The organism is Azospirillum argentinense (assembly GCF_000632475.1).
GTDB classification, from domain to species: Bacteria; Pseudomonadota; Alphaproteobacteria; order Azospirillales; family Azospirillaceae; genus Azospirillum; species Azospirillum baldaniorum.
The window spans coordinates 1-55,290 of sequence record NZ_CP007797.1; the positions used below are offsets into that span (position 1 = coordinate 1).

At 69.9% G+C, this 55,290-nt stretch carries 53 protein-coding genes and 1 pseudogene (1 of these 54 only partly in view); 22 read left to right on the plus strand and 32 right to left on the minus strand.

The window, feature by feature from the left end; translation table 11 throughout:
• A complete protein-coding gene (locus ABAZ39_RS29255) occupies nt 1-963 on the plus strand; it encodes a replication initiator protein A (RefSeq protein ID WP_040137857.1) in 963 nt (320 codons plus the stop codon).
• 14 nt (nt 964-977) lie between these two features.
• Here ABAZ39_RS29255 and ABAZ39_RS29260 read toward each other — a convergent pair whose 3' ends face one another.
• Nucleotides 978-1,859, minus strand: a complete 882-nt coding sequence (locus ABAZ39_RS29260) for a LysR family transcriptional regulator (protein WP_040137858.1) — start codon at nt 1,857-1,859, stop codon at nt 978-980.
• 114 nt (nt 1,860-1,973) lie between these two features.
• Here ABAZ39_RS29260 and ABAZ39_RS29265 point away from each other — a divergent pair, with 114 nt between their 5' ends.
• Entirely contained in the window at nt 1,974-3,023 is a 1,050-nt protein-coding gene (locus tag ABAZ39_RS29265) for a YeiH family protein (protein ID WP_040137859.1), read from the plus strand.
• 1 nt (nt 3,024) lies between these two features.
• Here the strand turns inward: ABAZ39_RS29265 and ABAZ39_RS29270 are convergent.
• Nucleotides 3,025-3,246: pseudogene (locus ABAZ39_RS29270) on the minus strand (Ada metal-binding domain-containing protein); the annotation flags it as partial.
• A gap of 159 nt (nt 3,247-3,405) precedes the next feature.
• The gene (locus ABAZ39_RS29275; protein WP_040137861.1) at nt 3,406-3,933 is read right to left on the minus strand and encodes a hypothetical protein; all 528 of its coding nucleotides are present in this window, start codon (nt 3,931-3,933) and stop codon (nt 3,406-3,408) included.
• Nucleotides 3,934-4,213: 280 nt separating this feature from the next.
• Here ABAZ39_RS29275 and ABAZ39_RS29280 point away from each other — a divergent pair, with 280 nt between their 5' ends.
• Both ABAZ39_RS29280 and ABAZ39_RS29285 read left to right on the plus strand, forming a co-directional pair.
• A complete protein-coding gene (locus ABAZ39_RS29280; RefSeq protein ID WP_051658720.1) occupies nt 4,214-4,867 on the plus strand; it encodes an HAD family hydrolase in 654 nt (217 codons plus the stop codon).
• A gap of 97 nt (nt 4,868-4,964) precedes the next feature.
• Nucleotides 4,965-5,162 (plus strand): hypothetical protein, encoded by a 198-nt coding sequence (locus ABAZ39_RS29285; protein WP_035683083.1) that lies wholly within the window; start codon nt 4,965-4,967, stop codon nt 5,160-5,162.
• Nucleotides 5,163-5,249: 87 nt separating this feature from the next.
• On the opposite strand, the gene ABAZ39_RS29290 is transcribed toward ABAZ39_RS29285, so the two are convergent.
• A complete protein-coding gene (locus ABAZ39_RS29290; protein ID WP_247875068.1) occupies nt 5,250-6,338 on the minus strand; it encodes a lipid II:glycine glycyltransferase FemX in 1,089 nt (362 codons plus the stop codon).
• A gap of 471 nt (nt 6,339-6,809) precedes the next feature.
• Nucleotides 6,810-7,034 (minus strand): hypothetical protein, encoded by a 225-nt coding sequence (locus ABAZ39_RS29295; protein ID WP_040137863.1) that lies wholly within the window; start codon nt 7,032-7,034, stop codon nt 6,810-6,812.
• A 179-nt stretch (nt 7,035-7,213) separates the two neighbouring features.
• Here ABAZ39_RS29295 and ABAZ39_RS29300 point away from each other — a divergent pair, with 179 nt between their 5' ends.
• Both ABAZ39_RS29300 and ABAZ39_RS29305 read left to right on the plus strand, forming a co-directional pair.
• Nucleotides 7,214-8,236 (plus strand): AAA family ATPase, encoded by a 1,023-nt coding sequence (locus ABAZ39_RS29300; RefSeq protein ID WP_040137864.1) that lies wholly within the window; start codon nt 7,214-7,216, stop codon nt 8,234-8,236.
• Complete coding sequence (locus ABAZ39_RS29305) at nt 8,226-9,083, plus strand: ParB/RepB/Spo0J family partition protein (RefSeq protein ID WP_040137865.1); 858 nt, start codon at nt 8,226-8,228, stop codon at nt 9,081-9,083. The genes ABAZ39_RS29300 and ABAZ39_RS29305 overlap by 11 nt, the downstream gene beginning before the upstream one ends.
• Before the next feature lie 259 nt (nt 9,084-9,342).
• Here the strand turns inward: ABAZ39_RS29305 and xsc are convergent, their stop codons facing one another.
• The 15 genes from xsc to ABAZ39_RS29380 form a co-directional block, all read right to left on the minus strand.
• Entirely contained in the window at nt 9,343-11,118 is a 1,776-nt protein-coding gene (xsc, locus tag ABAZ39_RS29310) for a sulfoacetaldehyde acetyltransferase (protein WP_040138330.1), read from the minus strand.
• Between the two features lie 74 nt (nt 11,119-11,192).
• Nucleotides 11,193-11,561, minus strand: coding sequence for a hypothetical protein (locus ABAZ39_RS29315; RefSeq protein ID WP_040137866.1), 369 nt, complete (start codon nt 11,559-11,561; stop codon nt 11,193-11,195).
• Between the two features lie 40 nt (nt 11,562-11,601).
• Nucleotides 11,602-12,546 carry a dimethyl sulfoxide reductase anchor subunit family protein gene (locus ABAZ39_RS29320; RefSeq protein ID WP_040137867.1) on the minus strand — a complete coding sequence of 315 codons (945 nt, stop codon included), beginning with the start codon at nt 12,544-12,546 and terminating at the stop codon, nt 11,602-11,604.
• A 13-nt stretch (nt 12,547-12,559) separates the two neighbouring features.
• On the minus strand, nt 12,560-13,315 hold the full coding sequence (locus ABAZ39_RS29325; protein ID WP_040137868.1) for a 4Fe-4S dicluster domain-containing protein: 756 nt from the start codon (nt 13,313-13,315) through the stop codon (nt 12,560-12,562).
• The gene (locus tag ABAZ39_RS29330) at nt 13,312-16,308 is read right to left on the minus strand and encodes a molybdopterin oxidoreductase family protein (RefSeq protein ID WP_081863430.1); all 2,997 of its coding nucleotides are present in this window, start codon (nt 16,306-16,308) and stop codon (nt 13,312-13,314) included. The genes ABAZ39_RS29325 and ABAZ39_RS29330 overlap by 4 nt, the downstream gene beginning before the upstream one ends.
• 116 nt (nt 16,309-16,424) lie before the next feature.
• Complete coding sequence (locus ABAZ39_RS29335) at nt 16,425-17,333, minus strand: succinate--CoA ligase subunit alpha (RefSeq protein ID WP_035683069.1); 909 nt, start codon at nt 17,331-17,333, stop codon at nt 16,425-16,427.
• Nucleotides 17,330-18,454 carry a succinate--CoA ligase subunit beta gene (locus tag ABAZ39_RS29340; protein WP_040137869.1) on the minus strand — a complete coding sequence of 375 codons (1,125 nt, stop codon included), beginning with the start codon at nt 18,452-18,454 and terminating at the stop codon, nt 17,330-17,332. The genes ABAZ39_RS29335 and ABAZ39_RS29340 overlap by 4 nt, the downstream gene beginning before the upstream one ends.
• An 11-nt stretch (nt 18,455-18,465) precedes the next feature.
• Nucleotides 18,466-19,893 (minus strand): acylating sulfoacetaldehyde dehydrogenase, encoded by a 1,428-nt coding sequence (sauS, locus tag ABAZ39_RS29345; RefSeq protein WP_040137870.1) that lies wholly within the window; start codon nt 19,891-19,893, stop codon nt 18,466-18,468.
• A 44-nt stretch (nt 19,894-19,937) separates the two neighbouring features.
• Nucleotides 19,938-21,491, minus strand: a complete 1,554-nt coding sequence (locus ABAZ39_RS29350; protein ID WP_040137871.1) for a tripartite tricarboxylate transporter permease — start codon at nt 21,489-21,491, stop codon at nt 19,938-19,940.
• Nucleotides 21,492-21,515: 24 nt separating this feature from the next.
• The gene (locus tag ABAZ39_RS29355; RefSeq protein ID WP_040137872.1) at nt 21,516-22,052 is read right to left on the minus strand and encodes a tripartite tricarboxylate transporter TctB family protein; all 537 of its coding nucleotides are present in this window, start codon (nt 22,050-22,052) and stop codon (nt 21,516-21,518) included.
• Nucleotides 22,053-22,104: 52 nt separating this feature from the next.
• Nucleotides 22,105-23,094: a Bug family tripartite tricarboxylate transporter substrate binding protein gene (locus ABAZ39_RS29360; RefSeq protein ID WP_051658721.1), complete on the minus strand. Its 990-nt coding sequence runs from the start codon at nt 23,092-23,094 to the stop codon at nt 22,105-22,107.
• 32 nt (nt 23,095-23,126) lie between these two features.
• Nucleotides 23,127-24,125 (minus strand): bifunctional enoyl-CoA hydratase/phosphate acetyltransferase, encoded by a 999-nt coding sequence (locus tag ABAZ39_RS29365; protein WP_040137873.1) that lies wholly within the window; start codon nt 24,123-24,125, stop codon nt 23,127-23,129.
• Nucleotides 24,126-24,139: 14 nt separating this feature from the next.
• The gene (locus tag ABAZ39_RS29370) at nt 24,140-25,012 is read right to left on the minus strand and encodes an IclR family transcriptional regulator (protein ID WP_051658722.1); all 873 of its coding nucleotides are present in this window, start codon (nt 25,010-25,012) and stop codon (nt 24,140-24,142) included.
• A gap of 210 nt (nt 25,013-25,222) precedes the next feature.
• Nucleotides 25,223-26,038, minus strand: a complete 816-nt coding sequence (locus ABAZ39_RS29375) for an IclR family transcriptional regulator (RefSeq protein WP_051658723.1) — start codon at nt 26,036-26,038, stop codon at nt 25,223-25,225.
• 457 nt (nt 26,039-26,495) lie between these two features.
• Nucleotides 26,496-26,969: an Lrp/AsnC family transcriptional regulator gene (locus ABAZ39_RS29380; protein ID WP_040138335.1), complete on the minus strand. Its 474-nt coding sequence runs from the start codon at nt 26,967-26,969 to the stop codon at nt 26,496-26,498.
• A 186-nt stretch (nt 26,970-27,155) separates the two neighbouring features.
• Between ABAZ39_RS29380 and ABAZ39_RS29385 the strand changes: the two genes are divergently transcribed.
• From ABAZ39_RS29385 to ABAZ39_RS29435, 11 genes are all read left to right on the plus strand, one after another.
• On the plus strand, nt 27,156-27,533 hold the full coding sequence (locus ABAZ39_RS29385; RefSeq protein ID WP_040138336.1) for a Rid family detoxifying hydrolase: 378 nt from the start codon (nt 27,156-27,158) through the stop codon (nt 27,531-27,533).
• A 7-nt stretch (nt 27,534-27,540) separates the two neighbouring features.
• Nucleotides 27,541-28,692, plus strand: a complete 1,152-nt coding sequence (locus tag ABAZ39_RS29390; RefSeq protein WP_040137874.1) for a PLP-dependent cysteine synthase family protein — start codon at nt 27,541-27,543, stop codon at nt 28,690-28,692.
• A 74-nt stretch (nt 28,693-28,766) separates the two neighbouring features.
• On the plus strand, nt 28,767-29,276 hold the full coding sequence (locus ABAZ39_RS29395) for an L-2-amino-thiazoline-4-carboxylic acid hydrolase (RefSeq protein ID WP_040137875.1): 510 nt from the start codon (nt 28,767-28,769) through the stop codon (nt 29,274-29,276).
• Nucleotides 29,277-29,308: 32 nt separating this feature from the next.
• Nucleotides 29,309-30,442, plus strand: coding sequence for an ABC transporter substrate-binding protein (locus ABAZ39_RS29400; protein ID WP_040137876.1), 1,134 nt, complete (start codon nt 29,309-29,311; stop codon nt 30,440-30,442).
• 128 nt (nt 30,443-30,570) lie between these two features.
• A complete protein-coding gene (locus ABAZ39_RS29405) occupies nt 30,571-31,488 on the plus strand; it encodes a branched-chain amino acid ABC transporter permease (RefSeq protein ID WP_040137877.1) in 918 nt (305 codons plus the stop codon).
• Entirely contained in the window at nt 31,469-32,536 is a 1,068-nt protein-coding gene (locus ABAZ39_RS29410) for a branched-chain amino acid ABC transporter permease (RefSeq protein ID WP_040137878.1), read from the plus strand. Before ABAZ39_RS29405 ends, ABAZ39_RS29410 begins: the two co-directional genes overlap by 20 nt.
• Nucleotides 32,537-32,544: 8 nt before the next feature.
• Entirely contained in the window at nt 32,545-33,312 is a 768-nt protein-coding gene (locus ABAZ39_RS29415; RefSeq protein ID WP_040137879.1) for an ABC transporter ATP-binding protein, read from the plus strand.
• Complete coding sequence (locus ABAZ39_RS29420; RefSeq protein ID WP_051658724.1) at nt 33,302-34,039, plus strand: ABC transporter ATP-binding protein; 738 nt, start codon at nt 33,302-33,304, stop codon at nt 34,037-34,039. The genes ABAZ39_RS29415 and ABAZ39_RS29420 overlap by 11 nt, the downstream gene beginning before the upstream one ends.
• Nucleotides 34,040-34,058: 19 nt before the next feature.
• Nucleotides 34,059-34,589 (plus strand): L-2-amino-thiazoline-4-carboxylic acid hydrolase, encoded by a 531-nt coding sequence (locus ABAZ39_RS29425; protein ID WP_051658725.1) that lies wholly within the window; start codon nt 34,059-34,061, stop codon nt 34,587-34,589.
• Nucleotides 34,586-35,785 carry a M20 aminoacylase family protein gene (locus ABAZ39_RS29430; RefSeq protein WP_040137880.1) on the plus strand — a complete coding sequence of 400 codons (1,200 nt, stop codon included), beginning with the start codon at nt 34,586-34,588 and terminating at the stop codon, nt 35,783-35,785. Before ABAZ39_RS29425 ends, ABAZ39_RS29430 begins: the two co-directional genes overlap by 4 nt.
• A complete protein-coding gene (locus ABAZ39_RS29435; protein ID WP_051658726.1) occupies nt 35,782-37,086 on the plus strand; it encodes an NAD(P)/FAD-dependent oxidoreductase in 1,305 nt (434 codons plus the stop codon). The genes ABAZ39_RS29430 and ABAZ39_RS29435 overlap by 4 nt, the downstream gene beginning before the upstream one ends.
• Here the strand turns inward: ABAZ39_RS29435 and ABAZ39_RS29440 are convergent.
• Nucleotides 36,992-38,308, minus strand: coding sequence for an MFS transporter (locus ABAZ39_RS29440; protein WP_081863431.1), 1,317 nt, complete (start codon nt 38,306-38,308; stop codon nt 36,992-36,994). The two genes, ABAZ39_RS29435 and ABAZ39_RS29440, sit on opposite strands and share 95 nt — an antisense overlap.
• Nucleotides 38,305-39,498 (minus strand): serine hydrolase domain-containing protein, encoded by a 1,194-nt coding sequence (locus tag ABAZ39_RS29445; protein WP_040137881.1) that lies wholly within the window; start codon nt 39,496-39,498, stop codon nt 38,305-38,307. Before ABAZ39_RS29445 ends, ABAZ39_RS29440 begins: the two co-directional genes overlap by 4 nt.
• On the opposite strand from ABAZ39_RS29445, the gene ABAZ39_RS36360 reads away from it, so the two are divergent.
• From ABAZ39_RS36360 to ABAZ39_RS29455, 3 genes are all read left to right on the plus strand, one after another.
• Entirely contained in the window at nt 39,490-39,627 is a 138-nt protein-coding gene (locus ABAZ39_RS36360) for a hypothetical protein (protein WP_160174878.1), read from the plus strand. The genes ABAZ39_RS29445 and ABAZ39_RS36360 overlap by 9 nt on opposite strands.
• A complete protein-coding gene (locus ABAZ39_RS29450) occupies nt 39,615-40,523 on the plus strand; it encodes a LysR family transcriptional regulator (RefSeq protein WP_040137882.1) in 909 nt (302 codons plus the stop codon). Before ABAZ39_RS36360 ends, ABAZ39_RS29450 begins: the two co-directional genes overlap by 13 nt.
• Before the next feature lie 97 nt (nt 40,524-40,620).
• The gene (locus ABAZ39_RS29455; protein WP_040137883.1) at nt 40,621-42,309 is read left to right on the plus strand and encodes a tetratricopeptide repeat protein; all 1,689 of its coding nucleotides are present in this window, start codon (nt 40,621-40,623) and stop codon (nt 42,307-42,309) included.
• Between the two features lie 6 nt (nt 42,310-42,315).
• Here the strand turns inward: ABAZ39_RS29455 and ABAZ39_RS29460 are convergent, their stop codons facing one another.
• From ABAZ39_RS29460 to ABAZ39_RS29480, 4 genes are all read right to left on the minus strand, one after another.
• Entirely contained in the window at nt 42,316-43,353 is a 1,038-nt protein-coding gene (locus ABAZ39_RS29460; protein ID WP_247881810.1) for an FkbM family methyltransferase, read from the minus strand.
• Nucleotides 43,354-43,564: 211 nt separating this feature from the next.
• Complete coding sequence (locus ABAZ39_RS29465; RefSeq protein WP_040137885.1) at nt 43,565-43,807, minus strand: hypothetical protein; 243 nt, start codon at nt 43,805-43,807, stop codon at nt 43,565-43,567.
• Between the two features lie 109 nt (nt 43,808-43,916).
• Nucleotides 43,917-44,345, minus strand: coding sequence for a VanZ family protein (locus tag ABAZ39_RS33555; protein ID WP_051658727.1), 429 nt, complete (start codon nt 44,343-44,345; stop codon nt 43,917-43,919).
• Between the two features lie 100 nt (nt 44,346-44,445).
• The gene (locus tag ABAZ39_RS29480) at nt 44,446-44,646 is read right to left on the minus strand and encodes a hypothetical protein (protein WP_014200194.1); all 201 of its coding nucleotides are present in this window, start codon (nt 44,644-44,646) and stop codon (nt 44,446-44,448) included.
• Nucleotides 44,647-44,951: 305 nt separating this feature from the next.
• Here ABAZ39_RS29480 and ABAZ39_RS29485 point away from each other — a divergent pair, with 305 nt between their 5' ends.
• Entirely contained in the window at nt 44,952-45,632 is a 681-nt protein-coding gene (locus ABAZ39_RS29485; protein ID WP_014200193.1) for a LuxR C-terminal-related transcriptional regulator, read from the plus strand.
• Nucleotides 45,633-45,692: 60 nt separating this feature from the next.
• On the opposite strand, the gene ABAZ39_RS33560 is transcribed toward ABAZ39_RS29485, so the two are convergent.
• The 5 genes from ABAZ39_RS33560 to ptsP all read right to left on the minus strand — a co-directional run bounded on the left by ABAZ39_RS33560 (nt 45,693) and on the right by ptsP (nt 53,603).
• Nucleotides 45,693-47,297, minus strand: coding sequence for a sensor histidine kinase (locus tag ABAZ39_RS33560; protein ID WP_051658728.1), 1,605 nt, complete (start codon nt 47,295-47,297; stop codon nt 45,693-45,695).
• A 143-nt stretch (nt 47,298-47,440) separates the two neighbouring features.
• Nucleotides 47,441-48,028 (minus strand): DUF6655 family protein, encoded by a 588-nt coding sequence (locus tag ABAZ39_RS29495; RefSeq protein WP_081863432.1) that lies wholly within the window; start codon nt 48,026-48,028, stop codon nt 47,441-47,443.
• A gap of 267 nt (nt 48,029-48,295) precedes the next feature.
• On the minus strand, nt 48,296-50,050 hold the full coding sequence (locus ABAZ39_RS29500) for a fructose-specific PTS transporter subunit EIIC (protein WP_040138345.1): 1,755 nt from the start codon (nt 50,048-50,050) through the stop codon (nt 48,296-48,298).
• Nucleotides 50,051-50,085: 35 nt separating this feature from the next.
• The gene (pfkB, locus tag ABAZ39_RS29505) at nt 50,086-51,054 is read right to left on the minus strand and encodes a 1-phosphofructokinase (protein ID WP_040137886.1); all 969 of its coding nucleotides are present in this window, start codon (nt 51,052-51,054) and stop codon (nt 50,086-50,088) included.
• A complete protein-coding gene (gene ptsP / locus ABAZ39_RS29510; RefSeq protein ID WP_081863433.1) occupies nt 51,051-53,603 on the minus strand; it encodes a phosphoenolpyruvate--protein phosphotransferase in 2,553 nt (850 codons plus the stop codon). Before ptsP ends, pfkB begins: the two co-directional genes overlap by 4 nt.
• A gap of 221 nt (nt 53,604-53,824) precedes the next feature.
• On the opposite strand from ptsP, the gene ABAZ39_RS29515 reads away from it, so the two are divergent.
• Complete coding sequence (locus ABAZ39_RS29515) at nt 53,825-54,853, plus strand: LacI family DNA-binding transcriptional regulator (RefSeq protein WP_051658729.1); 1,029 nt, start codon at nt 53,825-53,827, stop codon at nt 54,851-54,853.
• A 119-nt stretch (nt 54,854-54,972) separates the two neighbouring features.
• Here the strand turns inward: ABAZ39_RS29515 and ABAZ39_RS29520 are convergent, their stop codons facing one another.
• On the minus strand, nt 54,973-55,290 hold the 3' end of the coding sequence (locus ABAZ39_RS29520) for a TetR/AcrR family transcriptional regulator (protein WP_014200187.1). 447 nt of this gene lie beyond the right edge of the window; only the last 318 of its 765 coding nucleotides appear in the window; its start codon lies beyond the right edge, outside the window; it ends in the stop codon at nt 54,973-54,975.

Consider the following 55,290-nt stretch of genomic DNA (forward strand, 5'->3'; position numbering starts at 1 on the left):
ATGGACGACCACAACACCGACAAGGAAAACGCCGAACTGCTGGACCGCCCGGTCCAGCTGGCGCTGCGGCTGGATTCGCCGCTGCGCGGCGACGTGAACAACGACCGGGCCCTGATGGCCTATTCGCTGTTCGGCCTGTCGAAGGACAAGGTGGAAAGCCTTCCCACCTACGACGACGGCAAGGTGAAGATCGAGGTGCGCGCCCCGCGCGACGTCGGCGTTGCGACGATCTGGGACAAGTCGGTGCTGATCTACGCCGTCTCGCTGCTGCGCGAGAAGATGGCCGAGGGCAAGATGGGGCCGGAGGTGGGGAAGCTCCACTTCACCACCAGCGATCTCCAGCGCATCGTCGGCAAGACCGCCGGGGGCAGCGCCTACGACAAGATCGAAGGGGCGCTGGAGCGGCTTCAGGGCACACAGATCAAGACCAACCTGGAGACCGGGGGCGAGGGCGAAAGTGGCGCCTTCTCCTGGATCTCCGACTACAAGCTGCTGTACCGCCGCGGCAAGAAGGACGGCGAGCGGCAGGTGCGCGGCCTGACCCTGGTCCTGTCGAACTGGGTGGTGCGCGCGGCGCTGGGAAACAACCTGCTGACCTATTCGGAAGACTACTTCGCGCTGAAGCCCATCGAGAAGCGGCTCTACGAGATCGCCCGCGCCCATCTGGGCCACGGCACCGCCTTCTGGATGGCGCTGGAGCCGCTGCGCAAGCGGGTCGGCTCCGACAACGACCTGCGCAAGTTCAAGAACGCGCTCGGCCCCGTGCTCCAGGCCGACCGTATCCCCGGCTACGGCGTGCGCATCGTCGAGGCCGCGGAGTACAAGGAGCTGATGACGGCGCGCGGCGCTTCCATCGCCCGCGTGCTGAACGCCGACCTGCCGGTGATCTTCTGGCGCAAGGACGCCGGCGAGCCGGAGAGCTGGATCGACATTCCCAGGGTCGAGTTCGACGAGGTGGTCTGACCCCCTCCCCTGCCCTATTCAGTCAGCAGACGGTCGCGGAAGGTCCGCGCGGCGTGGCTCAACCCGCGCTCGCGGTGGCGCAGCAGGCGGAAGGGGCGCTCGGGCAGCGGGAAGGGAACGCGGTGCAGATGCCCGGCCGCCAGTGCGCCGCGCGCCACCAGATCCGACAGGGCGGTGGCCCCCGCCCCGGCCATGACCGCCGACAGCACCGCCTCGTTCGAGGGCAGCTCCAGCGTCACCGGCAAATCCTCCGGCGCCCTCCCCTGCCCGCGCAGCGCCTCCTCAAACTCGGAGCGGGTGCCCGATCCCGCCTCGCGCAGGACCCAGGGGGAGCGGTGCAACTCCTCCATCGGCAGGTCGCTCCGCCCGCGCCAGGGGTGACCGTCCCCCACCAGCAGCAGCAGACGGTCGCCGGCCAGAAGGTCCTGGTCGAGCAGCGGGTCCGTCACCTCCCCTTCCACCAACCCCAGATCGGCGGCACCGTCCAGCACGGCCTTGGCGACCTGGGCGGTGTTGGCGGCCTTCACCGCGACGTCGACGTCCGGATAGCGCCGGTGGAACGCCACGAGCCGTTCGGGCAGCCAGTAGCCGGTGATGGTCTGGCTGGCGTGGATGGCGATGCGCCCGCGCTTCAGCGCCGACAGGTCGGCCAGCATGCGCTCCGCCGCCTCGGCGCGGGCGAGCACCGCGATGGCCTCGTTCAGGAACAGGCGCCCGGCCTCCGTCAGCTCGATGCGTCGGCCCACCCGGTCGAACAGGCGGACGGCGTGCCGGGCCTCCAGGCTGGAGACGGCGGCGCTGACCGCGGACTGCGTCAGATTCAGGGAGGCGGCGGCCCGCGTCACATGCTGCTGCGTGGCGACCGCCACGAAGATGCGGAGCTGTTCGAGAGTCATCTGGTCCCCCGTCCCTTCAAACGTTCGGTTTTATCGAACGATCCGTCCACTATAATCCGTTGGAACGAACGGTCCAGAGGGCGCAGCTTCCCGGCATCGGAATTCGAGGACGCCATGCCGAACCATCTTCCTCCATCGTCCCGCCGGACCCTGGGCGCCCTGCTGCCGGGGATTCTGCTCTGCTCCGGCGTGAGCGGCGCGGCGCTGGCCCTGCAAAGCCTGGAAGTGCGGGTCTTCGGGCAGGCCTGGCTGGAGGCGCTGGTCCTGGCGATTCTGATCGGGGTGACCCTGCGCAGCGTCTGGGCGCCGGGACGGCGCTGGAAGGCGGGAACGGACTTCAGCGCCAAGACACTGCTGGAGGTCGCGGTGCTGCTGTTGGGCGCCTCCATCGACCCGGACACGATCCTGGCCGCCGGACCGGGGCTGGTGGCGGGGATCGCCGGGGTGGTCGCCCTGGCCCTGGCGGTCAGCTACGGCATCGGGCGCCTGCTGGGATTGCCGCCGCGCATGGCGGTGCTGGTCGCCTGCGGCAACTCGATCTGCGGCAACTCGGCCATCGCGGCGACGGCGCCGGTGATCGGGGCTCACGGCGACGACGTGGCCGCAGCCATCGCCTTCACGGCGGTGCTGGGGGTTCTGGTGGTGCTGGGCCTGCCGCTGCTGGTGCCTCTCCTCGGGCTCAGCCCCATGCAGTACGGCGTGTTCGCCGGGCTGACCGTTTACGCGGTGCCGCAGATCCTGGCGGCGACGGCGCCGGTTGGCGCGCTGAGCGTCCAGGTTGGGACGCTGGTGAAGCTGCTGCGCGTGCTGATGCTCGGCCCGGTGGTTGTGGCGCTGGCCTTGATGGCGAAGCCGGAAGGCGCTGCTCGGGAAAGGGGCGCCAAGACCCGCCTCCCGCTGCGCCGGCTGGTGCCCTGGTTCATCCTCGGCTTCCTGGCGCTGGCCGGGCTGCGGGCGGCGGGACTGATCCCGGACGCCGCCCTGGCGGCCAGCCAGACCGCGGCGGGCGTCCTGACGGTGCTGTCGATGGCCGCGCTGGGGCTTGGGGTGGATGTGCGGATGCTGTCGCGGGCGGGGCTGCGCGTCACCGCGGCGGTGATGCTGTCGCTGGCGGCGCTCGGCGCCATCGGGCTGGGTCTGATCCGGCTGCTGGGGATCATGTGAGCGCGGGCGGCGGCGCGTTGGGGCGGCAGCGCCTGCAGGGGCGGAAGCCCGCCGCCTCCGCCGCCGTGGCATCGGGGTGGAACGCGACGTTTTCCCGCTTGGCCCGTCGCGATGGACAGGACGGCCGGCAATAGACGCCGGTGGTGCGCACCGCGTAGACGAAGCGCCCGTCACCGTCCCGGTCCCGGTGCGCCACCGCGCTCCACATCGCGTCCTCGTCCATGATGCCCTCCCGATCCTGCCGCCGGGATCGTCGCCGATGCCGCGAAGCCGGGCCACCCGTTTCCTGCGTCCCGCAAAAAGACGGCTGGCAAAAAAGACGGCCGGCAGAGGTCTGCCGGCCGCGAGGTTCGGGGAGGGAGGGATGCGAAGCGGGCGAGCCTTACTTCTGGATGCCGGTGACCTGCTGCTGGGCCTTGTTGCCGATGCCGGCGGAGAGGTTGGAGACGGTGCCGAGGTTCTGGTTGAACAGAGCGCCCGGCGCGCCGAACTGCATGGCCTTGACCTGCTGCTGGGCGGTGTTGCCGATGCCGACCGCGCTGTTGCTGACGGTGCCGGCGTTGCTGTTGAAGCCACCCAGAGCGAAGGGCGCTTTCACCCCGCCGCCCATCCCGCCACCGGTCTGCAGGCCGAAGACCTGCTGCTTGGCGGTGTTGCCGACGCCGGCGGCGAGGTTGGAGACGTTGCCCAGGTTGGAGGCGGTGCCGAAGGGACCGGCCAGCCCGCCGCCGGCCTGGACACCCATCACCTGCTGCTGCGCCTTGTTCTGGATGCCCGCGGCGGTGTTGGAGATGACCCCCAGGTTGCTGGCGTTGCCGAGCGGGATGCCGCCGGTCATCAGGTCGCCGGCGAAGGCCGGGGCGGAGCAGAGCAGGGCGACGGCGGCGGCGATCAGGGTGGTGCGGCGCATGGTGTGGTTTCCTTCCGGTGTCTGGGGAGTTGGTGTCTGGGGGGATTTGTCTGCCGGTTCCGTCTGCGTCGGGGCCCGGCCTGTCCGATGACCAGACACTACGCCCCGCCGCCCTCCCCCGCTGTGGCCTGCGCCACACTGTGAGACAGCTTTTCCGAAAGGCTCTTTCTTCGGCCCGAACCGTTGAGGCACGGGGGATTTCCTGTACGATCCCCCGACGCCTTTTCCGGCACCCGCCCCTGTTCCGTGCGGGGCCACCACAACGATGCGAGACGGCGCAATGCTTCAGACACCCGACCGGTTGGACCCGGAGGTCGTGATCTTCGATTTCGACGGCGTCATCATCGACTCCGTGCCCACCAAGAACGGCGGCTTTGCCATCCTCTACGGCATCGACGATGGGGAGACGGAGGAGCGGATGCGCCAGACGATCTGGCGCAACGGCGGCCTCAGCCGTTTCAAGATGCTGGCGATCCTGGAGCGGGAGATGTTCGGGCGCGACCCCGGCCCGGCGGAGATCGACGACCTGGCCCGCCGCTACGCCGAGATCGTCGACCCGCGCGTTCCCGACTGCGCGCTGATCGCCGGTGCGGAGACGGTGCTGGACCGGTTGGACGGCACGCCCTGCCACCTCGTCTCGGGCACGCCGCACGAGGTGCTGATGGGCACCGTGCGCGCCAAGGGGCTGGAGCGGCATTTCCGCAGCATCACCGGCTCCCCCAACGTGAAGGCGGAGGTCTTCGTGCGCATCGTCGCCGCGGGCGGGCACGACCCGGCGCGGTCGCTCGCCATCGGCGACTCTCTGACCGAGCTGGAGGCCGCCCGCAAGGCCGGCATGGGCTTCGTGGGCGTGGTGTCGGAAGGGCTGCCGAACCCCTTCCCGCCCGACGTGACGGTGGTCGGCGACCTGCACGGGCTCGCCCAACGACTCTGAGCGGCGGATTTGCGGTAAACGGTCGCATTGGGGTATTGTTTATGGGGCCAACAATCCATAAATGATTATGGCATCCTATGACGAAAGGGAGGTCAGTATGCCCGTGCCGAAAGAGGCTGCCGAAGCCGCCCGTGACCGTTATCTGGCGATCCTCAGCGGGTACCCCGGCATGACCCGCGCCGAAGTCACGAAGCTGTCCGACGACTACGCCATCGCGGTCAATTTCGCGTCGGGCATCCCCGACGATCTTCCCAAGGATCTGGACGGCGTGCCGGTGATCGCACGCACCCAGTGACGTTCAGCCGCAGTAATGCTCGGCCATTGACGCGCAAACGCGACGCCCGGTCCAGACCATGGACCGGGCGTTTCGTATTTTCGGGACTTACGCCGGGTTGGACGGGGCCGGGTTGGATGGGGTGGTGGCGTCGGCGCGCTCGGCCGGTCCCTTGTTCATCGCCATCGCCATCATCTGGCTCGCCTGCGCGGTGCAGGTCGCGGCCAGCGTGCGCACCGTCTGGCCGCCTTCGACGAGAAGCCGGCTGAGCATCGGGCCGGGGGCTTCGAAGGTGCCGATGAAGACCCGCTCCTCCTCCCCCTTGCCGGCGAAGCCGCGCTTGAACAGATGCACGCCGGGGTTGGCCTGGGCGTTGACGCCGTGCAGGTCGTAGCGCTTCCCGCCGTTCGCCTTCACCCACTGCATCGCCTTCCAGTGGACGAGGAAAGCGGCGTTCAGCGGCAGTCCGGCCTCCGCGGTGGCGGAATTCTGCATCAGCGCGGTGTCCCCGAGCAGCGACACCACCACGCCGGCCACCGGCTCGCCGTTGTGGGAGGCCATCACGGCGTGCATCTTCATGCCGTCGGGCAGGGCGCGGTGGACCTTGGTCAGGGTGCGGCTGTCGAAGGCGCGGAAACCCTTGCGGCGCTGCGTCTGGATGAACAGGTCATCGATGGCGTCGAGGATCTCCGGCGAGGAGCCCTCGACGATTTCCAACCCTGCCCCCTCGGCTTTGGCGAGGCCGCGCCGCCAGTGGCGGGACAGGTCCTTGTGGATCGTCGCCTCGTCGCGGGTCAGGTCCATGATGAAGGTGCGGTAGGGGGCCTTGGCGTCGCTGTGCCGCATCCCCAGCGCCTCCATGGCGGACAGCGCGCGGGCGCCCTCCCCTGCCTCGTCCTCGACGCGCGGCAGGACGCGCAGGAACAGCCCGCGCCGGACGCTGTACTCGGCCTTCATCGCGTCCATGATCGCCAGGAAGTCGGCCGGATCGGCTGGACGGCCCTTGGGGCGCCACAACGGTCCCCACATGACCAGCGCGATGCCGCCGATGCCCGGAACCCGGCGGACCAGCAACTGCGCCGCGGCCACCGGCTGGCCGTCCCGGCGCAGCACGATGTGGCTGAGGTCGCGGCCGGGATGTGCGATGCGCCCGAAATCCCAGGTCTGGAAGATGTTGGCGTCGTCGAATCCGTTCATGACAGCGTACCAGCCGCCGCGGTCCATACGGTCGATCTCGACAGCCGGTGAAGCGTCCAGGCAATCGCCCCCAAATGCGTCGGTGTGAATCTGGCGTTTCCCCAGCGAAGTCACGTCGAACCTCTCGCGTGGTTGGTCGAATGGGCCCAATCGGAGCGGACGTGGAACCTCGCCCGTCCCGCTTCCCTGGCCGGAGGCCAGAGCCGTCGCATCGTCGAAGGTCGAAGCTCCGCGGAAAGTTTTAGACAATTCACGCGCGGCCTACGGTCTTTGCGATCGTCCACAAACAATAGGAGACGCACGGGAAAATCACACAAACCCTGATGGGTTCGCGCAAAATCCCACTGGATTATTCTCTGTGGCTAAGCGCTTTTTCTGGGGATTGTATGGGCTACGCCCGTATCGACGGTTATGTTGCGGCGCAATACGCCCAATTCGACGCCGATTGAGTGGAAATCCGTGCTTCGGCGTTCAGAACATCGTCAGTTGGATGATGCCATCGGCGCGGGCATGGCGTTCCGCCGCGTTGGCGGCGGCATCCTGGGCGCCTTCCTGCGATTGGGCGATCCCGACGGCGATGCGCTCCCCGGCCACCGACACGGTCCAGGTCCAGCGTCCATCGGTCCGCCACGACACGGCGAGCTCGCAGCCATGCGCCTGACACACCAGTTGCCGCACCGACCAGTTCGCCGTCATTCGTGCAACCCCACAGCCCCGGTGCCGCCGCCGGCCCCGCATGCCTTAGTTATGCACCGGAGAGGCCATGGTCCGCCAGTGCCGGCTGCTCCAGGCCGCGGGTAGACACCCATTGCGGGGGTTGGGACGACTTGGTAGCTTCCGGGACGACTCCGGCACAATGGGGCGACGAGGGGGCAATGACCGGCGACGATTTGAAGCTGCTGCGCGAGAGGCGCGGCCTCACCCAGACGCAGATGGCCGCGTTCGTGAACGAACTGACCGGCCGCCGCTACGACAAGCAGCGGCTCAGCAAGTGGGAGACGGGCCGCGAGCCCCTGCCCCGCGACGTGCTGGGCCGGCTGCTGCTGCTGTCGCTGGAGCAGCCGGCGACCGAGGCGCCGCGCGCCGGCACGACCATCGCCATCGGCCTGCAAAAGGGCGGCACGGCCAAGACGGCGACCTCGATCAACGTCGCCTTCATGCTGGCCCGGTCGGGGAATCGCGTGCTGCTGGTGGACGCCGATCCGCAGGGCAACGCCACGGTCCATGTCGGCGTGCCGCAGACCGACGTGGTGGCGCTGACCGAGCAGGGCAGGGTGCTCTACCACGCGCTGATGGGCAAGGCGAAGCTGGCCGAGGTCATCCGCCCGACCAGCGTGGAAGGGCTGGACGTCGTGCCGTCGAGCATCGCGCTCGCCAGCGCCGACACGGAACTGCCCGGCAACCTGACCAACGCCCAGACCGCCATGGCGGAGATGCTGGACGCGGTGCGGGGCGATTACGATTTCATCCTGATCGACTGCGCGCCGAACCTGGGAGCGGTCACCATCAACGCGCTGACCGCGGCGGACTATGTGCTGATCCCTTGCCAAGCGGAGCCGCACGCCATCCTGGGCGTGAACGCCTTCTTGGACACCGTGACGAAGATCCAGCGGCGGCTGAACCCGAACCTGCGGGTGCTGGGCGTGCTGCCGACCATGCTGAATCCCCGCCAGACCCAGGACCGCTCCTCGCTGGACGACATCGGCCGGCTGTGGGGAGAGGATTACCGGGTCTTCCCGCCGGTGCCGCGCGCGACGATCTACGCGCAGGCCGCCGGAGCCAACGTCATCACGCTGGACGCCGACATCGGCGCGCCGGGCGTGGAAAGCTACGCCGCCATCGCCGGTGCCCTGCTGAAGGCCACCGGACGCATCCGGGAGTCGTCCGATGCCGCCTAAGAAGCTGACCCGCCAGACCGCCGCCACGGTTCTGCAAGCCAAGAACACCGCCCCGGCCCTGGAGACCGACCGGCTGTTCGGACTGACCGGCGCCCTGCCCCGGCTGATCGAGGCCGACGTCGCCGCCATCCGCACCGACCCCAACCAGCCGCGCACCGTCTTCGACGAGACCGCGCTCGCCTCGCTGGCCGCGTCCATCGAGCGGCACGGGCTGCAGCAGCCGGTGCTGGTGCAGGAGACGGCGGAGAAGGGCGTCTACCGCCTCGTGGCCGGTGAGCGCCGCCTGCGCGCCCACCAGATGCTTGGCCGCCCGACCATCGCCGCCATCATCACCAAGGGCAAGGCGGAGGAGATCGCACTGATCGAGAACGTCCAGCGCGTGGACCTGGACGCCATCGATCTGGCCCGCGGCCTGACCCAGCTCATCGACAGCCACGGCTACGCCCAGGCGGAGGTCGCCGCGGTGCTCGGCTGCTCGGAGGCCGAGGTGTCGAAGCGGCTGAAGGTGCTGGACCTGCCGACCGACATCCTCCGCGAGTACCGGGAGAACCCCGATGCGGTGTCCCGCTCGGCCCTGGTCGAGCTGGCCTTCGTCGGCGACGAAGGGGAGGTGCGGCGGCTGTGGCAGTCGGCGCGCACCGGCGGGCTGACGGTGCAGTCGGTGCGCGCGGCGCGGGCGTCCAAGGCGCCGGGCTCGGTGGAGCCGATGCGTGTGCTCGGCCGCTCGATCAACCGCATCGAGAAGGAGCTGAAGGCCATCGACGCGGTCAGCAACGCGATGCAGAAGGAGCATCGGGAGCTGCTGCGGGACCTGCGGATGCGCATCGACGATTTGCTGGGGGAGTGACCGCTTTCGAAATCGAAAGCGTCTTTAGGTTGTGGTATTTTATGAATTGAGCAACCTATAAGGGCTTTCGAAGTCGAAACGTGAAATGCCCCAGGGTGTCAATTTCGGACAGTATTGCCCCCACCCCGACCCTCCCCCGCTGCGCAGGGGAGGGGGCAAAAAAGTTCCCTCCCCTGCGTCAGCGGGGGAGGGTTAGGGTGGGGGCAAAGCCCCGACAACTCATGCAACAAGCACCGCGTGAACAGCGCCGCGCCCCGCCTTACACGGCCTGCTGCGGGCGCATGTCCGACGGGTCGATGCCGGCGACTGCCACCGGCTTCTTCATGGCGTCGCGGCGGAACGGCTCGCCCAGCTCCTGGTTCAGGATCACCTCGACGAAGGTGGTGATGCCGCGCCCCTGGTCCTCGATGGCTTGGCGCAGGGCGGCGGTCACCTCATTCTGGGTGCGCGCGGTGACGCCCTTCAGGCCACAACCCTCGGCCACCTTGGCGTAGCTGAGCTTGGGGTTCAGCTCCGTGCCGACGAAGTTGTTGTCGAACCACAGCGTCGTGTTGCGCTTCTCCGCCCCCCACTGGAAGTTCCGGAAGATCACCATGGTGACCGCCGGCCATCCCTCGCGCCCGATGGAGGACATCTCGTTCATCGAGATGCCGAAGGCGCCGTCACCGGCGAAGCCGACGACCGGGGTGTTCGGGCAGCCGATCTTCGCGCCGACGATCGACGGGAAGCCGTAGCCGCAGGGGCCGAACATGCCCGGCGCCAGATACTTCCGCCCTTCCTCGAAGGTGGGGTAGGCGTTGCCGATGGCGCAGTTGTTGCCGATGTCGGTGGAGAGGATGGCGTCCGCCGGCAAGGCGGCCTGGATGGCCCGCCACGCCTGACGGGGCGACATGCGGTCGGACTCGCGCTCGCGCGCCTCGGCGTTCCAGCTCGTTCCGGGATCGTCCTCCTCATGGTCGAGCGAGGACAGGAGCTGAAGCCACGCCGACTTGGTCTGGTGGATCAAGGCGCGGCGCTCCAGCCGGCCCGCGTCCCCGGCGCCGGGGGCGAGCTGCGCCAGGATCTGCTGGGCCACTTGGCGGGCGTCGCCGCAGATGCCGACCGAGACCTTCTTGGTCAGGCCGATGCGGTCGGGGTTGATGTCCACCTGGATGATCCGCGCGCCCTTCGGCCAATAGTCGATGCCGTAGCCGGGCAGGGTGGAGAAGGGGTTGAGCCGGGTGCCGAGCGCCAGCACAACGTCGGCCTTGGCGATCAGCTCCATCGCCGCCTTGGAGCCGTTGTAGCCGAGCGGCCCGACCGACAGCGGGTGGCTGCCAGGGAAGGCGTCGTTGTGCTGATAGCCGCAGCAGACCGGCGCGTCCAGCCGCTCCGCCAGCGCGATGCTGTCCCGAATGGCTCCGCCGATCACCACCCCGGCGCCGTTGAGGATGACCGGGAATTTCGCCTCCGACAGCAGGCGGGCCGCCTCGGCAATGGCCTGCCGCCCGCCCGCCGGGCGCTCCAGCCGGACGATCTGCGGCAGCTCGACGTCGATGACCTGGGTCCAGAAATCGCGCGGCACGTTGATCTGCGCCGGGGCGCAGCCGCGCCACGCCTTCTCGATTACGCGGTTCAGCACCTCGGCCATGCGGCCGGGGTCGCGCACCTCCTCCTGGTAGCAGACCATCTCCCGGAACATGGCCATCTGCTCGACCTCCTGGAAGCCGCCCTGGCCGATGGTCTTGTTGGCGGCCTGCGGCGTCACCAGCAGCATCGGCGTGTGGTTCCAGTAGGCGGTCTTGATCGAGGTGACGAAGCCGGTCACGCCGGGTCCGTTCTGGGCGATGGCCATGGCCATCTCGCCGGTGACGCGGCTGTAGCCGTCGCAGATCAGGGCGGCGTTGGTCTCGTGCGCGCAGTCCCAGAACTGGATACCGGCCTTGGGGAAGAGGTCGGAGACCGGCATCATGGCCGATCCGATGATCCCGAAGGCGTGCCGGATGCCGTGCATCTGAAGGACCTTCACGAACGCTTCCTCGGTGGTCATTTTCATGGTGCGCATCCTCGTTTCATGGATGGGTGGCGTGGGATGAAAGGGGAGGGTGGCCAAGGGTGATCGGCCGGCGGTCAGCCGGCGATCACGCGCGGCATGGCCCGCTCGCCGGGGCCGGGACAAATGGCGGGCCGGTGCACGGCGATCAGGGGAGCGTAGCCGTCGGCCCCCTCCGGCATCGGCATGGCGAACCAGCGGTAATGGCGCCCGCTCCAGACGAGCAGCCCTTGGCTGAGGCCGTGGCCGTCCACCGCGAAACGGTCGATCAGGCGACCCGCGAGGCCGACGGACAGCGGTTCGTAGACGATGCCCGGACCGGAGCGGAAGCCCACGCGGGGGCAGGAGGGCGAGCCGCAGATGTAGAGGCTCCGGGCATCCATCGCCTTGGCGCGGGTCATCAGGAAGGCCAGGGCGGAGCCGTGATCGGTATGGCCATGCGGCATCTCTGTTCCTTTCCTGTGGTGGGTGGGTGAAGAGGCGGGCTCAGGCTTCCCCGGCGCCGTAGAAGAGGGTCACGGTGTGCTTCGCCTCGGCGAAGAAGAGCCAGCGCTCGGCGATCACCCCCAGCGCGGCGGCGGCGGCGGCCAGCAGCGCCAGCGTGCCGGAGAGGGCGCCGGGGCCGGCGACCAGCGCGCCGAGGCTCAGCGCCGCCGGCAGGGCGAAGGCGGCGAGGCGGGTGATCAGGCGCAGGCGGGCGGCGTGACGGCGCCCGACGCGGAAGCCCATTTCCTTGAGCAGGTAGTTGTCCTCGCTGTGCGGGGCGTCGAGCAGGCGGACCCGCCCGATGTGGCCCAGCCCGGTCGCTGTCTCCGCCGTGCTGACGGGGCGGGCGGTGGCGCAATGCCGCCAATGTCCTTCCTTCGCCGCCCAGGCCAGCGCCACCGACGCCAGCGCCAGCAGGGAGGACCAGCCCGCCGCCTGACCCGCCACGCCCAGCAGCGCGTTCAGCAGCAGCGCCCCGGTCATCAGTGACAGCGCCAGATAGCTGCGCGGCACCCACGGGTTGGCCCACTGGCGGATGGGCTTCAGCGAGGCGTAGATCATTGCCGTGCAATAGACGGTGACCACCGCCATCGCCGCGGTGATCCAGCCGGCGACCCCCGCCACGCCGCTCCCCAGGAAGAGCCAAGCGATGGCGAAGACCCCCGCCGGCAGGAAGGTGGCGACCGCCGCCACCCCTTCGCGCGACAGCCAGGAACTGCGCCACTGCGACAGCGCCCGCCATGCCCGTTCCGGCCGGCCGAGATGGGCCAGCGAGGACAGCAGCCCGGCCACCACCAGCCCCAGGGCGAGGGCGAGGGCGGCGAAGCCGAACAGCGGGCTCGCCGGCAGCAGGCCGAACGGCGCCAGCATACCGAGCAAGGCGAGCAGGCCGTAACCGGCGCCCGCAGCGCTGGTGAAGAAGATGATGGAGAAGGCCGGATGCATCGGATTTCCTCCCTCAGCGCGCCAGGATGCGGTCGGCCCATTTCAGCAGGCCGTGGAGCGGCAGGTCGTCGTTGGCGCTGTCCCTGGTGACGCGCTCGTCGAGCGCCAGGGTGGGGCGGGGCCGGGGCGGCAGGTACTTGTTGGTCGGCTCGTAGCCAAGCTCCGGCATCAGGTCGTAGCCACCGCGCTCCGCCACCAGCTTCGAGACGGCGGAGGCCGGGTCGGCGAGGTCGCCGAAATGCCGGGCGGAGGTCGGGCAGACCATGACGCAGGCCGGCACCCGCTCCGTCTCCGCCAGCGTCTCGTTGTGGATGCGGTCGATGCACAGCGTGCATTTCTTCATCACGCCGACGTCCTGGTCGAACTCCCGCGCGCCGTAGGGGCAGGCCCAGGAGCACAGCTTGCAGCCGATGCACAGATCCTCGTTGACCAGAACGATGCCGTCCTCGGCCCGCTTGTAGGAGGCGCCGGTTGGGCAGACGGTCACGCAGGCCGGCTGTTCGCAATGCAGGCAGGAGCGCGGGAAGTTGGTGGTGCGCGACCCGCAGCCGCCTTGGTCCGAGCCGGCCTCGAAGCTGTGGATGCGGTTGAACCACACCCCGTCCGGGCCGGCGCCGTAGGCGTCGGTGTCGGTCAGCGGCGCCATGTGGCCGCCGGCGTTCCACTGCTTGCAGGCCACCGCGCAGGCGTGGCAGCCAACGCAGGTGTCGAGGTCGATGACCAGCCCCAGCCGGGGGGCGCCGGGCTCGCGGTTGGGAAGGCTCGTCATGACCGGACTCCCCGAGACGTGGACCGGAACGCGGCGCCGGTGCGCAGGATGGCGGGCGGCGGCTCGACGCCCGGCGGCATGGCTTGGGCGGGGAAGCGCGGCATCGTCTCGGCCCGCTCCTTCGGCGGGGCCTTCTCGACGCGGACGCGCAAGTCATACCAGGCGGCCTGCCCGGTCACCGGGTCGGCGTTGGCGTGGCGGTAGCCGTTGCGCTCCGGCAGCAGCTCCGAGATCAGGTGGTTGAGCAGGAAGCCCTTCGTCCCCTCCGGCGCGTCGGCGGACAGGTTCCAGGCGCCGGAGCGCTTGCCGATGGCGTTCCAGGTCCAGACCGTCCCGGCCTCCACCCCGTCCATCAGATGGACCGGCACCCGGATGCGCCCGGTCGGGCTGGTCACCCAGGCCCAGTCGCCGTCGGCGAGGCCGAGCGCCTCGGCTGTCTGGCGGGCGATGTAGAGGCTGTTGCGCGCCAGGATCTGCCGCAGCCAGGCGTTCTGCGATCCCCAGGAATGGTACATGGGCATCGGGCGCTGGGTGACGGCGTGCAGCGGGAAGGCGCCTTCGTCCAGCCCCTCCTCCTCCAGCGGCGGGTACCAGAAGGGCAGGGGGTCGAAGTAGGTCTCCACCCGCTGCCGCTTGTCGGCGGGCGGCACCACCGCGCCGTGCCCGCGCGCGGCGAGGCGGAATTTCTGGAGCGGCTCGACGTAGAGCTGGAGGATCACCGGCTCCGGCTTGTCGAGGAAGCCCATGCGGGTGGCGGTCTCCAGATAGGCCTGGTTGGCGTGCTTGAAATAGTGCTGCTCCGGCGGCAGCTCGAAATGCCAGAAGCAGCCGTTGCGGACGTAGCGGTCGAGCTGGTCCGCGTTGGGCGCGCCCTTGCCGGCGTCCTTCCCGTCGGTGCCGCGCCAACCGGCCAGCGGGCCGATGCCGGGCTTGCGCTCGTGGTTGGTCATGTAGTCGGGGTAGCCGCCGGGGTAGCGCGGGCTGCCGTCTTCCCGGACGAAGGCGGGCAGGCCGAGCCGCGCGCCCAGCTCGATCAGCACGTCCTGGAAGGGCCGCACGTCGCGGTCGGGGGTCAGCACCGGCTGGCGGATGGAATCGCCGGGGCCGTGCGCGCTGCCGATCGGGCGGTCGAGCAGGGAGATGCAGTCCCACCGCTCCAGGTAGGTGGTGTCGGCCAGCACGAGGTCGGCGTAGGCCACCATCTCCGACGCGTAGGCGTCGCAATAGACGATGAAGGGGATGCGGTACTCGCCGCTGTCGGGGTCCTTGTCGGACAGCATCCGCATCGTCTCGGACGTGTTCATCGACGAGTTCCAGGCCATGTTGGCCATGTACATGAACAGCGTGTCGACGCGGTACGGGTCGCCCTCCCAGGCGTTGGCGACCACCATGTGCATCAGCCCGTGCACCGACAGCGGCGCGTCCCAGCTGAAGGCCTTGTCGATGCGCAGCGGCTGCCCGACCTCGTCGACCAGCAGGTCTTCCGGCCCCATGGGGTAGCCGAGCGGCATCCCGTGGATGGCCTTGCCGGGGCCGGTCTCGCCGCGCTTGCCGGCGGGCTTGGGACCCGGCGGGGCGGGGCGGGGGTAGGGCGACTTGTAGCGCCAGCCGCCCGGAACGTCGATGGTGCCCAGCAGGATTTGTAGGATGTGGATGGCCCGGCAGGTGTGGAAGCCGTTGGAATGGGCGGAGATGCCGCGCATGGCGTGCATGGCGATGGGCCGCCCGACCATCCGCTCGTGGCGCCGCCCCGCCCAGTCGGTCCAGGGCTGCTCGATGGTCAGCGTCTCCTGGAAGGCGAGGTGGGCCATCTCGGCGGCGATGCGGCGGATGGTGTCGGCGGGGACGCCGCAGCGCTCGGCCACCGCCTCCGGCGCGTGCTGCGGGTCGAGGTAGCGCTCGGCCAGCAGATGGAAGGAGGGCACGGCCCGCCGCCCGTCCGGCAGGGTGACGGCGCCGACCAGCGCCGGGCGGATGCCGGCCGCGGTGGCCGGAATGGCGCGCTGCTCCACCGCGTCCCAGGCCAGCGGGGCGCCGTCGGCGTCGCGGGCGAACAGGCCGTCGTCGGGGGCGCCGGGATCCTGGATGACCAGCCAGGGGGCGTTGGTGTAGCGGACGAGATACTCGGCGTCGATGCGGTCGGCGCGCAGAAGCTCGTGGATCAGGGCGAAGACGAACAACCCGTCGCTGCCCGGACGGATGCCGATCCATTCGTCGGCGATGGCGGAATAGCCGGTCTTGATCGGGTTGACGGAGACGATCTTGGCGCCGCGCGCCTTCATCTTCGACAGGCCGATCTTGATCGGGTTGCTGTCATGGTCTTCGGCCACACCGAACAGCAGCAGGTAGCGGGTGTGGTCCCAGTCCGGCTCCCCGAACTCCCAGAAGCTGCCGCCCAGCGTGTACATGCCCGCCGCCGCCATGTTGACGGAGCAGAAGCCGCCGTGTGCCGCGAAGTTGGGCGTGCCGAACTGCGCCGCCCAGAAGCCGGTCAGCGACTGGCTCTGGTCGCGCCCGGTGAAGAAGGCAAGCTTGCTGGGGTCGCTGTCGCGGATCTTGCCCAGACGCTCGGTCAGGATGGTCAGCGCCTCGTCCCACTCGATCTCGCGGAATTCCCCGGTGCCGCGCTCCCCGGTGCGCAGCAGGGGTTTGCGCAGCTTGGCCGGGGAGTTCTGGGTCATGATGCCGGCGGACCCCTTGGCGCAGATCACGCCATGGTTCACCGGATGATCCTTGTTCCCCTCGATGAAGCGGAGCTGGCCATCCTTGATGTGCACTTTGATGCCACAGCGGCAGGCGCACATGTAGCAGGTGGTGTATTTGACCGTGTCGGAGACGGTCGGCGAGGGGTTCAGCTCCTCGCGCGGCGACTGGTAGCGGTCGAGCCAGCCGCGCGCGTCCTCGGGCGCCGCCGGCCCGCTCCTTCGCTGGAAGCCCTGGGTGAAGGCGAACCCGCGCGCACGCTGGCCGCCGACGTCGTCGATCTTCGCCATCCTGATCCGTTCCCTTCCGGAATGCCTCCCCCGTTCCCTCCCGGCGGGGGCCGAGAGAGGGGGCCGGGAGAGGGGGCGGTGCTGCCGTGCCGTTCTTCAAAAAGGCGGCTGTGCGGTCAGTCCGCGAGCCGTTGCGCGCCCGACCGTTTCGCGGCCTCGGCCATCAGCGCGTCGAGGGCCGCCGGCAGGTCGCCGGGCACGTCCACCACCACGGCGCCGGCGCGTTCCAGCGCGCCGCGCTTGGAGGCGTAGCTGCCGCGGTCGCCGGTCACGATGGCGCCGGCGTGGCCCATCTTCTTGCCCGGCGGGGAGGCGCGGCCGGCGATGAAGGAGACGACGGGCTTGTCCGTCTTCGCCACCAGCTCCGCCGCCTCCTCCTCCATGCTGCCGCCGATCTCGCCGACGAGAGCGATGGCGTCGGTGCCCGGATCGTCGATCAGGGCGGCCAGCGCGTCCTTGGTCGTCGTGCCGATCATCGGGTCGCCGCCGATGCCGAGGAAGGCCGACTGCCCATGGCCGCCGCGCACGAGGTTCAGGCAGACCAGCGTGCCCAGGCTGCCGCTGCGCGAGATGACGCCGACCCGGCCCGGCTGGAAGATGCGCGGGTTGAAGGCGGGCATGATGCCGACGAAGCCCTCGCCCGGCGTCACGATGCCGGCGGTGTTCGGCCCGATGATGCGGGTGCCGTGCTCCGCCGCCGCGGCGTGCATCTCCATCACGTCGTGCGACGGGATGTGCTCGGTCAGGCAAACAACGGTCTTGGCGCCCGCCTCGATGGCGTCGATGGCGGCGGCCTTGGCGGCGGCGGGCGGGATGAACATCACCGACACGTCGAAGCCGCCGTTCGCCATGGCCTCCTTCGCGGTGGCGAAGATGGGCACGCCGCAATGGTTCTGCCCGGCCTTCTTCGGGTTCACGCCGCCGACCACGGTGGTGCCGTAGGCCTGCATCTGCTCGGTCCAGAAGGTGCCCTGCTTGCCGGTGATGCCCTGCACCAGGACCCGGTCGCTCTTGCGTACGATCATCGCGCGGCCTCCACGGCTGCCGAGATGGCGTCTTCCATCCGGTCGTAGGGTTCGACCCCCAGCTCCTCCCGCACCATGCGCACGGCCTCGTCCTCGCCGGTGCCGTGGATGGAGAAGAAGACGGGGATGGTGGGGTTCAGCGTCTTCCAGGCCTGGATCACGCCGCCGGCCATCACGTCGGTGCGGGCGAAGGCGCCGCAGAAATTGACGACGAGGCTTTTGACGCCGGGGTTGGACAGCACGAGGTCCAGCGCCTCCGTCCCCTTGGTGTAGGCCTCGCCGCCAATCTCCAGGAAGTTGGACGGGCGCCCACCGGCGTGGCTGATCACGTCCATGGTCGTCATGGTCAGCCCGGCGCCGTTGGCCAGGACGCCGACGTTGCCCTCCAGCTCGATGTATTTGAGGTCGAGCGCCCGCCCGCGCTCCTCCAGCGCCGACAGCGGTTCCCTGGCGCCCAGCCCGGCGATGTCCGCCTGCCGGTAGAGGGCGGAATCGTCCACCGTCAGCTTGCAGTCCAGCGGCACGACGCGGCCGTCGGCGAGCAAGGCCAGCGGGTTGATCTCCAGAAGCTCGGCGTCGTGCTGGCGGTAGACGCGGTAGAGATCGACCAGCATCGCCGCCACCGGCACGGCGGCCTCGCCGAGATCCAGCCCGAGCAGCAGGCGGCGCGCGTCCACCGGGCCGAATCCCTTGCGGATGTCCACCGCCATGCGGCGCAGGGATTCGGGGCGGGTCGCCGCGACCTCCTCGATGTCCATGCCGCCCTCGGTGGAGAACAGCACGAGCGGGCTGCGGCTGGCCGGGTCGTTCAGCACCGCGGCGTAGAATTCGCGAGCGATGGCCGCCTGCTCCTCGACCAGAACGCGGGCGACCGGGAAGCCGCCGATCTCCATGCCCAGGATGGCCTGCGCGGATGCTGCGGCCTCCTGCGGCGTGGCGGCCAGCTTGACGCCGCCCGACTTGCCGCGCTTGCCCGTGGGCACCTGCGCCTTGACCACCACCGGCCCGATGGCGCGGGCGGCGGCCTCCGCCTCCTCCGCGCTGGCGCAGAGGCGGCCCTGCGGAACGCTCACCCCGGCGCGGGAGAGCACGGATTTTCCGGCATGTTCCTCGAAATTCATCGTCGCCTCCGTCAGCGTCCGTGGCGGGACCAGAAGGGGCCGAACAGGGCCTCTTCGCTCGGCTTGTCCTCCGGGATCGGGCGGACGAGGTGGGTGATGTTGACGAAGTGCTTCCAGCTCAGATTTTCAGAGATGGAGTTCTTCTGCCAGCTCCCGCAGCCCATGGAGAGGGTGAAGTTCAGCCCGCTGTCGAAGCCGCCGCCGTTGCCGAAGGTGTGGGCGAAGTTGACCAGCACGCGCACCACGTCCAGCTCGTCGGCCAGCCGTTTGGCGTGCGCCTCGTCCTTGGTGTGGATGCCGCAGGAATGGCCGCGCCCCTGGTGGTCGAGGATCCGGCGCACCTGATCGACCGCCGCGTCGAAGTCCGGCACCCGGTAGACCGCCAGCACCAGCGACAGCTTCTCGCCGGAGAAGGGATGCGCCTTGCCGACGCCCGTCTCCTCCACCAGGAAGAAGCGCGCCTCCCGCGCCTTGGGCGCCAGCTCGAACGCCTCGGCCAGGATGGCGGCGTCCTTGGCGATCAGCTTGCGGTTCAGCTTGCCGTTCTCCCACAGGCGGGACTGCACGCGCTCCCGCTCCTCCGCGGTGCAGAGGTAGGCGCCGGCCTCCTCCAGCGCCGCGATGGTCGCGTCGTAGACGGAGTCGAGGACGATCAGCGCGTTCTCCGACGAGCAGGAGGTGGAGTTGTCGAAGGTCTTGGAGGCGCAGATCTTGCGCGCCGCCTCGGCCAGATCGGCGCTTTCGTCCACGATGACCGGGACGTTGCCGGCCCCGACGCCGATGGACGGGGTGCCGCTGGAATAGGCGCGGCGCACGTTGTCCTGCGAGCCGGTGACGACGACGAGGTCCACCGCCTCCATCAGCGCCTGGGTCAGGCCCTTGGTGATGGGGGTGGGGATCATCTGCACCAGATCCTCCGGCGCGCCGATGCGCGCCAGTTCGGCCCGCATCAGCTCGACCGTGCGGCCGGTGGCGGCGGAGCCCATGGGGGAGGGGGCGATGATGATGGCGTTGCGGCCCTTGACGGCCATCATCGCCTTGTTGACCGGGGTGGCCGCCGGGTTGGTGGAGGGGGTGACGGCGCCGACGACGCCCAGCGGCTTGGCGATCTTGACGATGCCCTTGGCGGTGTCCTCCTCGATCACGCCGACGGTGCGCACCCGCATCAGGTCGCGCAGCGTGCCGAAGGTCTTGCGCTGGTTCTTGACGATCTTGTCCGCGACGTTGCCGAGGCCGGTGTCGGCCACCGCCAGTTCCGCCAGGGCGCGGGCGCGGCCCGGCTCGTAGATGGCCCAGGCGAGGGCGGCGACGGCGTCGTCCACCCGCTCCTGCGTCGCGTCGGCGAAGGCGCGCTGGGCGGTGCGGGCGCGGGCGACGAGGGCGGCGATGGCCTCCTGGTCGGCGCTGGCCGGCGTTCGGTCGAGCATGATGTTGTCCATTTGCTTGTCTCTCTCCCTGAAGGTTCGTTCGTTGGTTCGGACGGTCAGGCTTTGAGCACCCGGTGCGGAGGCTCCTTCGGGGCCGGATCGCCGTGGGTGGGATCGTTGGGAGGACGGCGGAGCAGGGGCTTCACCACCGGCCACATCGACCAGGCGAGGAAGATCGCGGACAGCGCCAGGATCGTGCCGCTGATCGGGCGGGTGAAGAACACCGCCATGTTGCCTTCGTAGTTGGCGAGCGAGGTGAGGAAGTAGCGCTCGCACAGCGGCCCCAGGATCACGCCCACCACCAACGGGGCCGGCGGGAAGTTGGTGCGCTTCATGAAGTAGCCGACGACGCCGAAGGCGAGGCAGACATAGACGTCGAAGAGGTTGTTGCGCACGCCGTAGGCGCCGACGACGCTGAGCACGATGATGAAGGCGCCGAGGATGGCCGGCGGCACGCGCATCAGCGTCGAGAAGACCCGCGCCACGCCTATCGCCGCGACGATCATCAGCAGATTGGCGATCAGCATGCTGGCGAAGATCGTGTAGACCAGCGTGGTGTTCGAGGTGAAGAGGAGCGGGCCGGGGTTCAGCCCGTGGATCAGCATGGCGGCCAGCATGATCGCCGTGGCGGCGCTGCCGGGGATGCCCAGCGTCAGCAGCGGGATCATCGCGGTGCCGGTGGTGGCGTTCTTGGCCGCCTCCGGGGCCGCCAGCCCTTCCTCCATCCCGGTGCCGAAGCGGTCGCCCTTGCCGCAGGCCTGCTTCTCCACGCTGTAGGCGATGACCGCTCCCACCGTGGCCCCGGCGCCGGGGATGACGCCGATGGTGCAGCCGACGCCGGTGCCGCGCAGCACGGAGGACTTCACCCGCCACAGGTCGGACAGGCCGACCTGCTTGCCGGGCTTGGTGGCGACGGAGCGGGCGCCGCCGGCCCGCTTGCAGATCAGGTCCACGACCTCGCCGATGGCGAAGAGGCCGATCATCACGACGGTGAAGTTGATGCCGCTCTCCAGGTCGGGGACGCCCAGCGTCAGCCGGGGCATGCCGTACATCGGATCGACGCCGACCGTGCCGATCAGCAGGCCGAGGAACATCGAGAGCGCGCTCATCAGCGGGGCGTCCTTGGCGATGGCGATGACGCTGACGAGGCCCAGGATGGTGGCGGCGAAGAATTCCGGTTGGTCGAACTTCAGCGCGAAGCTGGCGAAGGGCGGGGCGCCGAAGGTCAGCAGCAGCGCGCTGACCAGCCCGCCGAAGGCCGACGCGGTGATGGCGATGCTCAAGGCCCGCGAGGACAGGCCCTTGCGCGTCATCGGGTAGCCGTCCCAGCAGCTTGGCAGCGAGGCCGGCGTGCCGGGGATGTTGATGAGGATCGAGGAGATCGAGCCGCCGAACACGCCACCCACATAGATGCCGCCGAGGAAGGACATCGCCGTGACCGGCGGCAGCAGGTAGGTGAAGGGCAGGGCGATGGCCATGGCGTTCACGAAGGAGATGCCCGGCAAAGCGCCGGCCACCACCCCGAGCATCAGGCCCGAGACGAGGAAGACGAAATTGTACGGATCGAGGGCGCCGGCGAAGCCACCGGCCAGATTGGCGAGGATATCCATGGGACGATCCCTCCGGTGGCCGGCTCAGTAGATGCCGAGCAGGCGGTAGAGCGCGACGGTGAAGCCGTCGAAGACGCCTTGGCCGCGGTTCAGCGGCATCTGGGCGAGCAGGACGAAGATGTAGAGGAGCGCCACGCAGCCGATGCCGGTGACCAGCGCCAGCGTCAGCGGGCGCCGGATGCCGCCGATCAGGCACCACAGGGCGACGAAGGCCGCGGTGGCGATGGGAAAGCCGAGCTGCGGCAGGGCGATGCCGTAGAGGACGACCAGCCCCAGCCCGATCATGGCCCGGCCATAGGCGTAGCCTTCGTATTCCTCATCAATCGGTTTCTGCTGGTGGACCGCGCGCCGCAGCGCCAGGAGTTCCTTGGCGATCCAGATCAGGGCGCACAGCCCGACCGCGCCCAGCATCAGCCGGGGCCATCCCGTCGGTCCCACCGGGTCCGGCAGGCCGGCGATCATGGTGCTGTCGCGCACGATGTGTTGCGAGAGAAGAAGCGACCCGAAGAGCAGGGCCGCGGGTGTCGCCAGCCGGCGAAGACCGTGGGACAGGGGAGTCACGGTTCCCTCCCTGAGGAGCGATGAAACGGGTGAGGCGGAATTGGAAGCGGACTCAGCCCGGTGTCTGGCCGACGGTCTTGGTCGCGAAGCGGTCCAGATAGCCCTTCACAGTTTCATAAAAGGCCTTGACCTCCTCCTTGGCCTGGTCCGGCGTTACCAGCGTGTCGACGCAGGTGAAGGTGTCGGCGCAGAAGGTCTTCCATTCCGGGCTCGCCAGCACCTTCGCGGCGGCCTCGTGCAGCTTCTGCACGCGCTCCGGCGGCGTGCTGGCGGGCACGGCCAGCGTGCGGAAGTTGGGCAGGTCGCCGATGTCCAGCCCCAGCTCCGCCGAGGCGGGCACGTCGGGGAAGGAGGGATGGCGCTGCTTGTCGAACACGACGATGGGCCTCAGGTCGCCGGACTTCAGGAACTGGGCGACGTCGCCCGGTTCCTCGTAGATCGCGTCGGTGTGGCCGCCGATGGGCGAGGCGTAGCGCTCCGACGGGCGGGCGAAGGGGACGTTGGTCACCGGCACGCCCTGGCTTCCCAGATACTTCAGCGTGATGTCGTCCTGCGTGCCGTAGCCGGAGGTGGCGACGCGCAGCTTGCCGGGGTTGGCCTTGGCGTGGGCGGCGAAGTCCTCGTAGGTTTTGAAGGGGCTGTTCTTCGAGACGTAGAGCATCGACGGCGAGTTCTGCATCATCGCCACATAGACGAAATTGTCCGGCTTCGCCGTGCCCAGGCCCGACGCCCAGGAGGAGACGGACAGCGCGATCAGCGTGCCGACCGTGTAGCCGTCGGCCGGGTTGGTCAGGACCCGCGTCAGGCCAGCGTTGCCCGACGCCCCGGACACGTTGACGACGGGCATGGCGACGTGGAGATGGGGTTCGGCGAGGCGGGCGAACTGGCGCGCCATCAGATCGGCGCCGCCGCCGGCCCCGAAGGTCGCGATGACCTCGATGGGGCGCGACGGGTAATCGTCGGCGCGCGCGGGGGCGGATGACAGGACGGGTGTCAGCAGCGCGGCCACCGCCGCGGTGAGCGTCAAGGCGTTGCGGAGCATTTGCATTCCCTCCCAGGATTTATTTTTGAGCGTCAGGCGTGCAGGCTGGGGGCGGCGCCTCCCTTGTTGGCTGCGGTGGTGGGGTAGGGCGCGCCCGGCGTGGCGGAGCGGCGCCCGGCGACGATCTGGGCGATGGCGGCGGCGGCGATGCGGGCCGCCGGCGGGTCGGCGCGCGAGGTGAGAACGATCGGCACCGCAGCACCCAGCACGATTCCCGCGGCGACCGCGTCCAGGAAATGCACCAGCGCCTTGAACAGGGCGTTGCCGGTCTCGATGTTCGGCACCACCAGGATGTCGGCGGCCCCGGCGCAGGGGTGGGACAGGTTTTTGATCCGCGCCGCCTCGGCCGACACCGCGAGGTCGAGCGCCAGCGGCCCGAACACCGTCGCGCCCGGCACCTCCTGCTGGCACAGGCGGGTCAGCCGGTCGGCGTCCATGCTGGAGGGCACGCGTTCGGTCACCTCCTCGGTGCAGGACAGCAGGGCCACGCGCGGGTCGCTGCCGCCGACCAGCCGCCACAGCTCCACGGCGTTGCGGATGATGTCCAGCCGGGTGTTCAGCGACGGCGCCACGTTGATCGCCGCATCGGTGATGACCAGCTCGCGGCCCGAACCGGGCAGCGTCATGTGGAAGGCGTGGGTGAAGCGGCGCCCGGTGCGCAACCCGTTCTTCGGGTCGAGGGCCGCGAGCATCAGCGTGTCGGTGTGGATGTGCCCCTTCATCAGCGCGCCGACGTCGCCGGAACGGGCGAGCGCCACCGCGATCCGCGCCGCCGCCGCGTCGTCGCGCGCCGGAACCACGCAGGCGCCGTGGAGCGTCCAGCCGATGCTGCGGGCGCTGTCGGCGATGGCCGCCGGATCGCCGACCAGCACCGGCTCGATGAGGCCGAGGGTGGCGGCGCGCCGCGCGCTTTCCAGCGCGACCGGCGACCCTGCGGCGACCACCGCCGTGGGAACCGGCTCCAGGGCGGCGCTGCGCGCCATCAGCCGGGCCGGGCATCCGGCGGCGGTCGTCTCAAGCGTCCTTGCCATGGCGTCCGTCTTCCTTAAGGTGAGAGGGCCGGCTCGGCCGAGGCGGCGTCGATGCCCAGCGCGTGGGCCATGTCGCTTGCGGCGCGGTGCAGGACCGGCAGCCGGTCGGCCACCGATTCCCGCGACAGCCGGACCTTCGGCGCCTGCACCGCCAGGGCGGCGACCATCCGTCCCGCGCCGTCGCGGATCGGCACCGCCGCGCAGAAGACGCCCGGCATGTATTCCTCGTCGTCGAAGGAATGGCCGCAGGCGGCGATGCTGTCCAATTCCGCGCGGAACAGCGCCGGGTCGCACAGCGTCGCCGCCGCCATCCGGGGCAGCGGCAGGCAATCCAGCAGGCGCCGCCGCGGCAGTTCCGGCAGGAAGGCGAGGAACAGCTTGCCCATCGCCGTGCAGTGCAGCGGCACCCGCGACCCGACGCCGAATTCCAGGCGCAGCGGCCAGCCTTCCACCTCGACGCGGTCGAGATAGACGACGTCGCCGCCCTCCAGCACGCCGATGTTGCAGGTTTCCCCCAACTCCAAGCTGAGCGCCCGCAGCCGGGCGTGCGACGGCGCCTGGGCCAGGGAGCTGCGCAGCGTGTTGAGCGCCAGGGTGCGGAGTTTCGGGCCGACGGTCACCAGCCGGCCGTCGATCGGACGGGCGAGGAAGCCGCGTTCCTCCAGCATGGCAATCAGCCGGTGCGCGGTCGGCTTCGGCAGGGCCAGCTTCTCGGCGATGTCCTTGACGGCCATCGGCTGCCCTGCCCCGGCCACCGCGTCGAGCAAGGCCAGGACGCGGTCGGTGAGCGGCCGGCGGTCACCGGAGTTGTTATCGGCAGCGTCCTCGATTGTCGGTTCGCGGGCCTCCTGCAACGGAGCGGAGCCCAAGGCGATCTTCCGCGTCATCGTTCCTCCCCGTGACTGGAAGCGTATCGCTCGGCCTCTTGGTCTCATTCAGCGATACGATTTGTATCATTAACTCACAGGACCCTGGGTCGCGCAAGCCCAAAAAGTTCGTGTACCCAATTATCCATGCATACGGGGGCATGCCCTGCCGGCATCCCGCGGCTTGGGCAATGAAACGTCCGGTTTTGAAGAACGATGGGGGTAGGGAGGCTATCCGAACTGCGCGGACAGGGCCTCGGCCCCGCGGCGGAGAATGGGCAGGACCTGTTCGACGCGGTCGTGCGACAGCCGGACCTTCGGCGCCTGCACGGCAATGGCCGCCGCCGTCCGGCCCGTGGAGGACAGGATCGGCACCGCCACGCAGAACACGCCCACCACATACTCCTCGTCGTCGAGCGAGTAGCCGCGCGCGGCGATGCGCTCCAGCTCGGCGGCCAGGGCCTGCGGATCGGTGAGGGTGTGGGCGGTCTGCGCGGAAAAGGGGCCGGAGGCCAGCAGGCGGCTGCGCATGCCGTCCGGCAGGGTGGCGAGGAACAGCTTGCCCATGGCCGTGCAGTGCATCGGCACGCGCGATCCCACGCCGAACTGGAGCCGCAGGGGCCAGTGCTCGACCTCCACGCGGTCGAGATAGACGACGTCGCCGCCGTCGAGGACTCCGACGTTGCAGGTTTCCCCCAACTCGGCGCTGATCGCGCGCAGCACCGAGCGGACCGGCGCGCGGGACAGCGAGGCCCGCAGGATGCCGACCGCCAGCCGCGCCGCCTCGACGCCGATGATGACGTCGCGTGTTTCCAGGTCCCGCGCCAGAAGCCCCTTGTCGATCAGGCCGTTGACGAGGCGGTGGGCGGTCGGCTTGGGCAGGCCGAGCGTCGCCCCGATGGTCTTGACCGCCAGCGGGCCGGAGGCCGACGCGACCAGCTCCAGGATCGCGAAGGTCCGGTCGGTGGCGGCCGCCTTCGGCTTGGCCGCGTCGTCGGGGACGTTGGCGGTGGCGGCGTCGGGAGTCGGCGTGCTGCGTGTTTTCAAGGTTCGCCTGCCTTGGCGGTTTCAGCGTCTCATTGAGTGAGACGTGACGCATATAGACCGGCCGCTTTGCGCAGGCAATAGGCAACGGGGGCTGGGCCTGAACGATTGCATTTGAAGTCCCCTCTCCCCCCTGGGGGGAGGGTTAGGGTGAGGGGGTTGCGCTTTTGCCGGACGTGCCGCCAAGCACATCCCCCTCACCAGCCCTCCGGGCCACCCTCTCCCCAGGGGGAGAGGGTTATAGAGGCCAAACGCCCGATCCATTCGCACACCGGCAGCCACGAGAAATGAATTTTCTATGAGATGCTTTTAACGTGGAAATTTTTACTACATAGAAGCGCCTTCTCAGCCAAAAAAGTAAAAAATTCTCATATGAACCATGCGATATTGAGAATCACTACAGGGGCTTCGCGAAAATTGCCGAAGCGAGAGTCTAAAAAGAAAACCAACAAGTAAAATCCTAGCTGTTCTGGGTTTTTACGTAAGAAAGAGGGACTTCCGTTGTTGATTTCATTTCCTCCATGGCGAACATTGACGAGACATCCTGAAGCTCGATGCGCTCGATGAGCTTTCGGTAGAAGGCATCGTAGGCCTTGATGTCCGGAATGACCACACGCAGCAGATAATCGATTTCGCCGCTCAGGCGGTAGAGATCGACAACCTCCGGTATGTCGGCCACCACGCGACGGAACTCCTCGAGCCATTCCGCCGAGTGTTTGCTGGTTCGGACGGCGACGAAGACGGTCACGTCGACGTTCAGCTTGGCCCGGTCCAGCAACGCCACGCGGCGGCGGACATAGCCTTCCTGTTCAAGGCGTTGCACGCGGCGCCAGCAGGGGGTGGCGGACAGGCCGACCTGCTTGCCGAGGTCGGCGAGCGACAGGGTCGCGTCGGCCTGAAGGGCGGCCAGGATCTTCCGGTCGGTGGCGTCGATGGTCATCGGGGTTGCTCGGGGCCTTCGCGGTTGGGACGGATGATTTTGCTCGTTTGGCCCGCCAGGAGAAAAGCTTTTTCGTTTTGAGGATTTCGCATGCACCCGCATGCCGCCATCGCGGGCAGACCGCCCGGCCTTTGAGCAGGCGGCCGCCACCACAGGGCCAGAACAGGAAAGATCAGGATGATGACCGACACCATCGCCACGGACAAAGCCCCGGCCGCCATCGGCCCCTACGCCCAGGCCCGCGTCGCCGGGGGGCTGCTGTTCGTCTCCGGCCAGCTGCCGATCGACCCGGCCACCGGGGCCTTCGCCGGCCCGGACGCGCCCACCCAGGCGGCGCGCAGCCTGACCAACATCGCGGCGATCGCCGAGGCCGCCGGAACCAGCCTGGCGAAGGCGGTGAAGATGACCGTCTACGTGACCGACCTCACCCAATTCAAGGCGGTGAACGAGGTCTATGCCGGCTTCTTCCAGGCGCCGTTCCCCGCCCGCTCGACCGTCGAGGTGTCCGCGCTGCCGCTCGGCGCGTCGGTCGAGATCGACGCCGTCATCGCGCTTTGAGGGTGACATGACCGCTTCCGCGCAGACCGTGCCGTTTTCTCCCGGTGCCGGTTCGATCCGTCAGCCGTTCCGCCTCGACTACACCCCGCTGCCCGAGGCCACCGGCCGCGACTGGACCCGGCGCGCGATCGAGCTGCTGGAGACCGAGGCGGCGCGGTCGCCCGACACGCCGCTGCTGAAGCTCGACGTTCCGGAGCTGTCCGGGATCGACGTCTATCTGAAGGACGAGTCGACCCACCCCACCGGCAGCCTGAAGCACCGCGTCGCGCGGTCGCTGCTGCTGTTCGCCATCTGCAACGGGCGGATCGGCGAGGGAACCCCGGTGATTGAGGCGTCGTCGGGCTCCACCGCGGTGTCGGAAGCCTATTTCGCCCGGCTGCTCGGCCTGCCCTTTCACGCGGTGATGCCGCGCGGCACCTCGGACGAGAAGGTCGCCGCCATCGAGCTGCACGGCGGACGCTGCCACTTCGTCGACTCCTCCAAGGCGATCTATGCCGAGGCGGCGGCGCTGGCGGTGCGGCTGGGCGGCGTCTATCTCGACCAGTTCACCTACGCCGAGCGGGCGACCGACTGGCGCACCGACAACATCGCCCAGTCGATCTTCGGCCAGATGCGCAGCGAGCGCCACCCGGTGCCCGACTGGATCGTGATGAGCGCCGGCACCGGCGGCACCGCCGCCACCATCGGGCGCCACATCCGCTACCGCCATCTGCCGACCCGGCTGTGCGTTCCCGACGCCGAGCATTCGGTCTTCTACGACAGCTTCGTCAACCGCGACGCCGCGCTGACCTGCGAGCGCGGGTCGCGCATCGAGGGCATCGGGCGGCCCCGCGTCGAACCGTCCTTCATCCCCGAAGTCGTCGACCAGATGATCAAGGTGCCCGACGTGGCCTCGCTGGCGGCGATGCGGGTGCTGTCGCGGCGGCTTGGCCGGATGGTCGGCGGCTCCACCGGGACCAATTTCTTCGGGCTGTGCTGGATCGCTGGACGGATGCGCGACGCCGGGCGGGCCGGCTCGCTGGTCACGCTGATCTGCGATTCCGGCGAGCGCTACCGCAACACCTACCACGACGACGCCTGGATGGCGCGGGCCGGTTTCGACACCGCCGCCGACGAGGCACGGATCGAAGCCTTCCTTCAGGGCGGCCCGTCCCTCTGACGCAAGAACAAGCGCTTTCAAAAAACAAAAATCGCCACCGCAAGACACTTGGCAAAGAACAGGAGCATTCACCGATGGACGAGTTTCGCACACTTCTGCGCAACGCGATGAAGAGCCGCGCGATGGTCTATGAGGCGGCCTTCGACGAGATGCGCAAGGAGATCGGCGAGGAGAAGGCCCGGGAGATCATGGCGCGCACCATCTATCGCCGGGGTGCGGCCATCGCCCACAATTTCGCGCCCCACGCCCCGGCCGATCTGGCCGGCCTGCGGGACTCCTTCCTGAAGTTCATCCCCGACGCCGAGGCCCAATTCGGGCCGGAGGTCGTGCGCTGCACCGACGAGGTGCTGGAGATCCGCTTCCACACCTGTCCGCTGAAGGAAGCTTGGCTCGAAGCCAACCTGCCGGCGCAGACGGTTGAGACGCTTTGCGAACTCGCCGGCGCGGTCGACAAGGGCACCTTCGAGACCGCCGGCTTCGAGATCGAGGTCGACACCTGGAAGCCGGGCCGCAGCACCTGCTGCCACCTGACGATCACGCCGGGCGCCGCCGCGCCCGTCGCTGATCCGGCCGCCGCGAACTGACCGTCCAGCCTCGCCGACAGGGGAACCGAATTATGAAAAGGCATGCTGTTTTCGGCGCCGTTCTGGGCGCCATGCTGGCCACCACCGCCGGCGCCACCACCGCCCAGGCCGCCGACCGCGAGATCGTCATCGGCTATCAGGCGCCGCTCAGCGGCGACCGCAGCCAGTACGGCGAGATGTTCCGCAACGCCGCCCAGATCAAGCTGGAGGAGTTCAACGCCTCGGGCAAGCTGGCCGGCGCCAAGGTCGCCATCACCTTCGAGGACAGCAAGGACGATCCCAAAGAGGCGCGCAACATCGCGCACAAGTTCCTCGACAACTCCAAGGTCGTCGGGGTGATCGGCGACTTCTCATCCACCGTGTCGATGGCGGCGGGCGAGATCTACGCGGCGGAGAAGATGCCGCAGCTCTCCCAGACCGCCTCGCATCCGGATTTCACCAAGCTCAGCCCCTGGCAGTTCCGTAACATCACCACCCAGGCCTTCGAAGGCCCGTACAACGCCGACTGGATCATCGCGGCGGGCAAGAAGACGGCGGCGGTGATCTACATCCAGAACGACTGGGGCATCTCGGCGCTCGACGGCTTTGTCAGCGGCTTCAAGGCCAAGGGCGGCAAGATCACCGCCACCGAGGCGTTCAACCCCGGCAACCGCGATTTCCGCTCCATCCTGACCAAAGTCGCCCGGCAGAAGCCCGACGTGATCTACCTCGCGATGTTCTACGAGGAGGGGGCCGCCTTCGCCCAGCAGCGCGAGCAGCTCGGCATCAAGATCCCGCTCTACGGCACCAGCTCCCTCTACTCGCCCAAGCTGATCGAGCTGGGGCGTGAATCGGTGGAGGGGCTGCACCTCGCCACCACCTTCACGCCCGACAACCCCGACCCGGCGGTGCAGACCTTCGTGAAGGAATACGCCGCGCGCTTCAAGTCGGAGCCCGGCATGTTCGCCGCCCAGGCCTACGACGCGGTCGGCATCATGCTGGACGCCGTCGCCAAGGCCGGTCCGTCGGTGACCCGCGAGAGCCTGCGCGACGCGCTGGCCGCCACCACCAACTATCCCGGCGTGACCGGCGCCACCAGCTTCGACCCAGTCACCCGCGAGCCGGCGAAGGCGCTGGCGAAGATGATGGTGAAGGACGGCCGCTTCCAGGTCGTGACCGGCCCCTGACCGGTACCGTCTAAGGTCGCCCCAGGGACGCCCCAGGGCTTTCCACACGATCCGCTTTTCGGGACACACGCCGTGGTGCGCGCTCCGCCGGGACCGGCGGGCGCGCTCCCCGAAGCCTGGAGCACGCCATGGTCTTCGATGTCTTCTTCCTTCAGCAGGTCATCAACGGCCTGTCCATCGGGTGCGTCTACGCCCTGATGGCGATCGGCTTCACGCTGATCTTCGGCGTCCTGAACGTCGTCAACTTCGCCCATGGCGAGGTCTACACCATCGGCGCCTTCGTCGGGCTGATGGTCATCACCGCGCTGGCCCCGCCGCTGCTGGCGGTGGTGCCGCTGGTCCTGGCGGTGGGTGCGGTGTCCGGCGTCGGGCTGGAGCGCATCGCCTTCCGCCCCTTCCGCCGCTTCACCGATGAGGCCAGCCAGAAATCTCGCGCCATGCGCGAGGCGACGCTGCTCTCCTCGCTCGCCGTGTCGATCGTGACGCGCGAGATCATGATGCACATCTTCGGCGGCGACATGCAGGGCATCCCGTCCGGCTACCTGCTGCAGCAGCCGGTCGCCATCGGGCCGGTCATGGTCGCCAGCGGCAGTCTGGTCATCTTCGCCACCTCCGCCGTCATGCTGGGCGCGCTGCAGTTTCTGCTCTACCGCACCCAGACCGGCCTCGGCATCCGTGCGGTGTCCAACAACCAGCTCGGCGCCCGCTACGTCGGCATCAACACCGACCGCACCATCGTCACCACCTTCGCGGTCGGCTCGATGCTGGGCGCCACGGCGGGAATCCTGGTCGGTCTCTACGACGGCGCCATCTCGCCGCACATGGGCTTCGCGCCCGGCGTGAAGGCTTTTGTCGCCATGGTGATGGGCGGCCTGTCGAGCATCCCGGGAGCGGTCGCCTGCGCCCTGCTGCTCGGCGTGTCGGAGAGCATCGCGACCGAGTTCCTGTCGAGCGGCTGGAAGGACCTGATCACCTACAGCCTTCTGGTCATCACGCTGGTCTTCTTCCCGCAAGGATTGTTCGGACATGGACGTGAACGTGCCTGACGCCCGGCTGATGCCGGCCACCCTCGCGCCGCCCGCCGCGTTTTCCGGGCGAGGCCGGCGGTTCGCCTGGACCCTTCTCCTGCTGGCGGTCGCCTTCGGCGCCGTGCCCGCCGCGATCGTCGGCACCGGGTCCAGCTACCTCGCCCAGATCGCCATCACGACGATGATCTTCGTGATCCTGTCGGCCAGCCTGAACCATGTGACGGGCACCGCCGGGCTGCTGTCGATCGGCCACGCCGCCTTCTACGGCATCGGCGCCTACGCGGCGGCCCTGCTGTCCACGAAGCTCGGCCTGCCCTTCATCGTCACGCTGCCGGCGGCGGGGCTGATCGCCGCGTTGTTCGGCTTCCTGGTGGCGCTGCCGACCATGCGGCTGGTCAGCATCTACTTCGCCGTCGCCACGCTGGGCATCGGCGAGATGATCTACGTGGTCCTGCTGAACTGGGTGGACGTGACCCGCGGCCCGATGGGCATCCGCGGCATCCCGCCGATTTCGCTGTTCGGCTGGCAGGCCGACACGCTGCTCAGCCGCTATCTGGCGGTCGCGGTCATCGCCGTCGCCTGCGTCTGGGTGCTGCACCGGCTGACCCACTCCTACTACGGCAACGCGCTGCGGGCTCTGCGCGAGGACGACCAGTGCGCCGACAGCATGGGCATCAACGTGGAGCGGCTGAAGATCGAGTCCTTCGTCGTCGCCACCTTCTTCGCCGGCATCGCCGGGGCGCTGCTCGCCCACACCTCCGCCTACATCGCGCCGGACAACTTCCGCTTCATGGAATCGATCCTGATCCTGGCGATGGTGGTGGTCGGCGGGCTGGGCAGCCTTCCCGGCGCCGTCGTCGGCGCCCTGTTCATGATCGTTCTGCCGGAGGCGCTGCGCGACATCGGCGATTACCGCATGATCGCCGTCGGGGCGACCATGTTCCTGTCCATCCTGCTGCTGCCCAAGGGCATGCTGGCCGAAGGCACCGCGCTGGGCTTCGTCCGCCGCTCCTTCTCCCGCGGCTGGGCCACCATCGCCGGCGGCACGCCCGTCGGCTGGAAGTGAGGCGGATCATGAGCAACACGCTTCTCTCCATCCAGGGGCTGACCCGGCGCTTCGGCGGCCTGCTGGCGGTCAGCGACGTCAGCGCCACCATCGCCAAGGGCGAGCTGGTCGGGCTGATCGGCCCCAACGGCGCCGGCAAGACCACCCTGTTCAACCTGATCACCGGTTTCACCCCGCCGTCGGACGGCACGGTGACCTTCGATGGGCAGGACGTCACGGGGCGCAAGCCCTGGCAGATCGCCCGCATGGGCATGGGCCGCACCTTCCAGAACCTGCGCGTCTTTCCCAACATGACGGTGTTCGACAACGTGTCCGTCGGGGCGGTCGGCGCCTTCGGCCAGTCGCCCTGGCGGGCGCTGGTCAACGGCGGCGCCCACAGCCGCGCGGTCAGCGAGCGGAGCTGGGAGGCGCTGGAGCGCGTCGGGCTGACCGCGCAGGCCGGGGACATCGCCGCCAACCTGTCCTACGGCAAGCGCAAGTATCTGGAGATCGCCCGCGCCCTGGCGACGTCGCCACGGCTGCTGATCCTCGACGAGCCGGCGGCCGGCCTGAACGACACCGAGACGGCGGAGCTGGCCGACTTCATCCGCCGCCTGCACGCCGGCGGCGTCACCGTTCTGCTGGTGGAGCACGACATGGGGCTGGTGATGGGAAGCTGCAGCCGGGTCATCGTCCTGGCGTCCGGCCGCAAGATCGCCGACGGCACGCCGGAGGCGGTGCAGCGCGATCCCGCCGTCCTCGAAGCCTATCTGGGAGTGGAAGACGATGCCGCTTGACGCCGCACACGCCATCGCCACCCGCCGCATCCTTGAAGTCCGCGACCTGACAGTGCGCATGGGGCCGCAGGAGATCCTGCGCGGCGTCTCGCTCGACGTGGCGGAGGGGGCCATCGTCGCCGTGCTGGGCGCCAACGGCGTCGGCAAGACCACGCTGATGCGCGCGCTGTCGGGCATCTACCGCACCACGGGCGGCGCCACCGTCTTCGACGGCGAGGATATGACCGACAGCCCCAGCCACGAGGTGGTGCGCCGCGGCCTCGCCCAGGCGCCGGAGGGGCGGCAGATCTTCGGCACCATGACGGTGCGGGAGAACCTTCTGCTCGGCGGGCGGACGCTGCGCCACGACCGCGCCGCCCGCATGGAGCGGATGCTGGAGCTGTTCCCCCGCCTGCGCGAGCGGCTGACCCAGAAGGCGGGGTCGCTGTCGGGCGGCGAGCAGCAGATGCTGTGCATCGCCCGCGCCCTGATGTCGAAGCCGCGCCTGCTGCTGCTCGACGAGCCGTCGCTCGGCCTCGCGCCGATGGTGGTGAAGCAGATCTTCGACCTGCTGGTCCAGATCCGCGGCGAGGGCACCTCGATCCTGCTGGTGGAGCAGAACGCCCGCGCCGCGCTGCGCGTCGCCGATCACGCCTATGTCATGGAGGCGGGAAGGGTGACACTCTCGGGCAGCGCCGCCGATCTGGCCGCCGACCCGCGCGTGCGGGCGGCCTATCTCGGCGGCTGACGGAAAAAGGATCGCAGCGATGACCACCGACACCGAAAACGCCGCTCCCGCGTCTGCCCCCCTGCCCATCCTGGAGCGGCGGCGCATCGAGGCGGCCTTCGCCAAGGCGCTTTACGACCAGCTCCTGCCCGAGATCGGGCGGGAGCGGGCGCGCGCCGTGCTCGCCCGCGCCATCGAGGTGATGGCCCGTGAGGCCGGCGCCGCCATGGCGGCGGAGGACCGCGCCACCCGCGGCACCGCCGACCTCGCCACCTTCCACGAACGGCTGGCCCTGTGGACCGCCGGGGACGCCCTGCGGCTGGAGGTGATCGAGAGCGCGCCCGACCGGCTGGGCTTCAACGTCACCCGCTGCCGCTACGCCGAAAGCTACCGCGCCATGGGCGTGGAGGAGATCGGCGACATCCTGTCCTGCAACCGGGACGGCGAGTTCATGTGCGGCTACCGGCCCGACGTCCGCTTCACCCGCACCCAGACCATCATGCAGGGCGCCAGCCACTGCGACTTCCGCTACAGCCTGCCGGCGGGCGGACCCCAGGAGTCCCCGGAATGACCATCCCCGCGAACGTCCGCCTGCATCCCGCCGCCGAGGCCCTGGCCCCGGAGATGCGGCAGTGGCGGCACCATCTGCACGCCCATCCCGAAACCGCCTTCGAGGAGCACGAGACCGCCGCCTTCGTCGCGGACAAGCTGCGCGCCTTCGGGCTGGAGGTGGCGACGGGGCTGGGGCGCACCGGCGTGGTCGGCACGCTGAAGGGCCGCCGCCCCGGCGGCCGCGCCATCGCGCTGCGCGCCGACATGGACGCGCTGCACATTCACGAGACCAATGACTTCGCCCACCGCTCGGTCAATCCGGGGCGGATGCACGCCTGCGGCCACGACGGCCACACCACCATGCTGCTGGGAGCCACCAAGGTCCTGGCCGACGATCCCGACTTCGCCGGGACGCTGCACGTCATCTTCCAGCCGGCGGAGGAGAACGAGGGCGGTGCCCGCGAGATGATCGCCGAGGGGCTGTTCGAGCGGTTCCCGGTGGACGGCGTCTACGGCATGCACAACTGGCCGGGCCTGCCGCTTGGGCAGATCGCGCTGCGGCCGGGGCCGATGATGGGCAGCTACGATATCTTCGAGGTGACGGTCCACGGCAAGGGCAGCCACGCCGCCATGCCGCATCTCGGCCACGATCCGATGACCGCCGCCGGCCATCTGCTGACCACCCTGCAGACCATTCCGGGGCGCAGCCTGCACCCGCTGGACAGCGCCGTGGTCTCCACCACCTGGATCACCGGCGGAGACACCTGGAACGTCATCCCGGCGGAGGTCACGCTGCGCGGCACCGTCCGCGCCTTCAAGGAAGGGGTGCAGGACGTGGTGGAGGCGCGGCTGCGCGCGCTGGCCGAGCACACCGCCGCCGCCTTCGGCTGCACCGCCAGCGTGCGCTACGAGCGGCGCTACCCGGCGACGGTCAACAGCGCCGCCGAGACCGCGCTGTGCGCCCGCGTCGCCGCCACGCTGGTCGGCGAGGAGAACATCGACCACGACCCAATGCCCTCCATGGGGGCGGAGGATTTCGCCTTCATGCTGAAGGAGCGGCCGGGCTGCTACGTCTGGCTGGGCAACGGGCCGACCGACGGCGGCTGCCTGCTGCACAACCCCGGCTACGACTTCAACGACGCCAACCTGGCCATCGGCGCCAGCTATTGGGTGGCGCTGGCCAAGACGCTGCTGGTGGAGGAGGGGACGCGATGAGCGCGCTTCTCAAACCGTTGCTGGACGCGCCGCTGCCGGACTCCCACTGGGCGGCGAGCGCCGTCGCCGGTCCGGAGACCGGCCCGCTGGACGGATCGATCCGGGTGGACGTGGCGGTGGTCGGGGCGGGCGTCACCGGCCTGTCCACGGCGATCCATCTGGCCGAGCAGGGCGTGCGCGTGGCGGTGCTGGAGGCGCGCGAGCCCGGCTTCGGCGGTTCGGGCCGCAACAACGGCCAGATCATCCCGACGCTGTCGCGCCTCGACCCCGTCAACCTGACGGTGGCCTACGGCGAGGCGAAGGGATCGGCGCTGGCCCGCATGGTCGGCGGCTCGGCGGCGCTGGTCTTCGACCTGATCGAGCGCTACCAGATGCGCTGTGACGGCGTGCAGAAGGGCTGGATCCAGCCGGCCCACCGGCCCGGCCGCATGACGGCGGCCGAGCAGCGGGTCGCGCAATGGCGGGCGCTGGGGGCGGAGGTCGCGCTGCTCGACGCGGCGCAGACGGAGCGGGCGCTGGGCACACGCTTCTGGCACGGCGCCATGGTCGCCCCGACCGGCGGGCATGTGAACCCGCTGTCGCTGGCCCGCGAAATGGCGCGGGCCGCCCTCGGGCTGGGCGTGGCGATCCACAGCGATACGCCGGTGGTGTCCATCGGGCGCGCCGGGACCGGCTGGACCCTGACCACGCCGCGGGGCAGCGTGACCGCCGACCGCGTCGTTCTGGCGACCAACGCCTACACCGACGATCTGTGGCCGGGGCTGCGCCGCTCCGTCGTGCCGGTGCTGAACTTCCAGATGGTGACGGAGCCGCTGCCCGCCGCCCTGCGCGCCAGCGTGCTGCCCTCCGACATGGCGTGCAGCGACACCCGCGGCGACCTGCATTTCTTCCGCTGGACCGCCGACAACCGGCTGGTCTCCGGCTGCACGCTGGTGCGGTCGGCGGACGCCGAGCGGCGGGCGCGGGAGCGCACGCGGGAACGCATCCGCCGCGTCTTCCCCCAAATCGGCAATCCGGCCATCGCGCGGAGCTGGAGCGGGCATCTGGCGATGACCGCCGATTTCCGGCCCCACTTTCACGAGCTGGCGCCCGGCGTGACCGGGGCGGTCGGCTACAACGGACGCGGTATGGCGCTGGGCACCGCCGTTGGCCGCGAACTGGCACGCCACGCCACGGGGACGGGCGCGCAAGAGCTGGCCTTGCCCTTCACCCCGGTGAAGCCGCTGCCGTTCCACGATCTGGTGACGCGCTTCTCCCGGCTCTACATGCTGCATCTGCGCCGGCTGGATCGCACGGACTGACGGAGACGGCGGCCTCCTCTCCGCCTCCGGCCGCGTCGACCGGAGGCGGAAAGCCGTGCCGCCTCGCTCCCCACACCACCAGCAGCGCCGCCAGCAGCAGTACCAGCAGGGCCGGCGCGAAGGCGCCGACGCCCAGCCGTTCGAGCAGCACGCCGCCGACGATGCCGCCGCCGGCAATGGCCGTGTTCCAAGCGGTGACCAGCATGGACTGGGCGACATCCGCCGCGTCGCCCGCGGTCCTGGCCAGGGCCGTCTGGAACAGCGTCGCCGCACCACCAAACGCCAGGCCCCAGGCGGCCACCGCCGCAAGGACCACGGCCGGGGCATCGCCCGCCACGCCGAGCGCCAGCGTGGACAGACCGAACAGGCCGGTGCTGGCCAGCGTCAGCGCCCGCAGATGGCCGTCGATCAGCGCGCCGACGATCCAGATGCCCAGCAGCGACGCGACGCCGAACAGCAGCAGCGCCAGATCCGTCCGCCTTTCCATGCCCGACGCCGCCAGGAACGGCGCGATGTAGGTGTAGAGGATGTTGTGCGCCAGCACGAAGGCCAGCACCACGAACAGCACCGGGCGTACGCCGGCCAGGGTGAACACGCGCCCGGGCGACAGACGCCTGCCGGCCGCCTGCCCGGCGAAGTCCGGCAGCGCGCCGCGCACCCACAGCATGAGCGCCAGCGCCAAGGCGCTCATGATGCCGAAGCACACCCTCCAGCCCACCAGAGCGCCCAGGAAGGTGCCGGCCGGCACGCCGAGCGACAGCGCCAGCGGCGTGCCGACCATCGCGACGGCGATGGCCCGGCCTTTCTGGTGGTCGGGCACCATGCGCGCGGCATAGCCCGCCAGCAGCGCCCACATCAGGCCGGCCGATACGCCCGCCAGGAAGCGCGCCACCATGGTCAGGGCGAAGCTGCCGGAAAAGGTCGTGACGGTGTTGGCGACGACGAAGCCGGCGATGGCCGCCAGCAGCAGCGGGCGGCGGCGCACCCCCTGCGTGGCGGCGGTCAGCGGGATGGCCGCCGCCAGCGAACCGGCGGCGTAGATCGTCACGGTCTGGCCGACCCAGGCCTCGGTCACTCCTAGCCCTTGGGCCATCTGCGGCAGCAGCCCGGCGGGCAGCGCTTCGGTGAGGATGGTGATGAAGGCCGCCATGGCGAGCGCCAGCAGCGAGGCCAGGGGCAGGCGGTCCGAAGCGGCGGCGCCCGTGCGCGGGGGCGTCCTCATGGCCGCGCCTCCAGGGCGCCACAGACCGCGTCGCGCAGGTCGGTGACGAAGCGGCCAGACATGCCCTCGTAGAGCGTGTTGGTGAAGGCGATGACGGTGAGGCCCCGCGCCCGGTCCACGAACCAGGAATGGCCGTAGGCGCCGCCCCAGCGCCAAGTGCCCTCCGATTCGGGCGAGGCGGCCGAGATCCGGTCGCGCAGGACCGAGAAGCCCAGCCCGAAGCCGAAGCCGGGCGCGTTGGGCAGGTCCCGGCCGCCCGTCTGGTCCCGGGCCATCTCCGCGATCAGCTCGCCGGGGAGGAGCGCACCACCGCCTTGGCGCAGGGTCTCCAGCAGCCGCAGAAGGTCCTCCGCCGTCCCCGCCATGCCCGCGCCGCCCGACGGAAAGGCCTGCGGATCGAAGATGCGCGCAGGGCTGTAGGCGATGCCGACGGCGCCCTCGAAAGGGGAGACCGTCTCGCCCTCGGCCAGCCGATGCGGCCGCGGTGCATCACCCACATAGGCGGTCGCCACGCGCCGAGGATCGCGGGCGGTGAAGCCGGTGTCCGCCATGCCCAGCGGGCCGGTCGCCAGACGGCGCACCGCCTCGTCCAGCGTCGTGCCGTGGACCCGCGCGACCAGCGCGCCCAGCACGTCGGTCGCCAGTGAGTAGCCCCAGCCCGTCCCCGGCTCGTAAAGCAGCGGCACGCCGGCGAGGCGGCGCAGGTTCTCGTCCAGGCTGAGGCCGGACGCGTCCATGCCGTCCGACACGCCGGCCCGCGCATAGGGGCCGTCCGCGTCGGCCTCGAAGAAGCGGTAGCCGAGACCGGCCGTGTGGCTGAGCAGCTGCCGCACCGTGATGCGCGCCGGTCGGCCGTCGGCCAGCCGGGGCTGGAATCGGGGCAACCAGCGCGCGATGTCCGCGTCGAGGTCGAGCCGGCCTTGCGCCACCAGCGCCAGCGCCGCGGTGGAGACGATGGGCTTGCTGACCGAGGCCAGACGGAAGACCGTCTCCACGGCCATCGGCCGCGCGCTTTCGCGGTCGGCGAAGCCGGCGGCCTGCCGGTGGAGCAGCGCGCCGTCCCTCGCCACCAGGACGACGGCGCCGACAAGCCGCTGCTCGTCGAGCGCCCGCTGGACAGCGCTGTGAACGCGCTCACGGAGATTCGCCGGCGGAACGCCTTGGCGGAGGACAAAGGGCGGATGCGTCATGGCACGCTGCTCGTTTCAATTGGCGATGCCGTGACGATAAAAATCCTGCTATTAAAGAAAAAGCCGGGTGCAGTTCCTGATTATGCGGAGCTGTGTGTCCGCAATGGAGGAGCCGGATGGACAGCCTGAACGGCTTCGTGGTGTTCGTGCAGGTTGCCGAGACGCGCAGCTTCGTCGCCGCCGGCCGGCTGCTCGGCGTGTCGGCCTCGGCCGTCGGCAAGAGCGTGGCGCGGCTGGAGGAGAAGCTGGGCGTGCGCCTGTTCCACCGCAGCACGCGCAGCGTCACGCTGACCGCCGAGGGCACGCTGTTCCTGGAGCGCAGCCGCCGCATCCTGGCCGAGATCGAGGCGGCGGAGCTGGAGCTGTCCCAGGCCTCCGCCGTGCCGCGCGGGCGCCTGCGCGTCAGCCTGCCGCTGGTCAGCTCGCTGGTCCTGCCGGTGCTCGGCGAGTTCATGCGCGCCTATCCCGAGATCGAACTGGACCTGGACTTTACCGACCGCATGGTCGACGTGATCGAGGAGGGCTTCGATGCCGTGGTGCGCACGGGCGAGCCGGCCGATTCACGGCTGTCGGCGCGCCGGCTGGGGAACTTCCGTTTGTTGCTGGTCGCCTCGCCGGACTATCTGGCGCGGCGGGGCACGCCGCAAACGCCGGCCGATCTGCGGCGGCACGCCTGCCTGCACTACCGCTTTCCCAACAGCGGCAAGCTGGAAACCTGGGCGCTGCGGCAGGCGCCCGGCGAGCCCGAACTGCAACTGCCGACCTCGATGATCTGCAACAACATCGAAACGCGCGTGTGCTTCGCGCTGCAGGGGCTGGGGATCGCCTACCTTCCGGACTTCGCCATCCGCGATCTGTTGGCAGATGGCCGGCTGGAGCCGGTCCTGGCCGATCATGTGGAGCGCACCGGCGTTTTCCATGTGCTGTGGCCGGCGAGCAAGCACCCCTCGCCAAAGGTGCGGGCGCTGGTGGACTTCCTACGCGCGAGGGTGTTCCCGGCCGCGAAGGGCAAGCCCGGCGGTTGACAGTTTGGCGGTTGACAGGCCGGCGGTTGACAGCCCGGGGGTGGCCCGGCCACTGTGGCGCCATCCCAAAGCGGCCCCACGCGGATTGCCCCGGCTCATGGCCACCGTCTCCGAAGCCCTGTCCATCGCGCTCGACCATCACATCGCCGGGCGCGTGGCGGAGGCGGAGACCCTCTACGGCCGGATCCTGGAGGCGGTCCCCGGTCATCCCGACGCCAGCCATCTGATGGGGCTTCTGCTTGCCCAGACCGGGCGGGCGGCGGCGGCGCTTCCCCATCTCAACGCCGCCGTGGCGGGCGATCCGGCATCGCCGACCTATCACCTCAACCGCGGTAAGGTTCAGGACGCGCTCGGACGGACCGCGGACGCGGCGGCGAGCTGGCTCGCCACGCTGCGCCTGCAGCCGGACCATGGGGAGGCGGCGGAGCGGCTGGCTCCGGCGCTCCGCCTGTTGGCCGAGACCGCGTTCGATGCCGGAGCCCTGGCCTCCGCCACGGCGCTTTACGAACGGGTGCTGACCCTCGATCCGCAAAATCTGTCCGCCACCTTCGATGCGGCGATGGCCGCCAAGGGGCTCGGACGGCTGGAAGAGTCCGCCCGGCTGGCTGGCCTCGTGGCCCGGCTCGACCCGGCGCTGTTGCGCGCCCGCATGGCCGAGGTGGAGGCATGGCAGGCGCTTGGCCAGACGGAACGGGCCATCGCCGCGCTGCGTCCGGCGGTGGCCCTGGACCCCGCGCAGGGCGGTTGTTGGGCGAGCCTGTGTCTGCTGCGCAACGATCTGGGGCAGCGCGGCGCGGCGGTCGTCGCCGGCCGGCGCGCGGCGCTGGCAGCACCCGCCGACACCGGGTTGCTGGTCCGGCTCGCCGCCGCCCAGCAGATGGCCCTCTACGACCGGGCGATCGCCGCGGCACCGGGCATCGGCACGGGCTTCTCCCGCCGGGCGATGCTGCTGCTGCGCCGGGCCGCGGGCGACGTCCCGCCGCCGCGCCAACCGTCGGGCAAGCGGCGGCTGTCGGTGTCCACACTCGGTCATGCGGGACGCTTCGGCAACCAGCTGCTCCAATACGGGTGTCTGCGTGTCTGCGCGGAGCGGAACGGGATGGAGCTGGAAACGCCGGAATGGATCGGGCGTCCTCTCTACGGCCTGGACGACCCGCTTCCCGGTCCGCCGCTGCCCAGCCTGCACGAAGAGGACTGCGGTGTTCCGGCGCTGCTGGACGGGCGGGCGCTGTCGGGCGCGGGCGGTCACGACGTGGTCGGCTATTTCTGCGGCGACACCGCGCCGCTGGCGCCGCACCGCGCGCGGTTCCGCGCCCTCTTCACACCGGTCGGCGCGGTGGCGGAGCGCGCCGCGGCGGCGCTGGACGGGTTGCGGACGCGCGGGCGGACCCTGGTGGCGATCCATCTGCGCCGCGGCGATTTCGGCCTCAACGACCGCTTCTGGATCGCGCCGGAGGGCTGGTATCTCGACTGGCTGGCCGGGGTGTGGACGACGTTGGACCGGCCGGTGCTCTATCTCGCCACCGACGCGCCGGAACTGGCGGACCGCTTCGCCCGCTACCGCCCCGTCCTCGCCGGCGATCTGGGTGCGCCGCTGCCGGGGGTGGAGTTCTTCACCGATCACTGGATCCTGTCGCGGGCCGACCATGTCGCCGTGTCCAACAGCTCCTTCTCGGTGACGGCGGCGATGCTGAACCCGGCGCTGCGTGCCGCCCTGCGCCCCGACCGCGAACGGGCGCGGCTGGTGCCCTTCGATCCATGGAACGGGCCAGTCCTGCTGCCCTGACCGGCGTCAGCCGGGACGGCGGACGTAGAGCGCGTCGCCCCAGCTGTGATGGTAGGGGCTGGTCTCGGCGACGCGGTCGAAGCCGTGGGCGAACAGGATGTCGTCCACATCGGCGGCGAGCCCCGAGCCCTCATACAGCTCCGCGTAGCTCACCTCGGTCACCACCGCGTCGAACCGGGCCAGCAGATCACCGCAGCCGGTGAGAATCCGGCATTCCGATCCCTGCGCGTCGATCGCCAGCACGTTGAAACCCTCCGGCGCGAGGCCGTTGGACGCCAGCAGGTCCGGCAGGGTCCGGGTCTCCACCTCGATGACCTCGTCGACGGTGATGTGGGGATAGACGGTCAGATGGCCGGTCGGCTCCAGCAGGGAGCTGGACTGGCGGCTCGACATGCGGGAAAAGCGCGCCCGCCCGGCCCGGTCGGACACCGCGGCGTTCAGGCAGACGACGTCGCCGTTGCCGGCGAAACGGGCCTGGAGCGTGGCGAAGGTCGCCGGGTCCGCCTCGACGAACAGGACGCGGTCGGCGCCGGCCTCCCGGTAGTTGGCGTATTCCTCGCCCTCATGGGCGCCGACATGGATAATCCCGCGCGGCACGACTCCATGGCGGGGGAACAGGTCCTTGTAGCGGAACATGCCCTGGCTGCGCGCGAACAGCCGGTTCCAGTGCCGGGGGGCGACCGCCATGTGCGTGCCGCCGCGCCCGTCCTCCGGCGGCGTGCCGCGGAATTCCAGATTGCGGTCGGCGAAGCGGAACAGCGAATAGCCGTTGGCCTGCAGGCGCGCGTACAGCGTGGCCAACTGGCCGCCGGCCTCAGACTCGTCGAATTGAAGGAAGTCGATGCGGCGCAGGCGCAGCAGATCGGCGGCACCGTCCAGCACCGCCAGGGCATCGCCGCAGCCGTCCAGAATCAGCCAGTCGATGTGGCGCGGCCCAACCGGACCGCACCACGCGTCGAGTCCCGGTAGGGAGGACGGCAGGGTAAAGCATCTCCGGCCGGTGGCGGCATCCGTCCAACGCCCGGCACCGGTTCCAACCGCCACCAGAATGGCTTCGGGTGGCAGGAAGGCTTTCTGAAGCGGAAGTCCGGGAAGGGGAGGCGTCTCGTGCTGCATCTCGTCACCGCAATGGGGCTGATGAACAGTCCCAAGGGATGATCGCAGCCGCTTCCCGTCGCCTTGGCACGATGGCCATTGTGGAAGCGGACGCGGGGCGGGTCAACGGCACCGCCCCGATCACGATAAGCTTGCGGCGTCAGGCCGCGCGGTGGAGGAAGCCCAGATGCTGCGGCGCCAGGGTGGAGGCCCACTCCTCCGCCGCGTCCTGCGCCTCGCGGCGGGTGGCGAACCAGCGGGCGTCGGGGGTCCAGCTCAGCCCCTCATGCTCCGCATGCCAGTTCCACCAGCCGTCGGTGGCCTCGCAGACCGTCAGCATCACGCCGAACGCGGATTCCAGGGCGCGGGCGCCGGTCTTAGCCTTTTCGTTATGCCAGTCCATAAGCGTTACTCCAGATGTCCTGCCTTTCGGCATAGCATAGTTCGGTAGACGAACAAAACCAAAAACGGAGGAGGCTGCTCGGGATTGTCGATCCGGACGCTGCGTCCCCTCACTCCGGTAAGGACGCAAACGCCGCGGGCTGCGTGACTATTCCATGGCGCGGGCGGCGCGCGCGTTGGATGGCGCGATGTCCCAGCCGGACGGTCATGATTCCCAGGGCGATTCCCACGGCGTCTCCGGCCAGATCGGACAGGCTGGCCTCGCGTCCCGGAACGAAGGATTGCGCCACCTCGATGGCGGCGCCGAGCGCGAAGACCGCCAGAACCGCCAGGACGGCGGCGCGCCGGCTGGCGCTGGCCAGGATGCCGAGCAGGGTGAGGAGCCCGAAGGCCCCGGCGTGCACCAACTTGTCGAAGCCGTAAAGGCCGCTAGGCGCCAACTGCGGTTGCAGCGCGGCCCAGAAGGCGATCCCCATGAGGCCGAGAAGGGCGCAGAGCGCGAGCCGGCGCCAAACAAGGGGAAGTGGGCGGAACGTCATGACGGCCTCCTGCGACGAAGGCCATCCTGCGCGGAACAGTCTCAAGAGCCGGTTAACCGCCCGATGTCCGCGCTGTGACATCAGGCGGGCAAGGCTCGTTTCAGGACCCGGTCGCCAGACCCATGGCAATGCCGCGCGCCTCGGTGAAGGCGGCGCGCTGCTGCACCAGCGTCCCGTCGGCGTAGACGCCCCAACCGCTCTGCGAGCCGGTGGCGTGGTAACGGATTTCGATCCGGCGGTGACAGTCCTGCATCACGAAGTGACAGGGACTGATCTTCTTCCACATGGACACCATCGGCATGTCGGGCACCCATCCAAGCGATGAATTACGATGACTGTACCAATGGCCGATTATGGTTGCCGTGATATTAACGAGACGGCGTCCGATTCCCGCGCAAAATGGGTAGTGGCCTGTTCAGGCGTGGTTTTTCGGAGTTTCCAGGCATCCGGGAGCGTCCTGGACCGGCTTTCCGGGGAGGGCATATGCCCGATGGGAGGACGTGCCTCGGACTTCATTGGTTAATATTCTACTAACGGACGGGTAGCCGGCCCGCCAACGATAGGGTAGGGTTGCTCATCTCAATCACCTTCGAGAGTGACTGGACGATGCAATCGGTCTCCATCTTTCTGATCGACGCCAACAAACTTTTCCGCGAAGGCATGAAGGCCCTCTTCTCGGAAGGGGAGTTCCGCATCACGAAAGAGGCCGCCAGTTTCAGCGACGTACCGCCGCCGGGCATGATGGAGGGCGACACGCCCGAACTCATCATGATGGACCCGGCTTCCGCCAACGGCACGGTTCAGGCCGTGACCGTCCTGCGGGAGCAGTATCCGACCGCGCGGCTCGTCCTTCTGGCCAGCCACCTCGACGCCCAGGAAATGGCCAACGCCATCCAGGCCGGCGCCGACGCCTTCCTGATGAAGGACATCTCCCCGGCCGCGCTGGCGCAGTCGCTGCGTCTGGTGATGATCGGCGAAAAGGTCTTCCCGACCCATCTCGCCGCCCTCCTCATCACCGGCAAGGCCGGCGCCAACACCAGCGCCAACGGCCCGACCGCGGCCAAGGGCCTGTCGCAGCGCGAGACGCAGATCCTGGAGCGCCTGCTGCAGGGTGACAGCAACAAGATGATCGCCAATCATCTGAACATCACCGAAGCGACGGTGAAGGTTCACCTGAAGAGCCTGCTGCGCAAGATCAACGCCTCCAACCGCACCCAGGCCGCCATCTGGGCGCTGGAGAACGGGTTCGGCGGCAAGGTCGAAAAGCCGATGGAAGCCGTCGCCTAAGGATCAGGACGCCGCGCCATCCCGGAATCCGGTGGCTTCGACGCCCGACCGTTGGAACGGTCAGGCTGGAAAAGTCAGAACGAAGCGGGTTCCGGGGCGGCCGCCCTGATCGGGGCGGTCGATCTCCAGCTTTCCGCCGAGCTGGCGCACCAGACCGTGCACCAGCGTCATGCCCATGCCCTGCCCCGACCCGGCGGGCTTCATGGTGCCGGCGCCGTCCGGCAGGCCGGCCCCGTCGTCGGTCACCGTCAGCCGGCGGTTGTCTCCGCAGGCTTCGAAGTGGACCGTCACCGTCCCCTGCTGTTGCGCGCCGAAGGCGTGCTTCAGGGCGTTCAGCACCAGCTCCGTCACGATCAGCCCCATGGACGAGGCCTGCGCGGCGGGCATCGGGATTCCGTGCGCGGCGTCGATGACCAGCGTGCAGCGGCCCGAATCGATGAAGGCGCCGGTCAGGCTTTCCCCCAGCCGTTGCAGATAGTCGGCCGCGTCGAGCGTGGCGAGGTCGTTGCGCGTCGCCTCGAACAGGCGGCGCTGCACCAGCGCCATCGCCTGGATTCGTGAGAAGGCCTGCTCCACCGCCTTGCGCGCCGCCGGGTCGGTGACTGTGGCCGTCTGCATCGACACCAGCCCGTGCAGAAGCTGGAAGCTGTTCATGATGCGGTGGCTCATCTCGTGGGCCACCAGCTCGCTGCGCCGGGCCTCGTCCAGCGCCGCGGCCAAGCCCTGCGCCGCCCGCTTTTCCGCGTCGATGTCGCTGACCACGGCGACCACGCCGGTGATCCGCCCGTCGCCGTCGCGCAGCGGGGCGGCCGACACGCGCGTCCAATGCTCCGTCCCGTCGGCGGCGCGGTGCAGGAAATCCATGCCGGGCACCACAATCTCGCCCCGCAGGGCGCGCGCGCCCGAGAAATCCTTGCGTTCGACCGGCCGCCCGTCGGGGTGGAAGGCGCGCCAACGCGACGCCTCCCGGTTGTCGGCGGAGGGCAGGGAGCCGTTGGTGTAGTCGCGCATCAGCCGGTTGTTGCGGGTGGTGCGGCCCTGCGTGTCGTAGACGGCGACGCCGACCGGCAGATGCTCCAGAACCGAGGACAGCAGCGCTTCGCTGGACTGGCGCTCGCGCTCCGTCCGGTCCCGCTCGATCAGCAGGGCGGCGGTGTGCGTCAGCAGATCCACCGTTTCCAGGTCCGGCGGGCCGGGGACGCAGGGGACGGCGTGGAAGATGGTGAAGGTGCCCAGGGTCGCGCCGCCGACCGCGCGGATCGGGGTGGACCAGCAGGCGGCGATGCCATGCTCGCGCGCCAGCGCCTGGTGGGGCGCCCAGTGCGGGTCCAGCGCGACGTTCTCGACCACCACCCGTTTTCCGCTGTGGGCGGCCTGACCGCAGGAGGGGGCTTGCGGGCCGATCGCCGATCCGTCCATCGCCCGCGCACAGGAGTCCGACAGGCCTGCGGCCACGCCGAAGCGCAGGGTGAGCCCGTCCTCGTTCACCAGGAAGATGGCCGCCCGCGCGCTGAGCTGCTCGGCGCCCGCCCGGACCAGCAGGGACAGCACCTCGTCCAGCCCGGCGCCGCCGATCGCCCGCTCCAGGGCGGTCTTCTGGGCGAGCAGCAGCTGTTCCGATCGTCGGACGCCGCCGCTGTCCCGCTCCGCCCCATGCTCGTCCACTGTGCCGTCGCCTTTGCGCTTGATGCCGCACCCCGCGGGGCCACGGCATGGTACGCGTCCACCCACAGCCGCGCCAGAGAATGCGGCTATGGCTTTGGTTGAACGCAAAATTCGTGCGGGAATGCCCGCGTCGGTCGGTGTCGTCAGTTGGTGTCTTCAGGGTAGGGGGGCGAGGTGCGCCAGGAGAACAGCGTCATCGCCCGGTAGCTCTGCTCCCCCGACAGGCCATAGGCCGGCTCCGTCGAGGCGACCAGTGCGCCGCTCCGGTTGTCGTAGGCGAAGGCGGAGAATTTCGCGACCGCCTGGTTCTCGGTGGAGCTGTAGACCGACGCCTCCGGCAGGGTGATCGTGCCGGGCAGGGTGATCGGGGGAATGCCCAGCACCGTCTTGCTCTGGTTCACCGACAGGGCGCCCAACCGGATCTCGATGATCGTGTCGGCGGCGGCCCGGTCGGGGACGAGGCGGATGCCCTGGCGCAGCAGCGATTCCTTGATCGCGCTGGCGGCGTATTTGGCGTCGGTGCCGTCGAAATTGCCGGTGTCCAGAAAGGCGCGCTTGTCCGCCGGCAGTTCCAGCCGCAGGCGGTTGGCGGCGTTGTCGGCGGCGCTGGAGATCAGGAGCTGTTCGGTGGCGGTCCGGGACGGAAGGCTTTCCTTCACATCGGTGCATCCGGCGGCCAGGGCCGCAGTGGCCGCCAGCGCTGCAAGGATCATCGGTCTGTTGCGGGGCATTCGGGTCCTCGTGCTTTTCGCCTCCGGCTTCTCAGGTTCGCCCGGTCCGGGCAAGGGAGAGATTTGGGACCAGTTCCGCACGCCGAACAAACGAAACGCGCCGGACAAAAAAAAGCCACGCACGGGAACCGCACGTGGCCTGAGTCTAGGGAGGAAACGCCCTATAGAGCGTGCTGCCGAGGCAGCAAAAGAAAGATAGGGCTGACGAGGCGTTCTGTCCAGGGGTTATGTAAACGTTTTCATCTCAACGACGCTTTCGCAGCGCTGTTACGCGGTCACCACGCTACTGACCGGACGCTTCAGGAACCGCAATGCGACCGCGGTGGTGACCGTCCCGGCGACCAGAGCCACGACGTAGCCCGCCAGATGGGTTACGGCGTTGGGGATGGGCAGGACGAAGATGCCGCCGTGCGGAACCTTCAACTCCGCCCCGATGCCCATGGAGATGGCCCCGGTCAGCGCCGCGCCGAGCACCAGCGCCGGGATGACGCGCAGCGGGTCGCGGGCGGCGAAGGGGATGGCGCCCTCGGTGATGAAGGCGATGCCCAGGATGCCCGCGGCGTTTCCGGCCTCCCGCTCCTCCCGGGTGAAGCGGTCGGCGAACAGCTTGGTGGCGAGCGCCAGGCCCAGCGGCGGCACCATGCCGGCGGCCATGGCGGCGGCCATCGGGGTGTAGACCTGGGAGGCGATCAGGCCGGTGGAGAAGGCGTAGGCGGCCTTGTTGACCGGACCGCCCATGTCGAAGGCCATCATCGCGCCGATCAGCAGGCCGAGCAGGATGGCGCTGCTGCCCTGCATGCCCTTGAGCCAAGCGCTCAGCGTCGCCAGGGCCTCCGCCACCGGGGCGCCGACCACGTAGATCATGGCGAGGCCGGTGACCAGTGAGCCGAACAGCGGCAGGATCAGCACCGGCTTCAGCCCCTCCAGATTCTTGTGCAGCCGGATGTTGCGGTTGAGGAAGCTGGTGGCGTAGCCGGCGATGAAGCCCGCGACGATGCCGCCGAGGAAGCCGGCGCCGAGGTTGGCGGCCAGGATGCCGCCGACCATGCCCGGCGTGATGCCCGGACGGTCGGCGATGGAAAAGGCAATGTAGCCGGCCAGCGCCGGAACCATCAGCGCGAAGGCGCCCTTGGCCCCGATCTGGAACAACGCGTTGCCCAGCGTGCCCTGCTGGCTGTCCTCGAACACGTAGATGCCGCCGAGCGCGAAGGCGATGGCGATCAGCAGGCCGCCGGTCACCACGAAGGGCAGCATGAAGGACACGCCGGTCATCAGATGCTTGTAGGGGCCGCTGCGCTGAGCCGCTACGTGCTCCGCCTTGGCGGCCTTGCCCGCCGCCACGCCGTCGGCCAGCGCCGGGGCGGTGCCGTGGGGCTGCGCCTCTGCCAGGGCGCGTTCGACCAGGGCGCGGCCGTCGTTGATGGCGGGCTTGGTGCCGCTCTTGAAGACGCGCTTGCCGGCGAAGCGGGCGAGGTCGACCTGCGTGTCGGCAGCGATCAGCACCACGTCGGCCTCGCGGATTTCCTGCTCGGTCAGCGTGTCGCGGGCGCCGACCGAGCCCTGGGTCTCGACCCGAACGGCGTGGCCCAGCGCCTGGGCGGCCTGCTGGATGCCCTCCGCCGCCATGAAGGTGTGGGCGATGCCGGTGGGGCAGGAGGTGATGGCGACGATCTTCTTCGTGCCCGCCTGTGCGGGAGCTTGGGCCGGGGCCTGGGCCGGGGCGGTCGCCAACGCCTGCTCCAGAACCGCCCGCGCGTCGCGCAGCACGGCATCGAGCGCCGCGGCGCTGCGCTTCAGCCCGGCGAAGCGCTCCTCGCCCAGATCGCCGGAGCCGACGAGGATGACCCCCTGCGCGCCCTGCGCCGCCCCGGTGGGCAGCGTGTTGCGGACGCCGAGGCTGGAGCGCACCTCCACCTGAATGGTGTGGCCGAGCGCCGTCGCGGCCTTGCGCAGCGCTTCGGCGGCCAGGACGGCCTGGGTGCTGAGATCGCCCGCCGCGATCACGGCCAGCATGTTCGCCATGGTTTCCTCCCGAGCGGTCGCCCGCTCCCCGTTCATTAAAGCGTTGAGAGTTCGACCTGTCCGGCCAGCGCGCGGACCGCGTCCGCCCCCGGCAGGTTGGGTCCGAAGCAGCCGAGCTTCGCCGTGGCGAAGGCCACGGACAGGCGGGCGATGCCCTCCAGCGGCGCGTCCGCGCCGAAGGCGGCGATCAGCCCCGCCACCATGGCGTCGCCGGCCCCCACCGTGCTCAGCGCGTTGACCGCCGGCAGCCGGGCGTGCAGCGCCGGGCCGTCGGCCACGAACAGCGCGCCGTCCGCTCCCAGCGACACCACGACCACCGCAACGCCGCACCGGTGCAGGCCGCGCGCCGCTGCCAGAAGGTCTTCGGTGTCGGGCAGGGGGGCGCCGGCCCAGGCTTCCAGCTCGTGCCGGTTCGGCTTGATGCAGAAGGGCAGGTCCGGGGCCGCCAGCGCCGCCGCCAGCGGCGGGCCGCTGCTGTCCAGAACCACGCGGGCGCCCTGGGCGCGCAGGTCCGCCGTCAGCGTCGCGTAGCTGTCCGCCGGCAGCCCGTCCGGCAGGCTTCCCGCCAGCAGGACCGGCGTGCCGGGCAGGACCAGCTCGCGCAGGGTGCGACGGACGCGGTCGAGCGCGTCGGCGTCGGCGTCGGCGGTCAGGCCGGGCAGGTTGAGGTCGGTGGTGTCGGCCGCGGCGAGGTCGGCGATCTTGACGTTGACGCGCGTCTCGCCGGGCAGCCGGACGAAGCGGTCGGCGATGCCCTTGGCGGCGAACAGCGCCTCGAAGGCCGCGGCGTTGCCGCTGCCCAGCAGGCCGGTGGCGACCACCGGCGTGCCCCAGTCGGCGAGGCAGCTCGCCACGTTCACGCCCTTGCCCCCGGCGTTGCGCCGCACGGCGCTTGCCCGGTGCACATGGCCGGGGCGCAGCGCCTCCACCGTGATGGTCTGGTCGATGGCCGGGTTCAGCGTGACGGTGACGACCGGCCGGATGTCTTCTCCGAGCGTGCTCATGCTTCGCCTCCGTCGAGCGCGCGCACCGCGTCGGCGGTCTCGCAGTCCAGCGCCCGTTGCGCGGCTTGCCGCAGGGCGGAGAGCTCGCTGCCGCGCAGCCGGTCCTTCACCGCGGGAATGTCGCGCGGCGTCATCGACAGCTCGCGCACGCCGAGCCCGGTCAGCAGCGCGGCGCCGAACGGGTCGCCGGCGATGCCGCCGCAGACGCCGACCCAGCGGCCGTGCCGCTCCGCCCCCTCCACCGTCAGGCGGATCAGCCGCAGGACGGCGGGGTGCAGGCTGTCGGCCTCCGCCGCAAGTTCGGGGTGCTGGCGGTCGATGGCCAGCGCGTACTGCGTCAGGTCGTTGGTGCCGATGGAGAAGAAATCGACATGGCGGGCCAGGACGTCGGCCTGGATGGCTGCCGCCGGAACCTCGACCATGATGCCCAGCGGCACGGCCGGGGCGTCCAGCTCCGCCCGGATGCGGTCGCAGGCGGCGCGCAGGGCCTGCACCTCGCCCAGCGCCGTGATCATCGGGAACATGATCGACAGATTTCCGCCGCCCTTGGCCCCGCCGTCCTTGGCGGCGCGGTAGAGGGCGCGGAGCTGCGTCTCCAGAAGCTCGGGCCTGCGCAGCAGCAGGCGGGCGCCGCGCACGCCGAGGAAGGGATTCTCCTCATGGGGAAGCTGAAGGTGCGGCACCTGCTTGTCGCCGCCGATGTCGAGCGCGCGGACGATCAGCGGACGGCCCTCCAGGGCGGTCAGCATGTCGCGGTAGGTCTCGTACTGCTCGTCCTCGCCGGGGGCGTCGCCGCGCTCCAGGAACAGGAACTCGGTGCGCATCAGACCGACGCTCTCCGCCCCCTGCGACAGGGCGACCGCCACCTGATCGGGGCGGTTGACGTTGGCGCCGATCTCCACCTCGTGGCCGTCGCGGGTGCGGGCGGGCAGGCCGCGCCGGGCCTCCTCCTCGGCCTTGCGGGCGTCCTCCCGCGCGATCCAGGCGCGGGCGTCGGCAATGTCGGCCTCGGCGGGGGACAGGTGCAAGCGCCCGGTCTGCCCGTCGAGGATGGCCGGGGTGCCGTTCGCCAGCTCCATCAGCGCCGCGCCGCCCGCCACCATCGCGGGAAGCCCCAGCGTGCGCGCCAGGATGGCGGTGTGGGAGGTCGGGCCGCCCTGCGCCGTCGCCAGCCCGATCACCCGCGCCATGTCCAGCGCCGCCGTGTCGGAGGGCGACAGGTCCTCGGCGATCAGGATGCAGGGGGTGTCCGGCAGGTCCGGCGCGCCGCCGGTGCGCAGCGCCGGGTCGATCCGCGCCAGGACGCGCTGGCCGACGTCGCGCAGGTCGGCGGCGCGGGCTGCCAGCACCGGGTTGTCGAGCGCGGCCAGCCCGGCGGCGGTGCGCTCCACCGCCCGATGCCAGGACCAGGCGACGCCGTGCCCCTCGACCATGAACTGGCAGGCCAGAGTCACGAGGTCGGTGTCGTTCAGGATTTCCGCCTGGGCGGTGAAGATCGCCGCTTCGGAAGGCCCGAGCCGGCGGGCGGTGTCGTCGGCCAGCGCCTTCAGATTTTGGCGGGTCAGGCTCAGCGCCTCGTGCAGGCGGTCGCCGCCCTCGATCAGGGGCACCGGCTCGTCGGGCACGGACACCGCGGCGCGCGGCAGCACATGCACCGGGCCGATGGCGAGGCCGGGGCTGGCGGCGATTCCCGGAACGGCGGGCAGCGGGTTCGGCGGCGTCCAGCCGCGCACAGGCGCGCGGGACTTCTGCGCGGCGGCGGCGGCGTCCGCCTTCTCCCGCGCGGTCAGGCGGGTGATGGTCGCCTTCATGCGAGCGAGCGCCGCCACGGCGTCCTCGCCCTCCGCCGAGACGACCACGCTGTCGCCGGCGCGCAGGCCGAGCTGGAGCAGCGCCACCAGCGCCTTGGCGTCGGCCACCAGATCGCCATGGCGGACCTGGATGCGGGCGGCCGACGCGCGCGCCGTCTCCACCCAGGCGGTGGCCGGGCGGGCGTGCAGGCCGGTGGGGTAGTCGACCACCCAGTCGAAGCGCTCCGCCAGATCGCCGCCCGGCGTGGTGGGGGCGGTCACGGGCGCGTCCTCGCTGAGGGCGGCGGCGAGGGCGGTGGGGTCGGTGACGGTGAACAGGGCGGTCAGCCGCGCCTCGTCCTGCATCAGCCGGGTCAGGCGGCGCAGCACGGCGATGTGGGCGTCGGACTGGGCGGCAATGGCGACCACCAGATGGGCCGTCTGGCCGGGATTCCATTCGATGCCGCCCGGCACCTGGAGGACGGCGATGCCGCTGCGGCGGACCAATCCGCGGTCCTCGACCATGCCGTGGGGAATGGCGACGCCGTGGCCGAGGAAGGTGTTCGCCACGGCTTCCCGGCGCAGCATGCTGGCGGCGTAGGCCGGGTCGATGCAACCGGCGGCGATCAGGAGCTGGGCGGCCTCGCGGATCGCCTCCTCCTTGCCGGCGGGACTGGCGTTCAGTCGCAGCAGATCGGGCCGCAGCAAATCGTTGGGCAGGCCGGTGGGCATGATGGCGGTGTTGGCGTCGGGGGCCATGGCGGGTCCGTCTCCTCCGTTCGGTGTGGCGCCGGGCGTTCTTGGGCGTCGTCCTTGCAGCGCTGTTATTGAAAACGATTACATCTGGCTCTGTCAACGGAGTTTGCATTGAATCCGCGGACTCCTTCGGGCAGACTGTGCCGTATGGGGCGGTTAAATAGCCCTAAGGGATGGAAACGATTTCAAAAACAGTTTCAAGACGGATCGGTGACCGGATCATCATGAGCGACAGCGCCAAAGCCATCGGAATCAAGGCGGTCGGAATCAAGGACGTCGCCCGCGAGGCCGGTGTCTCGGTCGCCACGGTGTCGCGGGTGCTGAGCAACGGCCCGGTCAGCGACGCGTTGCGCGCGCGGGTGGAGGATGCGGTGCGGGCCACCGGCTACCGCCCGAACCTGTCGGCGCGGCGGCTGCGCTCGCAGCATTCCCAGACCATCGGGCTGATCGTCTCGGACATCCGCAACCCCTTCTTCACCGCGGTCAGCCGCGCGGTGGAGGACGCCGCCTTCCAGGCCGGCATGCGGGTGATCCTGTGCAACACCGACGAGAACCCGGAGCGGGAGGCCATGTACCTGCGGCTGATGCAGGAGGAGCGGGTGACCGGCCTGATCTTCGCGCCGACCCGCGCGACGCTGGCCCAGCTCGACCGGACCGACCTCGATTTTCCCGTCGTGCTGATCGACCGCAGCGCGCCCGCCGGGCGGTTCGATTCGGTGGTTCTCGACAACCCGCAGGCCGCCGCCCTTCTGGTCGATCACCTGCATGGCCAGGGATACCGCCGCATCGCCGGCCTGTTCGGCAACACCAGCACCACGGCGGTGGAGCGCCACGCCGGCTATCAGGCGGCGCTGGCCGCCCACGGTCTGCACGCGGAGGCGCGCTTCGTCCCGCCGACGGCGGAGGCAGCGGAGGTGGAGATCGCCCGCTGGTTGGCGGAGGCGCGGCGCTCCGGCGCCATGCCGGACGCGGTGATGGTCAGCAACAGCCTGCTGCTGATGGGAGTGGTGAAGGCGACGCGGACGCTGGGGCTGACGATTCCCGGCGATCTGGCGGTGGCCGGCTTCGACAACGAGCCCTGGACGGAGCTGGTCGGCCCTGGCCTGACGGTGATCGAACAGCCGGTCCACGAGATCGGGCGCGCCGCCATGACGCTGCTGTTCGAACGGCTCGACGATCCGGAGCGGGCGACGCGCAAGGTGGTGCTGTCGGGGACCTGCGTGGCGCGGGGGTCGACGGGTGGGGTGGGGTGAGTGGTTGAATTGGGCCCCCACCCAACCCTCCCCCGCTTCGCAGGGGAGGGCTTTATCTCCTCCCCCTGCGAAGCGGGGGGAGGCCGGGAGGGGGCGCAACGCAGCCACTTTCCAAAAAACTACCCCCGCTTCCTCCGCCCCGGCGCCCGCGCCGGTTCCGGCACCGGGGCCAGCATCCCGGCGCTGACGAAGCTGCTGATTTCCGTGATGATCTCGTCCGGGTCGCCGGGGTTGCAGATGCCCGGCGCCAGCTCCTCCAGCCGGTGGGTGTCGGAGAAGGCGTAGAGATAGGCGCCGATCATCAGCGTCATCCGCCAGTAGACGTCCCGCTCCGACAGATGCGGCAACGCCTCCTTCAGCGCGGCGGCGAAGATGCGGGTCGAGGCGTCGTAGGCCTCGTTGCGCAGCTTGTAGGAAATCTCCGGCGGCTCGGTGTG

Excerpts from the sequence above, each read along its gene's own strand:
- ABAZ39_RS29255 (WP_040137857.1), top strand. The coding sequence starts at position 1 with ATGGACGACCACAACACCGACAAGGAAAACGCCGAACTGCTGGACCGC.
- ABAZ39_RS29260 (WP_040137858.1), bottom strand. The coding sequence starts at position 1,859 with ATGACTCTCGAACAGCTCCGCATCTTCGTGGCGGTCGCCACGCAGCAG.
- ABAZ39_RS29265 (WP_040137859.1), top strand. The coding sequence starts at position 1,974 with ATGCCGAACCATCTTCCTCCATCGTCCCGCCGGACCCTGGGCGCCCTG.
- ABAZ39_RS29275 (WP_040137861.1), bottom strand. The coding sequence starts at position 3,933 with ATGCGCCGCACCACCCTGATCGCCGCCGCCGTCGCCCTGCTCTGCTCC.
- ABAZ39_RS29280 (WP_051658720.1), top strand. The coding sequence starts at position 4,214 with ATGCTTCAGACACCCGACCGGTTGGACCCGGAGGTCGTGATCTTCGAT.
- ABAZ39_RS29285 (WP_035683083.1), top strand. The coding sequence starts at position 4,965 with ATGCCCGTGCCGAAAGAGGCTGCCGAAGCCGCCCGTGACCGTTATCTG.
- ABAZ39_RS29290 (WP_247875068.1), bottom strand. The coding sequence starts at position 6,338 with ATGAACGGATTCGACGACGCCAACATCTTCCAGACCTGGGATTTCGGG.
- ABAZ39_RS29295 (WP_040137863.1), bottom strand. The coding sequence starts at position 7,034 with ATGACGGCGAACTGGTCGGTGCGGCAACTGGTGTGTCAGGCGCATGGC.
- ABAZ39_RS29300 (WP_040137864.1), top strand. The coding sequence starts at position 7,214 with ATGACCGGCGACGATTTGAAGCTGCTGCGCGAGAGGCGCGGCCTCACC.
- ABAZ39_RS29305 (WP_040137865.1), top strand. The coding sequence starts at position 8,226 with ATGCCGCCTAAGAAGCTGACCCGCCAGACCGCCGCCACGGTTCTGCAA.
- xsc (WP_040138330.1), bottom strand. The coding sequence starts at position 11,118 with ATGAAAATGACCACCGAGGAAGCGTTCGTGAAGGTCCTTCAGATGCAC.
- ABAZ39_RS29315 (WP_040137866.1), bottom strand. The coding sequence starts at position 11,561 with ATGCCGCATGGCCATACCGATCACGGCTCCGCCCTGGCCTTCCTGATG.
- ABAZ39_RS29320 (WP_040137867.1), bottom strand. The coding sequence starts at position 12,546 with ATGCATCCGGCCTTCTCCATCATCTTCTTCACCAGCGCTGCGGGCGCC.
- ABAZ39_RS29325 (WP_040137868.1), bottom strand. The coding sequence starts at position 13,315 with ATGACGAGCCTTCCCAACCGCGAGCCCGGCGCCCCCCGGCTGGGGCTG.
- ABAZ39_RS29330 (WP_081863430.1), bottom strand. The coding sequence starts at position 16,308 with ATGGCGAAGATCGACGACGTCGGCGGCCAGCGTGCGCGCGGGTTCGCC.
- ABAZ39_RS29335 (WP_035683069.1), bottom strand. The coding sequence starts at position 17,333 with ATGATCGTACGCAAGAGCGACCGGGTCCTGGTGCAGGGCATCACCGGC.
- ABAZ39_RS29340 (WP_040137869.1), bottom strand. The coding sequence starts at position 18,454 with ATGAATTTCGAGGAACATGCCGGAAAATCCGTGCTCTCCCGCGCCGGG.
- sauS (WP_040137870.1), bottom strand. The coding sequence starts at position 19,893 with ATGGACAACATCATGCTCGACCGAACGCCGGCCAGCGCCGACCAGGAG.
- ABAZ39_RS29350 (WP_040137871.1), bottom strand. The coding sequence starts at position 21,491 with ATGGATATCCTCGCCAATCTGGCCGGTGGCTTCGCCGGCGCCCTCGAT.
- ABAZ39_RS29360 (WP_051658721.1), bottom strand. The coding sequence starts at position 23,094 with ATGCTCCGCAACGCCTTGACGCTCACCGCGGCGGTGGCCGCGCTGCTG.
- ABAZ39_RS29365 (WP_040137873.1), bottom strand. The coding sequence starts at position 24,125 with ATGGCAAGGACGCTTGAGACGACCGCCGCCGGATGCCCGGCCCGGCTG.
- ABAZ39_RS29370 (WP_051658722.1), bottom strand. The coding sequence starts at position 25,012 with ATGACGCGGAAGATCGCCTTGGGCTCCGCTCCGTTGCAGGAGGCCCGC.
- ABAZ39_RS29385 (WP_040138336.1), top strand. The coding sequence starts at position 27,156 with ATGACCGACACCATCGCCACGGACAAAGCCCCGGCCGCCATCGGCCCC.
- ABAZ39_RS29390 (WP_040137874.1), top strand. The coding sequence starts at position 27,541 with ATGACCGCTTCCGCGCAGACCGTGCCGTTTTCTCCCGGTGCCGGTTCG.
- ABAZ39_RS29395 (WP_040137875.1), top strand. The coding sequence starts at position 28,767 with ATGGACGAGTTTCGCACACTTCTGCGCAACGCGATGAAGAGCCGCGCG.
- ABAZ39_RS29400 (WP_040137876.1), top strand. The coding sequence starts at position 29,309 with ATGAAAAGGCATGCTGTTTTCGGCGCCGTTCTGGGCGCCATGCTGGCC.
- ABAZ39_RS29405 (WP_040137877.1), top strand. The coding sequence starts at position 30,571 with ATGGTCTTCGATGTCTTCTTCCTTCAGCAGGTCATCAACGGCCTGTCC.
- ABAZ39_RS29410 (WP_040137878.1), top strand. The coding sequence starts at position 31,469 with ATGGACGTGAACGTGCCTGACGCCCGGCTGATGCCGGCCACCCTCGCG.
- ABAZ39_RS29415 (WP_040137879.1), top strand. The coding sequence starts at position 32,545 with ATGAGCAACACGCTTCTCTCCATCCAGGGGCTGACCCGGCGCTTCGGC.
- ABAZ39_RS29420 (WP_051658724.1), top strand. The coding sequence starts at position 33,302 with ATGCCGCTTGACGCCGCACACGCCATCGCCACCCGCCGCATCCTTGAA.
- ABAZ39_RS29425 (WP_051658725.1), top strand. The coding sequence starts at position 34,059 with ATGACCACCGACACCGAAAACGCCGCTCCCGCGTCTGCCCCCCTGCCC.
- ABAZ39_RS29430 (WP_040137880.1), top strand. The coding sequence starts at position 34,586 with ATGACCATCCCCGCGAACGTCCGCCTGCATCCCGCCGCCGAGGCCCTG.
- ABAZ39_RS29435 (WP_051658726.1), top strand. The coding sequence starts at position 35,782 with ATGAGCGCGCTTCTCAAACCGTTGCTGGACGCGCCGCTGCCGGACTCC.
- ABAZ39_RS29440 (WP_081863431.1), bottom strand. The coding sequence starts at position 38,308 with ATGAGGACGCCCCCGCGCACGGGCGCCGCCGCTTCGGACCGCCTGCCC.
- ABAZ39_RS36360 (WP_160174878.1), top strand. The coding sequence starts at position 39,490 with ATGCGTCATGGCACGCTGCTCGTTTCAATTGGCGATGCCGTGACGATA.
- ABAZ39_RS29445 (WP_040137881.1), bottom strand. The coding sequence starts at position 39,498 with ATGACGCATCCGCCCTTTGTCCTCCGCCAAGGCGTTCCGCCGGCGAAT.
- ABAZ39_RS29450 (WP_040137882.1), top strand. The coding sequence starts at position 39,615 with ATGGACAGCCTGAACGGCTTCGTGGTGTTCGTGCAGGTTGCCGAGACG.
- ABAZ39_RS29455 (WP_040137883.1), top strand. The coding sequence starts at position 40,621 with ATGGCCACCGTCTCCGAAGCCCTGTCCATCGCGCTCGACCATCACATC.
- ABAZ39_RS29465 (WP_040137885.1), bottom strand. The coding sequence starts at position 43,807 with ATGGACTGGCATAACGAAAAGGCTAAGACCGGCGCCCGCGCCCTGGAA.
- ABAZ39_RS33555 (WP_051658727.1), bottom strand. The coding sequence starts at position 44,345 with ATGACGTTCCGCCCACTTCCCCTTGTTTGGCGCCGGCTCGCGCTCTGC.
- ABAZ39_RS29480 (WP_014200194.1), bottom strand. The coding sequence starts at position 44,646 with ATGCCGATGGTGTCCATGTGGAAGAAGATCAGTCCCTGTCACTTCGTG.
- ABAZ39_RS29485 (WP_014200193.1), top strand. The coding sequence starts at position 44,952 with ATGCAATCGGTCTCCATCTTTCTGATCGACGCCAACAAACTTTTCCGC.
- ABAZ39_RS29495 (WP_081863432.1), bottom strand. The coding sequence starts at position 48,028 with ATGCCCCGCAACAGACCGATGATCCTTGCAGCGCTGGCGGCCACTGCG.
- ABAZ39_RS29500 (WP_040138345.1), bottom strand. The coding sequence starts at position 50,050 with ATGGCGAACATGCTGGCCGTGATCGCGGCGGGCGATCTCAGCACCCAG.
- pfkB (WP_040137886.1), bottom strand. The coding sequence starts at position 51,054 with ATGAGCACGCTCGGAGAAGACATCCGGCCGGTCGTCACCGTCACGCTG.
- ptsP (WP_081863433.1), bottom strand. The coding sequence starts at position 53,603 with ATGGCCCCCGACGCCAACACCGCCATCATGCCCACCGGCCTGCCCAAC.
- ABAZ39_RS29515 (WP_051658729.1), top strand. The coding sequence starts at position 53,825 with ATGAGCGACAGCGCCAAAGCCATCGGAATCAAGGCGGTCGGAATCAAG.